Origin of the sequence: Azospirillum soli (assembly GCF_017876165.1) — a bacterium.
Taxonomy (GTDB): domain Bacteria; phylum Pseudomonadota; class Alphaproteobacteria; order Azospirillales; family Azospirillaceae; genus Azospirillum; species Azospirillum soli.
In genome coordinates this window covers 1-57,671 of sequence record NZ_JAGINQ010000032.1, presented here as the reverse complement: position 1 = coordinate 57,671, position 57,671 = coordinate 1, and the positions used below count along the sequence as shown (strand labels likewise).

Genomic DNA, 57,671 nt, shown 5'->3' with positions numbered 1-57,671 from the left:
CTCCAATCGTTCGAGGATCATCCCTGATTTTTCCAATAATGGCCGATCACAACCGCAATATCGGGATGGACAGAGCAGCCAAAGCGGTGAAACAATACTTTCCCACGGCACGATATTTCGCGACGAACCCACGCCCAAGCTTCTTTTCACGTTCCGAAAGACGACCGGATGGCCGACGGCACGCCCCCCATACCGTCCTGGACGTTGGATGAGCGCGCCATCCGCGCGCAGCTCGACCGCATCCTGGCCAACGACCAGTTCGACGCGTCGGAGCGCAACCGGCGCTTCCTGCGCTATGTGGTGGAGGAGTCCCTGGCCGGGCGGACGCAGCAGATCAAGGCCTACTGCATCGCCGTCAGCGTCTTCAACCGCGACGCCAGCTTCGACCCGCAGTCCGATCCCATCGTGCGGCTGGAGGCCGGCCGCCTGCGCCGCAGCCTGGAACATTACTACCTGACCGCCGGCCGCGACGATCCCATCCGCATCGCCATCCCCAAGGGCGGCTACGCCCCGACCTTCGAGGCCACGGCCGTTCCTGTTCCAATCGAGGGCGCGCCCGCCGCCCCGCTCATCGCCCGACGGGCCTTCCACAAGCGGCCGGTGCTCGCCGCCGGGATTGCCCTCCTGCTCGCCTTCGGCGCGGCGGGTCTGCTGTCCGCCTCCGGCAAGCCGCCGGACCCCGCGCCGGAGGAAGCGCTGGCGCTCGCCCTGCCGCCACGGCACACCGGCATCCTGGTGGTTCCCTTCCGCGCCCTGGGCGAGGTGCCCGACGCCGAAGCCATGGCGGCGGTCCTGACCGACGAACTGTTGCGCGGGCTGTCCAACCGCGCCGGCCTTGCCGTGCATCTGGACCTGCCGAGAACGACGACCGCCTCGACACCGGAATTGCGCCTGACCGGCAGCCTTCTGGTCTGGGAGGACAAGGCGCGCGTCCTGGTCCACCTGACGGACCAATCATCCGGCGCCGTTCTGTGGACGGAGCGGTTCGACCGCCCCCTGCCCCGCAGCGAACGGCTGGAAGCGCCCCAGGAACTCGCCGCCGGGATCGTCGCTCCCTTCGCCGACCCGCAAGGTCCCCTGTTCGAAGCGGTGTCCTCGCGCCACGCCGCCCGATAATCCCGAACCTCGGCGATTTCGGACGGCGCGGCTTCATCATACGACGTCGTATGATGACGGCGTCAGCCCGTGCCCGGCTGAACCGACCCCTCGGTGTCCTCGGCGCGCTTGCGCAGTTCATCCGACGACAGACCGGCGGGAACGGCATCCTGCAAGGCGCCGTCGCCGGGGGTCTTGCTGCGGTCCTCCATCGGGGCTTCGGTCCCGGCGGCGCTGTCGTCCTTGAGCTTCTGGTTCTCCGGTTTCTGGTTCTGCGGTGTCTCTGCCATGAGGTCCCTCACATTGATCGTTCCATGGTGAAACGCTCACGCCGCGCGCAGGGTCCGCACCACCGTTTCCAGGGCGACACGCCCGGCGGCCTCGACCGCGTCGGCGGTGGAGCCGTGGAAGCGCGCGAAGGCCTTCGTCATCCGGCCGACCGGTGTGCCGGTGCCGCAGCCCATCGCCTCCAGTGCGTCCAGCGCCCAGGCGTAGTGCCGCGCCTCGTCGTCGGCATGCCGACGCAGCAGGGCGGCGACCTCCGGATCGTGCGGGCGGGCGGCGTGGCGGGCGTACTTTTCCTGCGACTGCCATTCGTTGGAGACGAAGGCCAGCAGCACCGCGCGGTCGCCGCCCGGCGCGCCGGCCGCCTGCACCGCCAGCTTGAACAGGCCCGTGGGCATGTGCGGCAACCGCAGGGGAATGCCGCCCCGCGCGCGAATCAGGGCGGACAGGTCCTCCACGTGCCGCTCATGGTCGGCGCGATGGGCGCGCAACTCCTCCCGCAGGCGGGCGTCGTGCAGGGCCATGATCGCCACCGAATAGGCGGGCAGAGCGTCATGCTCCAGTTGCAGCAGGTCGGTCAGCTCCGCCTGGAGGGCCGCCGCGTCCGGCGCCGTCCGCTCGACCAGCATCCTCGTTCCCAACATCCTCGTCATGTGACCCCGCCCTGCTTGCCGGTGCCGGTGGTCGGGGCGTTCGGGCTGCCGGTCGTCGCTGAGTCCACGCCTGGCCCGACGTCGAGCCCGCGCTGCTCAAGCTCGTCCGCCTCCTCGCCCCGGTCGAGCGCGCGGGCCTCCTCGCTGCCGGGGGCGCTGGAGATGCCGCGTTCCCCGCGCCGGGCACCAGGCCCTTCGACGTTCTGGAAGCCGCCTTTCTCCAAGTCGGTGGAATGGTCATCGCGGGTCGTCGGAATATCGAGCGGTTCATCCCGCTGGTCGCCGTGCCGCTTGTCGGGACTCATGCCGGGCCTCCTGTCTGTTGGGCTTCTGGTCTCCTCCGTCCCAACAGGGTACCGCCACCCCCGTTCCCCTCTTGTGGCGCGCTCCCCCCGTTCCCAACTAGCGGCGACCAATATCCGAGCGGACCGCTATAGGAATCGCGGACCGAACCGTTTATGACTGGCGCCATGCAGATGACCGCTCCCAACATCTTCTCCTTCCCGAAATTCAGGACGGAGACCCGCAAGCCTGCCCCCTTCCTGCCCATGACGCGGGCGGAGATGGATCGGCTCGGCTGGGACAGCTGCGACATCATCGTGGTGACGGGCGACGCCTATGTGGACCACCCCAGCTTCGGCATGGCGATCATCGGCCGCCTGCTGGAGGCGCAGGGCTTCCGCGTCGGCATCATCGCGCAGCCGGACTGGAACAGCGCGGAGCCGTTCAAGGCGCTGGGCAAGCCCAACCTGTTCTTCGGCGTGACCGGCGGCAACATGGACTCCATGGTGAACCGCTACACGGCCGACCGCCGCATTCGCAGCAACGACAGCTACACGCCGAACGACGAGGGCGGAAAGCGCCCCGACCGCGCGGTCATCGTCTACGCCCAGCGCTGCCGCGAAGCCTACAAGGACGTGCCCATCGTGCTGGGCGGCATTGAGGCGTCCTTGCGCCGCATCGCCCAGTACGACCATTGGAGCGAGAAGATCCGCCGCTCCATCATCGTGGACGCCAAGGCCGACATCCTCTGCTACGGCAACGCCGAACGCGCCATCGTGGAGGTCGCGCGCCGCATCGCCGACGGCCAGCGCCCGCGCGAGATGGACGACATCCGCGGCACGGCGATCATCCGCAACGCCGTCCCCGACGGCTGGACCGTCATCGATTCAAGCAGCATCGACGAGCTGACCCCGGCCACCCCGCGCGCCGAAGGGGCCGAGCGCACCGTCGTCCGCCTGCCCTCCTTCGAACAGGTGACCGAGGACAAGACCCTCTACGCCCACGCGTCGCGCGTGCTGCACCAGGAGAGCAACCCCGGCAACGCCCGCGCCCTGGTCCAGCGCCACGGCGACCGCGAGGTGTGGCTGACGCCGCCGCCGATCCCGCTGACCACGGCGGAGATGGACGGCGTCTACGGCCTGCCCTACGCCCGCGCGCCGCACCCGTCCTACGGCGACGCGCGCATCCCGGCGTGGGAGATGATCCGCTTCTCGGTCAACATCATGCGCGGCTGCTTCGGCGGCTGCTCCTTCTGCTCCATCACCGAACATGAGGGCCGCATCATCCAGAGCCGCTCCGAAGGCTCCATCCTCAAGGAAATCGAGGAGATCCGCGACAAGGTGAAGGGCTTCACCGGCGTCATCTCCGACATGGGCGGGCCGACCGCGAACATGTACCGCATGGCCTGCAAGGACAAGGAGATCGAGAAGGTCTGCCGCCGTCCGTCCTGCGTCTATCCGGACGTATGCAAGAATCTGAACACCGACCATTCCTCGCTGATCCAGCTCTACCGCAAGGCGCGCGCCATTCCCGGCGTGAAGAAGATCAACATCGCTTCGGGCCTGCGCTACGACCTCGCGGTCAAGAGCCCGGAGTATGTGAAGGAACTGGTCACCCACCACGTCGGCGGCTACCTGAAGATCGCGCCGGAGCACACCGAAACCGGTCCGCTGTCGAAGATGATGAAGCCGGGCATCGGCACCTACGACCGCTTCAAGGCCATGTTCGAAAAGGCCGCGAAGGACGCCGGCAAGAAGCTGTACCTGATCCCCTACTTCATCGCCGCCCACCCCGGCACCACGGACGAGGACATGATGAACCTCGCCCTGTGGCTGAAGCGGAACGGCTTCAAGGCCGATCAGGTGCAGACCTTCCTGCCCTCGCCCATGTCGCTGGCCACCGCCATGTACCACAGCGAGCGCAACCCGCTCCGCCCCGTGCGCCGCACCGGCTCCGAAGAGGTTTTCTCGGCCAAGGGGCTGAAGCAGCGCCGCCTGCACAAGGCCTTCCTGCGCTACCACGATCCGGAGAACTGGCCGATCCTGCGCGACGCGCTGAAGCGCATGGGCCGCGCCGACCTGATCGGCCCCGGCGAACAGCAGCTGATCCCCGCGTGGCAGCCCGCCGGCACCACCGCAAAGGCGGGGACCAAGAGCGACGGGCCGAAGCCGCGCCCCGGCCAGACCTTCTACACCCAGCAGGCCGGCAAGGGCCGCCGACCCCTGAAGCCGCAAAAGCCGGGCGGCAAGCCCTCTGGTCGTCGGGCATAGGCCTATCCCCACCGGCATAAGGCGTTCGGTTCAGGATGCCTTGTTCCCGGTGCCGCTGTTCTGATGAGCGGTGGGCGGGACAGTCCACGGCGTCCTTTCCGACGAGAGATCGACGAGAGATCGCGCCTCGCTTCCCCAAGCGTCCCGCCCACCCCTGAAGGCGTCCCGCCGGGGATTCCTCCAGGTTCCGGTGGCAAGAACACTCCTGCTCCTCTCCTGCTGACCTCATCGGCCTCGCGGGCGCGCTGCTGAAGCGCGCCCGCCCTTTCCCCCGTCCGAACAGGTCCATTTGGGAGACAACGCATTCTGAATCCGCCTGTTTTCGGAGCACTGCGACCCGCCGGGCGCGCCGCACGGGTCGGTGTGCCCCAGCGCAGCTGGACAAAGAAAGAGGGAGGGACCGCGGTGCAGAGACGCACACCGGACGGACATGGCGCAGTCCCGGGCACAGTCCGGCATTCATCAGGCCTGACGGCCAACGACACACAATCGCCGGAGACCGTCCCGGCTTCCCGCATCCTGCTGGTCGACGATCACGCGCTGCTGCGGCGCGGTCTTGCCCTGACCATCCTCACCCGCTTTCCCGACGCGCTCATCTTCGAGGCCGGCAGCCTGACCGAAGCCCTGCAAATCGTGCGCGAGGCAGGCACGCTCTCGGCGGTCATCTACGACCTGGGCCTGCCCGACGCCGAAGGGCTGCCCGGCCTGCGTCTCATGCTGGAGGCCATCGGGACGGTGCCCGTCCTGGTCATCACCGGCTCGTCCGACCCCACCATCGTCGGCGACTGCATTGGGGCCGGGGCCAGCGGCTTCCTGCCGAAATGGTGCAACGCCGACGTGCTGGAACACGCGCTTCCGCTGGTCCTGAACGGCGGCACCTACGCCCCACGCCCGATACCCCCCAGTGCGGCCCCGATACCTCCGCCGCTTCCCATATCGCCGTCTCCCATGGAACGGCCCCCATCGCCCGGCGGCACCGCCACGCGCTCCGCCGCCGAATGGCTGGGCGCCCTAACCGACCGCCAGCAGGAAGTTCTGCGCCTGCTGATTGCCGGCCAGTCGAACAAGGAGATCGCCCGCGAGCTGGGCGTTTTGGAAGGGACGGTGAAGGTGCATGTCCGCGCCATCATGCAGCAGTTGAAGGCCCGCAACCGCACTCAGGTCACCATGGCCGCCGCCCGCGCCGGGCTGTTCGTGTAAGCCCCCCAGCCGGGAGCGCCACAAGACTGCGGCCACAAGAATACGGCCACAAGACTACGAACGCGGTTCACCGGACGGACCAGCGCCCGCGACACCCGCGCTCTGCCCAGCGGCGCGGGAATGGTCTACCCTGCCTTCCACAAGAATACGGCCACAAGACTACGAACAGGGACTTGGCTTCATCATGTCCGATCACCCGCCCGCCAGCCTCATGCGGGCCGAGGCGCTGTCGTCCCCCGACCGGATCGCGGCGCAACTCGCCGCCAACGCACCCCGCCTCGCCCAACTGTCCGAGACGCTTCGCGCCCGTCCGCCGGCCTTTGCCGTGACGGTGGCGCGCGGCAGCTCCGGCCACGCCGCGAACTACGCCCGCGCCCTGTTCGAGACCGCCCTCGGCCTCGTCACCGGGCCGGCGGCGCCTTCCTCCGTCACGCTCTACGGCGCCCATTTGCGACTGAAGGACGCGCTGGTCCTGACCGTCTCCCAGTCCGGCCAGAGCCCCGACCTCCGCGCCGTGGTCGAGCATGCCCGCGCGGCCGGTGCCGTCACGCTGGCCCTGGTCAACGAGGAGGACTCCCCCCTCGCCCACGCCGCCGAGCATGTCCTGCCGCTGCTGGCCGGCCCGGAACGGTCGGTCGCCGCGACCAAGAGCTTTCTGTGCAGCCTGTCCGCCTCTGCGTCGCTGGTCGCCGCGTGGCGGCCGGATCCGGCCCCCCCGGATCCAGCTTTCGACAGCGCGCTCGCCGCCCTGCCCGACCGGCTGCGCCAAGCCGCGTCCGCCGACTGGTCGGCGGCCCGCCCGGTCCTGGCCCGCGCCCGGTCCATGCTGGTGACGGCGCGTGGCTACGGTTTCCCCGTAGCGCAGGAGATGGCGACCAAGCTGAAGGAAACCTGCCTGCTGCACGCCGAGGCGCTGAGCGCGGCGGAGCTTCTGCATGGCCCCGTGGCGCTGGTCCACGACGGCTTCCCCGTGCTGCTGCTGGCGCAGAGGGACGAGACCCTGCCCGGCGTCCTCGACGTCGCCCACCGCCTGCGCGACCAGGGCGCGCACCTGCTGGTGGCCTCCGCCCTGCCCGAAGCGCTGGACCTCGCCCACACGCCCCTGCCCTTGCCGGCCCCGCTGCACCCGATGCTCGACCCACTGGCGACCGCGCAAGCGTTCTACCGGCTGGCCGCCGACGCCGCCGTGGACCGTGGCCTTGACCCCGACAATCCCCCGGCGCTGAGCAAGGTGACGAAAACGGTGTGAAGGCGTCGCAAAGGGCTTTCATCTCCTTCCCCCGCCGAAGGTGGGGGAAGGCCGGGATGGGGGCCCACGGCAGCAACCGAGCGGAGAAGAACCCCCCGCCCTTGCTTCACCCCACCCAATCCATTACGCTCATCCCATCAACGCCAAACCCGCGCCCATTCGCCGTGCGACCGTTCCCAACGGACGACCGCGCGACGAATTCCTTCGTGCACGTTCCGTTGTGCAGCGACCGCTACACGAACGCACACGAACCAATCAGCGCAAGGCGCTGACCCTGAACGTCAAAAGAGCGATTTTAGCCCATTGTGCAGAAGCCCGGCTCTGCACAATCCGCACAATGCTGCACAATGGACCTCACATGGGCACACGCCGCTCAGCAGCCGTTCAGCGCCTTGATGCGTTCGATCAGCAGGGCTCCCTCGCGGCGGGACAGCGTCACCTCAGCGCCGCCGTCGCAGACGCGGCCGTTGACGTAGACGTAGTGGTAGCGGACCCGGAAGGCGTCCGGCCCAATCGGATCGGCGGAGAGCAGGCGCAGGGGTTCCCGCATAGCGCCGTAGAAGCGGCTCAGCGAGGTGATCTCATAGGCGCCGCTGTTGCGCTTTTCCGGCACCAGAAAGCCGTTGGCCCGTGCGCCGTCGGCCTGGGCCAGCGCGTCGTAGAAACCGCGCACCGCGTCCAGTCCAGTCCCCTGGATCCCGTTCCCCTGCGGCGGACGCGGAGCCGGGGCGACGGCCGCCGGCGAAACCGGGACCGGCGGGGCAGGGCGGACGACAACCGGGGCCGGCACCGGGGCGGGCACCGGTTCGGCCTTCGGCGCAGGCTGCGGAATGGCCTGCGGAACGGGCGGCGGGGATGCGATCACCGGCGGCTGGTTCGGCCGGACGACCACCGGCGCGGGAGCCGGCGGCGGGGCGGGCGGCGGCGGGGGCGCCGATCCGGCCGCCGCGTCCGGCCGCGTCAGGCGGATGGGCCCGTTCTGCGCCGCGCTGGAATTCATGTTGGAGCTCGCGTTGGCATTGGCGTTCGGCTTGGTGCCGCGATAGCACTCGTCGCGCTCGGCGGCGCTCTTCAGCGGCTCGCAGCGTTCGACACGCTCGAAGCAGTTCCGGCGCATGTCCTCGACGGTGATGTTCTCGCAGCGGGGCGGGGCAGCCTCGGCCATGCCGGTACCCGCCAACAGCATCACCGCCGCAAGCCCCATCATCAAACGATAAGCCATAGCCTCCTCCTGATCACCGGCCGCCGCCCTACGGCCGCTGGTGTCCATAGCAAAGCCACCGCTGTGACAGGGATGCCGTGATTGGTCCCCTGGCTTGCATTCCGGCGGGGGCGGCACTAGCGTCGTTGGCATGACTGAAGCACAGACCCGCCCCATCCGTCAGCTGAAAGCCCCCCACGCCGTCCTGCTGGAGGAGCCGCGCGACGGCGTGCCGCAGACCAGCGAGATGCTGTTCGGCGAGACCTTCGCCCTGCTGGCCGAGGAGGGCGGTTGGCTGAAGGCGGAGAACCGAACCGATGGTCATGTCGGCTGGCTGCCGCCGGGCACGACGGTCGGCAAGCCCGTGGCCCCGACCCACCGCGTGGTCGGCCCGCGCAGCAACCTGCACCCGGCCCCCGCCCATAAGGCGGTGCCGGTCGGGACGCTCAGCTTCGGCAGCGCCGTGACGGTGGATGCCACCGATGACAACGGATACGGCGGCTGGTGCCGCCTGGACACCGGCCTGTGGGTCTTCGGCAAGCATCTGGAACCCGTCGCCAAACCGAAGAACAAGGAGCCGGTGGAAACCGCAGCCCGCTTCCTCGGCACCCCCTACGTCTGGGGCGGGCGCAGCGGCTTCGGCATCGACTGCTCCGGCCTTGTCCAGGTGGCGCTGGGTGCGGCCGGGATCGTCACGCACCACAGCAGCGGCATGCAGCGCAACGACGAGAGCATCGGTCCCATGATTTCGACGGACGGGCAGGGGGTGGAGTACCGGCGCGGCGACGTGGTGTTCTTCCCCGGCCATGTCGGGCTGATGCTGGACGGGGCGAGCCTGCTGCACGCCACCGTCTTCACCATGTCAGTGACCATCGAGCCCTTGGCCAACGTGGCCGCCCGTGCGGAGGCCATCACCGGCGTGCGCCGCCCGGCTCTCTAGGGCACGGCCAACCAGAAGCAGCGTCGGCCCCTCGCCCGCCGGGACGCCACGCTCGGCCATGGCGCCAAGCGTGGTCCAATAGTGCCGCTCGTCGGGCCGGCAGCCGTTCTCCACGGCCAGCACCGGCGTGTCCGCCGGCAGGCCGCCGCTGGTCAGCCCGCGCCCGGCGCGCCGGGCCAGCTCGCGGCCCATGTAGATCGCCAGCGTGCCCTGCGGGTCGGCCAGCCGCGTCCAGTCGGGTTCGGTCGCGTCGCCCTCCCGCGCGTGGGCGGTCACGAAGGTCACCGCGCGCGACACCCCGCGCCGGGTCAGGGATACCCCGGCGCTGGACGCGCAGCCCAGCGCGGCGGTGACGCCGGGGATCACGGTCACGCCGATGCCCGCCGCCTCCAGATGCTCGATCTCCTCGCCGGCCCGGCCGAAGATCATCGGGTCCCCGCCCTTCAGCCGCACCACGCGGCGGCCGGTGCGCGCGTGCGCCTCGATCAGGGCGTTGATCGCCTCCTGCCGGTGGGAGTGCTTGCCCGACCGCTTGCCGACACAGACCAGATCCGCCCCTGACCGCGCCAATGCCAGGATGCCGGCGCCGACCAGATGGTCGTAGAGGATCACATCGGCTTGGCCGATGGCCCGCGCCGCCGCCACGGTCAGCAGATCCGGATCCCCCGGTCCGGCCCCGACCAGCGCGACGTGCCCGCGCCCGCCGGCCACCGCGGCAACGGGATTTGCGGCCGGATCCGCCGCGCGCGGACGGAGGACGGCGTCCAGCCGTTCCCGCAGGAACGCCCCAAGGGCTACGATGAAGTTGAAACGCTTTCCCGGGGGAGCGGCATCACGCCACGTGGCAACGCTGGGCATCGGCGATGACCTCCTTGATTTCGGGAATGCAGGAGCCGCAGTTGGTGCCGGCCTTCAGCGCCTGCCCGACCTCCTGAACGGTGGTCAGACGCTGGCTTTGGATCGCGGCGACGAGGCGGTTGATGCCGACGCCGAAGCAGGAACAGACCGTCCGCCCCTCGTCCACCATCGGCACCGGGGAACGGCCGGACAGCAGCGCCCGGCGGGCTGGAGCCTCCAGCGCCTCGGCCGACAGAAGCTCCACCAGCCAGCCGCGCCCCGGCAACCCGCCGCTGGCCGAGAGGAACAGGCAGGCTTCCAGCCGGTCGTGCGTCAGCCACGCCCGGCGCAAGATCCCGCGCGCACCGTCGCTGTAGTCCACGGTCGCACCGGCAAAGCCGAAGGCCAGCGCGTCCAGGTCGGGCAGGGCGCCTTCGCCGGCCAGCTCGATCAGGTGGCCGCCGGGAACGGCGCGGCGGGACCAATAGCCGCCGTGGGACGGCTCCACGGCTTCGCGGGTGATCAGGAAGCCGGTCCAGGCGGGGGCGTAAGCTTCAACCGTGACCGGCATGCGCTTTAGGTCCGGCTGGCCGGACACGGGGTCCACCGCCTCGTCATCCACCAGCCGGCCGATGACGCAGGAGCCGGTGAAGCGGTCGGTCCAGTGCATGGGCAGAAAGACCTCACCCGGCCGTTGCGCCTCGGTCACGCGGACGCGGGCCAGCGCCGTGCCGACGCTGGTGGCGATGCGGGCAAGCCCTCCGTCCGTCAGACCGCGCGCCTCGGCGTCGGCGGGGTGGATGTCCAGGCAGGGTTCCGGCGCGTGGGCGGACAGGCGCGGCGACAGCCCCGTGCGGGTCATGGTGTGCCACTGGTCGCGCAGCCGGCCGCTGTTCAACATCAGCGAACCGGTGCTCCGGGAGCGGGGCAGGGGGCGCGAGGTGACCGGCACGAAGCGCGCCCGCCCGTCCGCCGTGAAGAACCGCCCGTCGGTGTAAAGCCGCCGCGTCGGCTCCCCGCCCAGCCGGCGCGGCCAGGGCGCGGGGGCGAGCGTTTCAAATTCAGCGTCGGTCAGATCGGCCAGATCGCCGATGTCGAAGGCGCGCGCACCGCCGTTTTCGAAAGCGGAGAGGGCGGCGTGCTCACGGAACACATGGGCCGGGGTCTCATAGGGGAAAGCCTCAGCAAAGCCTATGGCGCGGGCGACCTGGGTGACGATCCACCAGTCCGGCCGCGCCTCGCCGCTCAGCGGCCGGAAGGCCCGCTGGCGGGAGATGGTGCGGTCGGAGTTGGTGACGGTGCCGTCCTTCTCACTCCACCCCGCCGCCGGCAGGCGAATGTGGGCGAGGCGGCCCGTATCGGTATCAGCGATGCAATCGGAAACGATGACCGTCTCGCATTTCTCCAGCGCCTGGCGCAGGCGGCCGGCGCCCGGCATGCTGACGGCGGGGTTGGTCGCCATGACCCAGACGGCGCGCACGCGGCCCTCGTCCACCGCGCGGAACAGGTCCACCGCCTTCAGCCCCGGCTTGGTCGCCATGGCCGGGGCGTTCCAGAAGCGGCGGACGCGGTCCACCTCCTCCGGCTCGAAGCCCATGTGGGCGGCCAGCTGGTTGGCGAGCCCGCCGACCTCGCGCCCGCCCATGGCGTTGGGCTGGCCGGTGACGGAGAAGGGTCCCATGCCCGGCTGGCCGATGCGGCCGGTCAGAAAGTGGACGTTCAGGATGGCGTTGACCGTGTCCGTTCCCTGCGACGACTGGTTCACGCCCTGGGAGTAGACGGTGACGACACGCCGGGTTGTTTCAAATTCAGCGTAGAAGGCGACGACCTGTTCGGCCGGCAAATCGCAGACGGCGGCAACCTGCTCGACCGACGGCGCGTCGGCGCGGGCGGCCTCCAGCGTCTTGGCGAGGCCGGCGGTGTTCTCGGCGACGAAGCGGGCGTCGATGACGCCGCGATCGGCCAGATGCACCAGCAGCCCGTTGAACAGCGCCGCGTCCGTCCCCGGCCGGATGGCGAGGTGCCCATCCGCCCCGTCCACCGCCGCCGTTCGGCGCGGGTCCACGACGAAAATGCGCGTTTCGCGTGCCTGTCTTGCCGCCAGCACACGTTGATGGAGTATGGGATGGCACCATGCAAGGTTGGATCCGACCAGCACGATCAGGTTGGCAAGCTCCAGATCCTCATAGGTCACCGGCACCGCGTCGGCGCCGAAACCGCGCTTGTGCCCCGCCACGCTCGACGCCATACATAGGCGTGAATTCGTATCGATGTTGGCGGTTCCTAGGAATCCCTTCACCAGTTTGTTGGCCACATAATAATCTTCGGTCAAGAGCTGACCGGAGACGTAGAGGGCGACCGAGTCCGGCCCGTGCCGTTCGATGGTCTGAGACAGGCGGCCAGCAACGGCGGCGATGGCCTCGTCCCAAGTCGCGCGCCGCCCGTCCACCTCCGGGTGGAGCAATCGGCCCTCAAGCCCCAACGTGTCCGGCAGGTTGGTGCCCTTGGAGCAGAGGCGGCCCTTGTTGGCCGGGTGGTCGGGGTCGCCGCGCACGGTGACGGAACCCCCAAGGGAACCGTCTTCCGCCACCGTCGCCAGTACCCCGCAGCCCACCCCGCAGTAGGGGCAGGTGGTGCGGACCGTCCTTTCACTCATGGCCGCAGCCCTCCTTGAAGGCCATCAGCCCCAGATGCACCACGCCGCCCACCACCCGCACCGGGCAGTGGCCGGCGCAGCCCTCGTCGGGGCCGACCGCCTCACCGCTGGCGAGGTCGATGACCCAGCTGTGCAGCGGGCAGGTCACCCGCGCCCCATGCACGATGCCCTGCGACAGCGGGCCGCCACCGTGCGGGCAGCGGTCCTCCAGCGCGAACACCTCGTCCGCGACGGTGCGGAACAGGGCGATGTCGCCCCGGCCGGTCTTCACGATCCGGCTGCCCTGGCGCGGGATGTCCTCGACACGGCCGACCTCGATCCAATCGGCGGCGGTTCCCTTGATCGACTGGTCCATGGCTGATTACCCCACCTGCGCGAGCGGCGCGAATTCATGACGGTCGACGGCGCCGCTGGCCCGCTCGGCCCACGGGTCGTCCTGGGAAAAGGTCTGCGAGAACAGGAAGCGGGCGTTCAGCGCCTTCCGGCTCTCGGGGTCATCGACGAGGCGCTTTTTGACGTAGTCGAGCCCGACCCGCTCCAGCCACGGCGCGGTGCGCTCCAGATAGCGCGCCTCCTCACGGTACAGCTGCATGTAGGCGCCGGTGTACTCCAGCACCTCGGCCTCCGTGGCCACCTTGACCAGCAGGTCGCAGGCCCGGACATGCATGCCGCCGTTGCCGCCGACGTGCAGTTCGTAGCCGCTGTCCACGCACACCACGCCGAGGTCCTTGATCGTCGCCTCGGCGCAGTTGCGCGGGCAGCCGGACACAGCCAGCTTCACCTTGTGCGGCGTCCAGGTGCCCCAGGTCAGCCGCTCCAGCTTTACCCCCAGGCCCGTTGAGTCCTGTGTGCCGAAGCGGCACCATTCCGACCCGACGCAGGTCTTCACTGTGCGCAGCCCCTTGGCGTAGGCGTGTCCCGACACCATCCCGGCCGCGTTCAGGTCGGCCCACACCGCCGGCAGGTCCTCCTTCTTCACCCCGAACAGGTCGATGCGCTGGCCGCCCGTGACCTTCACCGTGGGGATGGCGAACTTCTCCACCACGTCGGCGATGGCCCGCAGCTCCTTGGCGTTGGTCAGCCCGCCCCACATGCGCGGCACCACCGAATAGGTTCCGTCCTTCTGGATGTTGGCGTGCACCCGCTCGTTGATGTAGCGCGAGCGGTAATCGTCCTTGTATTCCCCCGGCCATTGGCACAGCAGGTAGTAGTTCAGCGCGGGGCGGCAGTGGTGGCAGCCGTCCGGCGTCTTCCATTCCAGCCGCTGCATCACGTCGGGAATCGTCTTCAGCTCCAGCGCCGCGATGGCCCGGCGCACCTCGTCGTGGGTGCGGTCGGTGCACTTGCACATGGGCTTGGCCTTCGCCTCCCCGGCGTAGCCGTCGCCCAGCGTCACGGCCAGCAGCTGCTCGACCTGCCCGGTGCAGCTGCCGCACGACGCCGAGGCCTTGGTGTGGGCGCGCACCTCGTCCAGGCTGCTCAGCCCCTTCTCGGTGATCGCCTGGACGATGGTGCCCTTGCACACGCCGTTGCAGCCGCAGATCTCCGCACTGTCCGGGAGCGCTACAACGGCCGCCTTAGGGTTTGCCGTTCCCTCGCCTCCGCCAAATCCCTGGCCGAAGATCAAGGTATCGCGCACGGCTGAGACATCCGCGCCGTCCTTGAGCATCTGGAAATACCAGCCGCCATCCTTGGTGTCGCCGTACAGCACGGCGCCCAGCAGGCGGTCACCCTTGACCACGACGCGCTTGTAGACGCCGCGCGCGGCGTCGCGGAACACGATGTCCTCGCAGCCCGCGCCGCCGGAAAAGTCGCCGGCCGAGAACACGTCCACGCCGGTGACCTTCAGCTTGGTCGCGGTGACCGAGCCGGTGTAGGCGCTGGTCTCGCCCCCGGCCAACCGGTCGGCGGCGACCCTGGCCATCTCGAACAGCGGGGCGACCAGGCCGTAGGTCTGGCCGCGATGCTCGACGCACTCGCCGACCGCGTAGATCGCCGGGTCCGACGTGCGCATGGCGTCATCGACCTGAAGACCGCGCCCGCAGGCCAGCCCGGCCGCCTTGGCCAACGCCATGTTGGGGCGGATGCCCACGGCCATGACCACCAGATCCGCCGGGAGAACCTGCCCATCTTTTAGGCGAACGCCGGAAACGCGCGAATTGCCCAAAATTTCGGCGGTGTCGGCTCCGGTCAGCACGGCGATGCCGCGCCGCTCCAGCTCGCGCTGCAGCAGGGTGCCGGCCGAGCGGTCGAGCTGGCGCTCCATCAGCGTGTCCATCAGGTGCACGACGGTCACGTCCATGCCCTTGACCTTCAGGCCGTTGGCCGCCTCCAGCCCGAGCAAACCGCCGCCGATGACCACGGCGCGGCCACCCTGCGCCGCCGCCTCCAGCATCGTTTCAACGTCGGCGAGGTCGCGGAAGCCAACCACGCCGAGCCGGTCGGCGCCGGGCACCGGGATGATGAAGGGGGTCGAACCGGTGGCGATGAGCAGTGTGTCGTAGGCCACGGTGCGGCCGGACATGGCGGTGACGGTGCGTTTTTCGCGATCGATGGACTCGACCGGGTCGCCGGTGAACAGGGTGATGCCGTTGGCCTCGTACCAGTCGCGGCCGTTGAGCACGATCTGCTCGAAGGTCTTCTCGCCGGCCAGCACCGGGGAGAGCATGATGCGGTTGTAATTGGGGTGCGGCTCGGCGCCGAAGACGGTGATCTCAAAGCGGCCGGGCGCCTTGGCCAGCAGCTCTTCGAGTGTGCGGATGCCGGCCATGCCGTTGCCGACGACGACGAGCCGCTTGCGGGAGGTCTGGGGGGAAGTGGTGTGGGTGGTCATGCCATGTGCCCTCGTCCGAGCCTGTCCGGGGAAGTCCAGACCTTCTGGCAAGGGCCGTGCCAGAACCGGCACCAAGGGATGATACACGATCCGAAATGGCGGAGTTTCGCGCTTTCCAGGTCATACCCATAGCTGGTCAGGGGCCATTGTGTCGCAATCACGACAGGCCCTTTTGTCGAGCTTCGAACAAAAATCGGTCCGAAAGCTGACAATTTGTGCAGCGCACAACGACCTAGGTACTAATAAGTCAACATCGCTTCAACCGCGTCCGCTCACGCACGCCAAGCCTTTGGGGCTGATTTCCGACACGGATAGAGCCTTTGGCATGGTCCTTGCCAGACGAAGGGCGGGACGCGCCATCGGCGGTGCGTCCATCCCATTCGCCCAATGCCTTCGCTTGGCACGAGAGATGGAGCGACCGACGTGATCCGTATTCCCGCTTTTTCCCGCACCGCCCTTCTGGCCGCGACCGCCATCACCCTGGCGATGGGTATGGCCCCCATCACAAAAATGGCCCACGCCGCTCCGCTCAACGTCGAAAAGGACCAGCTGAAGCTGGGCTTCATCAAGCTGACCGACATGGCCCCACTGGCCATCGCCGCCGAAAAGGGCTTCTTCGAGGACGAGGGCCTGTCGGTGACGCTGGAGCCGCAGGCGAACTGGAAGGTGTTGCTCGACCGCGTCATCTCCGGCGAGCTGGACGGCGCCCACATGCTGGCCGGCCAGCCGCTGGGTGCGACCATCGGCTTCGGCACCCAGGCGAACGTCGTCACTGCCTTCTCCATGGACCTGAACGGCAACGGCATCACCGTATCGAACGAGGTGTGGGAGAAGATGAAGGCCCACGTCCCGAAGGGTGCCGACGGAAAGCCGGTCCACCCCATCAAGGCCGACGCGCTGAAGCCGGTGATCGCGGAGTACCGCGCGGCGGGCAAGCCCTTCACCATGGGCATGGTCTTCCCCGTCTCCACCCACAACTACGAGCTTCGCTACTGGCTGGCGGCCGGCGGCATCAACCCCGGCTATTACGCGCCGACCGACGTGTCGGGGCAGATCCAGGCTGACGCGCTGCTGTCCGTCACCCCGCCGCCGCAGATGCCGGCGACGCTGGAGGCCGGCACCATCTTCGGCTACTCGGTGGGTGAGCCGTGGAACCAGCAGGCCGTGATGAAGGGCATCGGCGTGCCGGTCGTCACCGACCTGGAGATCTGGAAGAACAACCCGGAAAAGGTCTTCGGCGTGACCGAGGGCTGGGCGGCCAAGAACCCGAACACGCACCTGGCCTTGGTCAAGGCGCTGATCCGTGCCGCCATGTGGCTGGACGAGAACAACAACGCCAACCGCGCCGAGGCGGTGAAGATCCTGGCGAAGTCCGAGTATGTCGGCGCCGATGCCAAGGTCATCGCCAATTCCATGACCGGCACCTTCGAGTATGAGAAGGGCGACAAGCGGCCGGTTCCCGACTTCAACGTCTTCTTCCGCTACAACGCGACCTATCCCTTCTACTCCGACGCCGTGTGGTACCTGACGCAGATGCGCCGCTGGGGCCAGATCGCCGAGGCCAAGCCGGACGCCTGGTACGACGAGACCGCCCGCAAGGTCTACAAGCCGAACATCTACCTGAAGGCCGCCAAGCTGCTGGTCGAGGACGGCAAGGCCAATCCGAACGACTTCCCCTGGACCAGCGACGGCTACAAGCCGGTCGACAACGGCTTCATCGACGGCATCGCCTACGACGGCCGCAAGCCCAACGACTACCTGTCCAAGCTGCCCATCGGCCTGAAGGGGCCGCAGAAGGTCGAAGGCGGCCAACTGGTCGGCGCCCCCTCCATCGGTGGATGAGACCAAAGCGCCAGCCGCGAGCCCCCACCCTCCCCGCGCTGACGCGCGGGTCCCCTCCCTCCCCCATCTTCGACGGGGAGGGCCATCCCAAGCTCCCTCCCCCGCCGCAGATAGGGGAGGGTCGGGGTGGGGGCCCGCAGCGCGCGCCGAACGGAAAGACAAACACCATGACGAGCGTCACCGATACCGCCGGCACGTCCTCCGACGCCCTGCGCGCCCAGCGCAAGGCCCGCCGCATCCACGCCCTGAACCGCGCCGCCGGCACCTTGCAGATCATCGGGCTCGGCTGGCTCGGCCCCATCCTGCGCATGGCGGCGGGCGAGAACCCGCGCCAGCAGGGATTGGAGCTGTGGCGCCAGCTGGGCGTGCCGCTGACCGCGATCCTGCTGTTCATCGCCGCCTGGGCGTGGCTGGCCCCGCAGGTGAACACCAGCCTGGGCGCCATCCCCGGCCCGGCGCAGGTGTGGGAGCAGGTCGGCAACCTCCACGCCGACCACCGGGCGGAACGCGCCAAGGAAGCCGCTTTCTATGAACGGCAGGCCAAGCGCAACGCCGAGATCCTGGCGAAGGATCCGGCGGCGGAGGTGAAGACCCGCACCTACGCCGGCAAGCCCACCTATCTCGATCAGATCCTGACCAGCCTGAAAACGGTCTTCACCGGCTTCCTGCTGGGCGCGCTGGTCGCCGTGCCGCTGGGCGTGGCCTGCGGCCTGTCGCGCACCGTCAACGCCGCCATGAACCCGTTGATCCAGCTGTTCAAGCCGGTGTCGCCGCTGGCGTGGCTGCCGCTGGTGACCATGGTGGTCAGCGCCACCATCTCCAGCGACAACCCGACCTTCGAGAAGTCCTTCCTGACGTCGGCCATCACGGTCACGCTGTGCTCTCTGTGGCCGACGCTGATCAACACCGCCGTCGGCGTGTCGTCCATCGACAAGGACCTGATGAACGTCGGCAAGGTGCTGCAACTGTCAGCCCCGACGATGGTCCGCCGCCTCGTGCTGCCCTCGGCGCTGCCCTACATCTTCACCGGCCTGCGGCTGTCGCTGGGCGTGGGCTGGATGGTGCTGATCGCGGCGGAGATGCTGGCGCAGAACCCCGGCCTTGGCAAGTTCGTGTGGGACGAGTTCCAGAACGGCTCCTCCTCCTCGCTGGCCAGGATCATGGTCGCCGTCTTCACCATCGGCCTGATCGGCTTCCTGCTCGACCGCGTCATGCTGGCCTTCCAGGCCGCCGTCACCCACACCGGCTCGCGCTGAAGGAGACCCCGATCATGGCGATCCTGGAACTCAAGAACGTCTCCAAGTCCTACGGCTCCACCAGCGTCCTGCGCGACATCGACCTGACCATCGCGGAGGGGGAGTTCGTCGCCATCGTCGGCTTCTCCGGTTCCGGCAAGACGACGCTGGTCAATCTGATCGGCGGCCTCGCAGATCCTGATACGGGCACGGTGACCATGCGCGGCAAGCCCGTGCGCGGCCCCGGCCCGGAGCGGGGGTTGGTCTTCCAGAACTACTCCCTGATGCCGTGGCTGAGCGTTCGGGAAAACGTCGCGCTCGCGGTGGACAGCGTGCACAAGGCGAAGGGGGCGTTGGAGCGCGGCGCCCTGACCCGCCGGGCGGTGGAGACGGTCGGTCTCGGCCACGCCACCGACCGCCGCCCGAAGGAGCTGTCGGGCGGCATGCGCCAGCGCGTCGGCTTCGCCCGCGCACTCGCCATGAGCCCGGAGGTGCTGCTGCTGGACGAGCCGCTGTCGGCGCTCGACGCGCTGACCCGCGCCAAGCTGCAGGACGAGATCGAGGCGATCTGGCGCAAGGACCGCAAGACCGTCGTCCTCATCACCAACGACGTGGACGAAGCCATCCTGCTGGCCGACCGCATCATCCCGCTGACGCCGGGTCCGGGGGCGACGCTCGGTCCCGCCTTCGCGGTGGATCTGCCGCGCCCGCGCGACCGCACCGCCGTGAACCACGATCCGGCCTTCAAGCGGCTGCGGTCCGAGGTCACCGCCTATCTGATGGAGGCCGGCGTCGCCCGCGCCGCCGCGACCACCGAGGATGGAATTTCCTTGCCGGCTGTGCGCCCCATCACATCCAACCCGCCGCCGCCTTCGTATATTGCGGAACAGGCAAGCAAAGTGGTGGATGAGCGTTACCTGGAATTCAGCCAGGTGACCAAGACCTTCGCCACTCCGAAGGGGCCTTTGACCGTGGTGGACGGCTTCGACTTGAAGATGCGCAGGGGTGAGTTCGTGTCGCTGATCGGGCATTCCGGTTGCGGCAAATCCACCGTGCTGTCCATGGTCGCCGGCCTCGCCGACGTCACCACCGGCGGCATCGTGCTGGACGGCAAGGAGGTGGTCGGCGCCGGCCCCGACCGCGCCGTGGTCTTCCAGGCCCCCAGCCTGTTCCCCTGGCTGACCGCGGCGGAGAACGTCGCGCTGGGCGTGGACCGCGTCTACCCGCACGCCAGCAAGGCGGAGCGGCGGGACATCGTCCAGTATTACCTGTCCCGCGTCGGCCTTGGCGATTCCATGAACAAGAAGGCGGCGGAGCTGTCCAACGGCATGAAGCAGCGCGTCGGCATCGCGCGCGCCTTTGCGCTGTCGCCCAAGCTGCTGCTGCTGGATGAGCCCTTCGGCATGCTCGACAGCCTGACCCGCTGGGAGTTGCAGGAGGTGCTGATGGAGGTCTGGGCCCGCACCCAGGTCACCGCCATCTGCGTCACCCACGACGTGGACGAGGCCATCCTGCTGGCCGACCGCGTCGTGATGATGAGCAACGGGCCCAACGCCCGCATCGGCCACATTCTGGAGGTGGACATCCCCCGCCCCCGGACCCGGCAAACCCTTCTCGACCATCCCCGCTACTACGCCTACCGGGAGGAGCTTCTGTCCTTCCTGGAGGGCGGACCACACGGGGCGGCACAGGCAGCGTGAGCGCATGACGGACAAGACCCTGAGCATCCTTCTGGCCGGCCACGACACGATCAGCACCCGTCTGGTCGAGGAAGGACTGTCCACTGGCGGCATCAGGGTCGCGACCGTCAACGACCTTTCCGAACTGAGCGACCGCGTCTCGGCGCAAGCACCCGACGCTGTTGTTGCAACGCTGGGCACACCCGACCGCGCGACGCTGGAGACGCTGTTCCGGCTGGCGCGGTCGGGCCGTTGCGCGGTGGTCCTGTTCGCCGACCGCGCCGACCGGGGTGCCATCGCCGATGCGGCCGAAGCCGGCGTTGCGGCCTTCGTGGTGGACGGTCTGTGTCGTGACCGCGTGCGCGTCATCGTCGAAACGGCGGTGAAGCGCTTCGCTGCTTTTGAAACGCTGAAGCCCGCCGGGATGCCGCACTTGTGTCAACCGGCCCGCTCTGGCACACTCGACGCATCCCGCACCGCTGAGCAATGACCGGCTGACGGCGTTTCGCCATTCCTCCCGGTGCCGGAAGAAAACCCAAAAATTGGTATCATCTGCGCCGTAATACGCTGCAAGTGTTGATGTTTTTTCGTCGGTCCGGACGCGCTGACGCTTGGTCCGACCTTCGGCACTCAGGCAGCGTTTCAAATTCAGCGTTGTTTCTGTTCAGATGGAATTCATGCAAGGCCCTATCCCCGACATTGTCGCGCCGAACCTGCACGCCCTGTTCGTCGGCTTCAATCCGGGAACCCGGTCCGGGGCGCTCGGGCACAATTACGCGGGGCGGGGCAACCAGTTCTGGCGCCTACTCGCCGCCGCGGAGTTGACGCCGCATCTGCTGCGGCCGGAGGAGGACCGGCTGTTGTTGAGCTTCGGGCTTGGCTCGACAAACCTCGTGGCGCGGACGACGCCAAGCGCGGCGGATCTCAGCCGCGCCGAACTGCGGGGTGGGGTGCCGCGCCTGCGCGACCTGATCCAAACTTACCGGCCGCGCGTCATCGCCTACACCGGCAAGGGCGTTTATCTGGCGGCGGCCGACCTCGACCGGGCGGAGTGGGGCGTGCAGCCGACGAGCCTGTTCGGTGATGCCATCGACGTGGTTCTCCCGTCGCCAAGCGGGCTCGCCCGCCTGCCGTTCGAGGAAAAGCTGCGCTGGTTCCGCGAGGTCAAGCGGGTGATTGACGGTCCTAACGCAACACCTTGAGCCTCGCCGCCGCCTCGCCGTTTCCCTGCTCCGCTGCTCGGCCAAGCCATCGGGCAGCCTCGTCGAGATCGCGGTCCACCCCGTCACCCCGCTCATAGGCCAGCCCCAGTTCGAACTGCGCACGGGCATCATCCAACTCTGCCGCCTTGCGGGTCCAGGATCGAGCCATGGCGGGATTGCGCGGCACGCCCTGCCCCTGGGCGTGCAGATTCGCCAGATTGATCATCGCCGTGGTGTTGCCCTTGGCGGCCAGTGCTTCCCACCGTTCGCGGGCGAGATCGTATTGGCCCATTTTGTAGGCGGCGTAGGCCTCCAGGCTTTCCACTGCCTGCGTGCTTGCCTCGTCACGGCCTTGCAGGTCCGCGCGGACAGGGCCGGCGAGGCCGAGGGCGACCAAAAAGATCGCAGCCGATGCAACGCGCACTGTCATACCGCCGCTCCTTTAAAAAAAGGGCAGTCAGCTTGCGCTCATGGCGGCGGTCCCGCCATGAGACGATGGTCTAAAGACCGGAACGTTTCAAAATCAGCGTGATCCGGATCACGCCAAAAGCTGGTCCAGAAGCGCGTGCAGGCGGCGGAGTTCCTGCCATTGCGCGTCGTCCAACTGCTTGCGGTGGGCGCGCAGTTCGCTGACATCGACACGGTCGAAATCGCGCGCGATGCGCTGAACCGCCGAAACCAAGCGCAGGACTGGGGGAGGGGGCGCCTTGGCCTCGCCCTTCTCGGCCGCACCGGCGACTTGGGCACGCTTGGCTTCGCGTAGGGCTTTGACGGTGCCGCCGTCCTTGATGGCGTCCCACAGGCGACGTTGCGCCTCCGGATCGTCCACCGCCGCGATCTCCGTCAGGATGCTTTTCGGCACCGAACGGTAGCGTGTTTCAAACTCAGCGATGATGTCATCGGGCAGACGCAGCAGCGACAGGGTGCGCGTCACCTCCGCCTGGCTGCGGCCGATGACCTGCCCCAGCGCCTCGTGCGTGTACTCGTGCCGCTCGATCAGGCGGGCGAAGGCGCGGGCCAGCTCCAAGGCGTCGAGGTCCACGCGCTGGATGTTCTCGATCAGCGCCAGCTCGTCCGGATCGCCGTCGCTGACGATCGCGAAGATGGTCTCGCGCCCGGCCAGCGCGCAGGCCCGCAGGCGCCGCTCGCCGGCGATCAGCTGGTAGTCGCCGTCGCCGATGTCCTGGACCAGCACCGGCTGCTTCAGCCCATGCCGCGCGATGGAGTTCGCCAGCTCCTGCAACGACTGTTCGTCGAAGTGGCGGCGCGGCTGGTCAGGGTTGGGGTGCACGCGGTTCAGATCGACCTCGATCAGCCGCGGGAAATCGGCCGAAAGCCCGAACAGGGCGTCGCCGCCGCGCTGGGCCGCCTTGTCCAGGATGCGGGCGCTGGTGCGTTCGAGCTTACGGGACATGGGCGGCTTCCGGGATCTGGAGGTGGGCGGCCAGTTCGCGGGCAAGCTCGGCGTAGGCCTGCACGCTGTTGGAATTCGGGTCGGCCTCGATGGCCGGCCGGCCGGCGCCCGACGCCTGGGCGAAGAGGGTGGCGCGGGGCACCGCCGGCAGGACGCGGGTGCGTCCCGCGTAGTGTTCCTGGATCTCGCGCAGGCTCGCTTGGTCTTGCGTCAAGCGCGAGGAGAACATGGTCGGCAGGATGCCGAAAATGTTGAGCGACGGGTTGGAGCGCCGCCGGATCTTGGCGATGGTCTCCATCAGCAGCGGCACGCCGAGTCCCGCGAACACCTCCGTCTGCACGGGGATCAGGACGAGGTCGCTGGCCGCCAGCGCGTTGATGGTCAGCAGGCCCAGGTTCGGCGGGCAGTCGATGACGATGACGTCGTATCGGTTGCGGACCTCGGCCAGCTTTTCCTTCAGCACCAGGGAGTTGTCGGGCTCGGCCACCAGCTCCGTTTCGGCGGCGGCAAGGCCGATGCTGGAGGGAGCGAGCATGACGGCACCGTCACACACCGGCTGGAGGATGCTGTCGAACAGCGCCCCGCCGCGCACCACATTATAGAGACCCTTCCGAGTCGTCTCGATCTCGCCCGGATCCAGGCCCATGTGCACGGTCGCGTTGCCCTGCGGGTCGCTGTCGATCAGCAGCACCGACAGCCCCAGCGTGGACAGCGCGTAGGACAGGTTGACCGCGGTGGTCGTCTTGCCCACGCCGCCCTTCTGATTCGCCACGGCTACGACCGCGCGGCGCAGCTTCGGCCCCTCGTCGCTCTTGGCGACGGGGGTTGCCGCGGCACCGCCATGCTCCGCCAGGAAGCCGGCGACCTGCTGCGGGATGCGCTCCGCCCCGCTCTCCCAGCGGCTGATGCGGGAGCGGTCGTAACGGCGGTTCAGCGCTCCGTTGAGCCAGGTCGCGAAGCTCAGCTGGTCCTCGCCCCGCCGTTCACGGATGGCGCGCAGTTCTTCCCCGTTCATCGGGTCCTCGGTGTCGATGGTGGCCGGCAGACTTTTACGGACGTGACGCAAGCGGTCAAGTCCAACCGTGCGGCTTGCGTCAATTGCCGCTCATACGACGTCGCATAGGAATATTGTCTTTTCATGAGTTCCTGGTGAAATCCGTTCCGGACACGAATCGACTGCGCCCCCGTCAAGCGCGATTCACTAACCGTTACCAATTCAGCGTTGCCTTGGCTGTCGCTTTCCGATTCGGCCTTTGATTCTCCTGGACTCGATTGTTTCAAATTCAGCGTGCCTTCCCGATTCGCCGATTTTCGCCGCCGTTTCAAAATCAGCGTTGGACTCGCCGATTCGCGGACCCGTTGGAAAGCCTCGCTTTTCCGAGTCGAGCGTTACCAATTCAGCGTGGGATTGGGACGGGTCCGAGTCGCCTTTTGTATCAACTTCAGCGTCCAATTCGACGGGCCAGGACCCTGCCGGATGCCCGAAAAGCCCGAATCGCGCCCTTTCCGTTGCGTTTTCAGCGAAGGAGGGGCCGCGCATGCCCTCGTGCGACCGCTCTAACGGGGAATATATCGGGACTCATATAGGACATGGTTGCGAGTTCAGCGTGGATAACCGGGTTTTCTGACTCGACTTCAGCGTGGATTGCCGGGGCGGCGATTCGACTTCAGCGCACCCCACGTTGCGTTTTCAGCGAGGCGTTTCAGCGCTTTCGGCCCAAAGCGATTCCAACTCAGCGTGGATAAGCGGCCTAGCCTGTGGACAGCCAGGCCGGGTGGCGGTTGCGCTGTTCCGGCGGCACGGTTCCGACGCTGAAGTTGATACATCGGCGGAATGGGCCGGAGCGTTGGGCTGAGCAGGGCCGGGCGCCACCGTGGCGGTTCGCTGACATTGAAACGGAATCTGCACGCGGCGTTGCAAGTTCAGCGAATCTTGGTATCGAGACGCTTCCCTGTCCCCAGATTTTGTGTTTTCTGGGATGACGGAACGGTGACGGAAAGAGGCCGGAGGGTGTCCATGGCGAAAATCCACGAGCAGCTGAGCCTGGAGGGGTTCGAGGCGGTGTTGGCCCGCACCGAAGACCCGAAGGAGCGCCGCCGTGTGATCATGGCCCACGAAGCCATGTCCAACGAGATGGACGCCATCGGCTATCTGCACGCCGGCTTCTGCCAGGCGTCGCTGCCGCACCGCAAGCCGAAGGACGAGCAGGCCCCCTGGGTGCGCAACAACGGCAAGTACCAGCTGGTCGTTCGCCCGGGTATCCTGCCGCTGCGCGACGGCACGGTCATGGACGTCGGCGTTCCGTACGGCGCCAAGGCGCGCCTGATCATGATCTACCTGCAGACCGAGGCGCGGAAGACCCGCAGCCCGCATGTGGACCTTGGCCCCAGCATGAGCGCGTGGCTGCGCCGTCTTGGCCTCGCCCCCACGGGCGGGGAGCGCGGCAACTACAAGCCGGTGCGCGAGCAGGTGCTGCGAATCGCCCGTTGCGAGTTCACGCTGCGCACGACCACCGGCAACTCCAGCGCCGAGATCTCCGACCAGCGCCTGATCGACGGCATCAAGCTGTGGCGCGACGAGGAGGACACGCCCGACCTCTTCCGCACCGGCGGGGAGTGGGTGCGGTTCGTCCGCCTGACCCAGAGCTTCTTCGAGCATCTGATGGAGCACGCCGTCCCGCTGGACGAGCACGCCATCGCCAAACTGAAGAACTCCGCCCTGGCGCTCGACGCCTATGTGTGGCTGGTGCACCGCCTGCACCGTCTCGACAAGCAGACGCTGGTGCCCTGGCACGCGCTGTCACAGCATTTCGGCTCGGTCAGCGAGCATCGCGTGCTGGCCTTCCGCCTGAAGGAAGCGCTGAAGGACGTCATGGCGGTCTACCCCGATGCCAACATCGAGCCGACCTCCAAGGGCCTCGTGCTGCGCCCGTCGGCCCCGGCCGTTCCGTCCAACAAGCATCTGATCCTGCGCCCGGCGCGCGGGTGATCGCACCGGAAAAGGGCGGGGCGGCGGCTGACCGTCGCCCGCCCTGCCGTCACCGCCGGGTCACCGAGTCCGTGTCGGCCGTATGCAGGTCCGCCGGAGCGTTCATTCGGCCGGGAGTGCCCGGCGTTTCGGTGTCGTTGGACGAATAGGACGTCGTCGAACCCGTCCCCATTCCCGCCATCGCCGATGCTCCGGCCGAGGTCCCCATCCCGCTATGGGCATGCTGGCCGACACGCAGGTTGTTCTGCACGTAGCGGACGCCGGACACGGACTCGGCGACATCCTCGGCCCGCCGCCGCGCCCGGCGGTCATCGACGGTGCCGGACAGGGTGACCTCGCAACCGCTCACCGTTACCTCGACGTCGGAGGCGTCAACGTAGGGATCGTCGGTCAGGCGGTCGTTGACGTCCTCCCGGATGCGCTCGTCGGAGCGGGTGTAGCCGCGCGGCCCCATTCCCCGGTAATGCCGGCTCTCGTGATGCCGGGCGCCCCCATCACCACGCCCCGCGTCGTCCGGTTCGGACTCGCCGCGCGCGTACCGGCGCATGTCGTTGAGCATGTCGCGCCCATAGTCGCGGTGCGAGCCCAGGTCCCGTAGGTCGCGCTCGCCGGACGTCCGGCTGTCGCGATGCCCTTGGCTGTTCCTCCACCAGTCGTCGTTTCTTGCCATGGCACACCACCCCACAGAAGGCAGGAGACCGTCCGAAGCGACGGCCGTCCGGTCAACATGGGCGGCTGAACGGGGGTTCCCGAAGGGCGGGGCACTTGGATCGGCCGAGGATGAAAAGTAGAGGGTTTTTCGTCCGCCGCGATACCTATGCGCGTAAGGGCCAGGGGTGGAACAATTTAAGGCCATTGTGGACGTCAAATAGAAAATGAGGTATTACCCCTCGCCATGCGGTTGGCTTTTCGCCGGATTCTCGCGGCCATTAGAGCCGGCGCCCAGCACACCCTGTTACACAAAGTCCGTACGGCAAGGCTTCATCATGTGGAAAGCTACCATTGGTCTCCTGTTGGCGGCGGCGGTCCTGGTCGGATGCGCGTCCACCGTCGGCGAGTTCCCGAGTGAACCGGCGCCCCAGACGGCGCTGAACCCCACCGATGGATATCTGCTGGAACCGGGCAACCGGGTGCGGGTCATCGTCTTCAACGAGAACAACCTGTCCGGCGACTTCACCGTCGACACGATCGGCAACATCCAGCTTCCCCTCATCGGCAACGTCAGGGCCAGCGGCCTGACGGCCAAGGCCTTGTCCGGACGGATCACCGAGATCCTGCGCCGCGACGCCTATATGAAGGATCCCAGCGTCGCCGTCGAAATCCAGACCTTTCGGCCTTTCTACGTCCTGGGCGAGGTCCGTCAGGCGGGAGAGTTCCCCTACACGGTCGGCATGACGGTTCTCGGCGCCATTGCGCGGGCCGGTGGTTACGATTACCGGGCGCGCCAGGGGCAGGTCGTGCTGGCCCGCATGATCGGCGAAGAGCAAAAGGAATACGCCGCTACCGAGCGCACCCCGATTCTGCCGGGCGACATCATCAAGGTGCTGGAGCGCCGCTTCTAAAGCCGGGGCGCTGCCAGAACGGGGGCTTGGCCTCCGTTCCGTGAAACGGAAGGGTCCGGTGCGCCGTCCAGGCGCCTGGACCCTTCTTTGTTTCCGGCCCGCCACGATGCATCGCCAGCCGCGCAAGGCCGCTGCGAAAGCGCCCTTCCGATTGCATAAACCCGTTTCTTGGAGCTTTTCGCGCGTGATGTGCGGCGCTGCCTTGTGTATAGTCACGCCGAAGGAAGTCCGCCGTTTTGGAGTCTGAGCAATGAAACATCGCGTGATCGCTGTCGGCGCGCTCGTGGCGAGCATTGGCGTTTTCACGACGTTGGACGCTCATGCCCAGCAGCGGCAGAACAATCCGGGGCAGGGACAAAACCAGCAACAGCAGCCGCAGCAGGTCACCTTGCCTCCGGCGTTGCAGGCCGCCGTCAACAGCGGCAATGCCGACCAGGTGTCGCGGGCCATTGCGACGCTGAGCGCCGGCAACCCGCAACAGGCGGCGACGCTGGCGACGCAGGTGGTAACGGTCGCGGAGCGGATGCTGAACAGCAACCCGCAGGCCGCGATCCAGGCAGCGGCGGCGGCCGTCGAGACGATCCGGTCCACCACCGTTCAAACGAGCGCCCCCACTCAAGCGCTTGAGGTCGTTACCACGGCGGCGCGCATCATCGTCAATCCCGATGCGCAGCGCGTCGCGCCTCTGGCGGTCGCGGGCATGGCCACGGCCGTGGTTCAAGTGGTCTCCAGCCCGGCCGTCTATCAGATCTCGCCCAGCACCGCGATCCAGGTGATGGCCAATTCCTACGCGGCCGTGACCAGCCAAGCCGTGGTGACGGCGGCTCCCGGGGCGACGCAGGCGGTCGCGCAGTCCATCACTCAGGCGAGCAGCACCACGGTCCTGAACCAGGTCAATCCGGCCAACTCGGGGCAAACGCTCGCCATCCTTGAAGGCAAGGTCGCACCCGTAGCGAAGCTTGAGACCGGCGGCAACCAGAGCCCGAACACGCCGAACACCCCGAACGGCCCGCCGACGACCACCCCCAACACCGACCGGCCATCGAACAATCCCGCACAGGACCGGGTTCCGGACACGGTCACGCTGCCGGACAAGGTGTTCACGAACGCCAGCCCGTCGTGATGCCGTCGCGGATGGACTCCGAAGGTCGCGGGCGTTAAACAGTGACGGATGGTGGGTCTGCTATCCTGGTTCAGTAACCTTCGCGGCGCGCCGCGTATCGACCGTGCGCCGCCGCAAGTTCCGCCGGGGATGGTCGTCTACGCGGTCGGCGATGTGCATGGGGAGCTTGCCCTTCTGGAGCGACTCCTCGACTGCATTGCCGAAGACCGCGCCGTCAACGCCGCTGGCTTGGACGCCGTTCTGGTGTTTCTGGGCGATTACGTGGACCGCGGCCCCGACAGCCGCGGCGTGATGGATCGGATCGCCGCCGGTGTGACCTCGGACTGCCTTGTCCGGTGCCTGCTCGGAAATCACGAACAAGCGATGCTGCGCTTTTTGGACGACCCGTCCAACGCCGGCCAGTGGCTGGCCTTCGGGGGGCTGTCCACGCTCGTCAGCTATGGGGTGGAGGACATCGCCGACGCGGGCAACCCTGTCCATCATCCACGCCTGCGCGACGAGTTGATGCAGCGGCTGCCGCCGGCGCACCTGGAATGCCTTCGCCGGCTGGAGCCATGGGCCGTGTATGGCGACTATGGCTTCGTGCATGCGGGGATTAAGCCCGGCCGGCCGATCGCCGGGCAATCGCTCGACGACCTTCTGTGGATTCGAAAGCCGTTTCTCGACAGCCGGGCTCAGTTTGAAAAGGTCATCGTGCACGGGCACACGATCGTCCCGACTCCGCAAATCCTGAACAACCGCATTGCGGTGGACACCGGAGCCTACGCCACGGGCGTTCTTTCAGCGGTTGCGTTGCAGGCGGATCGGGTCAGGGTTCTTCAGGCCACCCGGCGATAATCCGGCCGGCGATGGTCGCGCCCACGAGGCGGTGAACGGCCCTGTTTCGCAGAACATGCGCTGCCAAGGGGCCACGCCGCAGCGGTGCAGCCCCTGGCAGTGTGGCTTACATCCGGAGGCCGAGGCGGGCCAGCGTGACCAGCTGCTGGTAGGACTGCCCGGCCAGCTCCGAGTCGCGCTGGCGGTAGCCGATCTCACCGCCCACATAGACCTCCGGGTTGAAGGCGTACACCACGCGGCCGCGCGCCTCGTAGGTCCAGGCGGACCGGTTGATGCCTTCGAACTCGTCGTAGTTGATGCTGCCGATGCCGGTCAGGACGATGTTGCGCTGATACTCGTGGCGGACGAGCAGGTTGATGCCCGACCGGACCATCGCCGATGCGTTGAACTGGGTCGTTTCCAGAACCGAGCGTTCCAGCGACGGCACGATGACCGTCAGGCGCGACGGCGTCCAGTTGAAGGTGGCGCGGAACGACAGGCCGCTGGGATCCTTCAGCCGGGCGTCCCGGTAGTCTTGCTGGTAGTAGCCGACCAGGAAGTCGCCGCGAATCAGCTGGCTGATGTCCACGCCGACACCGGCAGCGGCCCGATAGCCGACACTGGAGCGGTTGAACCCGGCGTCGTCGAGCTGGTCGTCGTAGCGCCGGTTGTTGCCGCCCACCTCCACCACGGCCGAATAGCCGGGGAACATCTCATAGCCACCGCGCACGGTGAGGCTGTTCTCCCAGCGATCACGGTCGCTGTTGTTGATGATCGATCCCGTATCCGTGGTCACGTCGTCAAAGACCCGGCGCGCGGTCGCGAGTTCGCCGGAGAAGGTGTAGCGGCCGGCCTGATGCTTGCCGCCGAAATTGTTCTGGAGGCTGCGGGTGCGGGTCGGGCGCTTGCCGCCTGCCGCGTCGGGGCTGCCGCGATCCTCGTACCGCTGCGCGATGTCGAAGAGATCCGTCAGTTCGGAACCGCGCGCCAGATCGTAACGCCCGTCCACCGTCACCCCGGCGTCGAGGTGATTGTCCTGCGAGTAGGTCTTGAACAGGAACTGTTCGGCGCGCGCGGTGATGTTGACGGCGTGGGTGGCGAAGCGTGACCGCAGCTTCAGCTCCGGGGCGATGCGGGCGATGAAGTCCGACTTGCCGTCGTTTTCCTGCGCGAAGACGTTGGTGTTGTACATCACGTCGGTTTCGAGCTGGGGCAGAAGCAGGAAGCTGCCGAGCTCGATCCCCTTGGGCTGGTAGGCGTCGGCGACGCGATCCTCGTCGTCGCGGCCCTCCACGTCCCGTTCGGGGGTGGCTTCCTTGGTCACGTTGGCGGAGTTCGGCAGGCGCCGGGGATCGCGCTGGTTCTGCGTGGGCAGCTGCGGCGCTCCCTGTGCCAGGGTCTCCCCCGCCTGCGTCAGCAGCAGGACGGACAGGATCGCGATGGCTGAGCGGGACAAGACGCGCTTGCGATCAGTCAGTGCCGACTTTGCCCCAGCATTTTGCCAAGCCATCCGGAACGCACGATTCGGCACAAACATAGTGAAACGTCCCCCGCAACGCAGACGGTAATCCTTACGGATGGGTGTATCATCCGTAAGGGTAGCGTTCAAAAAGTTTTCCGTGATTGAGCTAAATTCTTGTGATGGTCGCTTCAGCGCGAGCGTTGCGTCGCGGCCAGGGAATGCTCGCCCATCGGTACAGCCCGAAGCCGCAGGCGAGCGCCCCCGCCGTGGCGCCCGTGCTCCGTTAGCCCTGGTCCCACACGCCGCGCGTATCGATCACGATCTTTTCCCGCAGCATTGTCCGGGACAGCCCCTTGAAGGCCTTATGGTCCACCAGCAGGATGACGATGTCCGCATGAGACAGGGCGGTGGCCAGCGGAACCAGGCTGAGGCGCTCCCGCTCCGCCAGCGCCCGCGGCAGGGCGGAGAGGTGGGGCTCCACGACGTCGATCGTGCCGTCCACCGCGTCCGCCAGAGCTTGCACGATGGCCACCGCCGGGCTTTCGCGGACATCGTCGATGTCCGCCTTATAGGACAGGCCCAGCGCCGCGATGCGGGGATGCTTGAACCGGTCGGCGATGGCCTTCACGCGTTCGACGATCAGGGTGGGGCGCTCGTCGTTGATCTGGCGCGCGGTGCGGATCAGGCGGGCGGCCTGCGGGGCCGAATCCACGATGAACCAGGGATCGATGGCGATGCAGTGGCCGCCGACTCCGGGGCCCGGATGCAGGATGTTGACGCGCGGATGGCGGTTGGCCAGCCGGATCACCTCCCACACGTTCAGCCCCAGCGTCTCGCAAATCAGCGCCATTTCGTTGGCGAAGGCGATGTTGACGTCGCGGAAGGCGTTCTCGGCCAGCTTGGTCAATTCGGCCACGGGGGCCGAGGTCAGGAAGATCTCGCCCTTCACGAAGGTTCCGTACAGCCGCTTCGCGGCCTCCGCGCAGGCCGGGGTGATGCCGCCGATCACGCGGTCGGTCTCCACCAGCTCCCGCAGGACCTTGCCGGGAAGAACCCGTTCCGGGCAATGGGCGATGTGGATGTCCGCCACCTCGTCTCCGGTCACCTGATGCGGGAACACCAAATCGGGGCGGTGTTCGGCCAGCCAGCGCGACAGGCGCTCGGTCGCGCCGACCGGCGCGGTGGATTCCAGAACCACCAGATTGCCGCGCCGCAGGACCGGCGCGATGGAGTCGGCCGCCGCGTGGACATGGCTCAGGTCCGGGCGCTTGTCGGAGTCGAACGGTGTCGGCACGGCGACGATGAAGGCGTCGCCTTCCTCCACGCGGTCGGTGGCGCGCAGGGTTCCGGTGGACACCGATGCGCGCACCAGCATGTCCAGGTCCGGTTCGACGATGTGCACCCGCCCGGCGTTGATCGCGCTCACCGCCGCGGGGTTGGTGTCCACGCCGACGACCCGCTTGCGGCAGCTGGACAGGACGGTCGCCACGGGCAGCCCGACATAGCCGAGCCCGACCACCACGATGGTTTCGATGTCGCCGCCGGGAGAAGGATTCCGTGATAACTCGTCCAACGTGATGCTCCCTTGGAAAGACGGCGCCGTCAGGCCGGTGTGGTCAGGCGGTCGAGCGCCGCGCACAGGGCGTTCTCGAAATGATGAAGCTGGAAGCGGTCGAGGAAGATGCGGCGTCCTTCCGCCCCCATGCCGTGGCGGAGCGCCGGGTCGAGGATCAGCCGTTCCAGCCGATCCGCCAGGGACCGCGCGTCCCGGCGCGGCACGATGAAGCCGGTGACCCCGTCCGTCGCGATGTCCAAGATCGCCCCCTCGTCGGTCGTGACGACGGGCAGGCCGAAGGCCATGGCCTCCAGCAGGACGCCGGGGAAGCAGTCGGAACAGGTGGGAAAGGCGAAGACGTCGCTCGACCGGAACAGGGCGGCCTTCTCGTCGCCGTAGACCGGTCCGTGATGGCGGACGCGGTCGGTCAGGTTCCGGGCGTGCAGGTCGGCGGCGAAGGTCGCCGCGCCCTGCGGCTCGAACCACGCGCCCGCGAAGTCGGCCCGGAAATCCACGCCCCGCTCCCGGAGGATAGAGAGCGCCTCCACCAGAACGGAAAACCCCTTGTCCGGCATCATGTTCGACAGGAACAGGATGCGGACCGGACCGCCCCTGGCGCCACGGTCCGGCACCATTCCCCCGGCCGGGTCAGGAATGCCGTTGTTCACGACCGCGATGTCGGCGTCGTCCGCCAACCCCTCGACGTCGTGGCGCAGCCGGTGCGACAGCAGGATCACCTTGGCGCCCGAAAAGACCCACCGGTAGAGCGCGTCCAGCCACCGGGCGGAGCGGCGCGCGGCGGCGATGCCCTTGCCGTGCAGGTGGTAGACGCGCGTCACCCCGAACAGCCGCGCGGTGGCGACGAACAGGATGTCGCGGAGGAAGGCGTTCCCCGTCGGCGACAGCGTCAGGTAAAGAACGCGCGGGCGGAAGACCGTCAGCATGGTCAGCATCCGCAGGAAGGCGGCGAACAGCGCCGCCAGCTTGGCAAACCTGAACCGGCTGATGTCGGCGATGGCGGTGGCGAAGCGCAACGGCAGGACCGCGATCCGGAAGCGGTCGTTCAACAGCCTCGATTGCGCCGCCAGCTGGTTGATCAGCGCGGCACCATGCAGGGGCGGCGGCAACTGCGCCATGAACAGCATCCGGGGGCGCTCGGCGACGGCCGGCTCGACCGCGTCACTCATCTCGGGGGCTGCCGTCCGCCGGAGCCTGCCTGTCCAGATCGCGGGCCGCCATAACGTAACCGAGCAGCAGGGCGGTTCCGATGGACGTCATGGGGCTTTCCACGGCGACGTTCACCCAGCAGCTGACGTAAGCCATGAAGAAGGCGAAATAGGCGGGCTCGCGCAGGGGGGACGGCCGGACGGACGGGCTTGCCGTCTTGAGCATCGCCAGCGCGAAGACGCCGCCGCCGAGCAGCCCGAGACGGGCGAACATGCTGATGAAGCTGTTGTGGATGCCCCCCATCATGATGTCCGCGTCGTCGTAGACGGTCAGAATGTTCATCGCCAGATAGACGTTGCTGAGCAGCTCCCGCCCGAAACCCACGCCAAGTCCATAGCTGCTGAAGAAAAGATCGATCGCGTCGTACCACATGTATCCGCGGATGGCGGTGTTGGGATCGACCGCCGCGAACTGGGTCAGCTCGATGAACAGAGGTCCCAGAATGCAGGCTGCGGTGAAGCCGACGATGGCGCTGAAAAACACCCAGGGTGAAACCGCCCGCGCATGCAGGATCACGAACATCGCGAGGCTGACGTATATCTGAATGGAATAGCCGAAGAAGACGGACACCAGCACAAAGGCCGTTCCGGCATAGAAAAGAACACGATGCCGCAGGGCCATCGTGAGGTGGGCAATGCCGAGGAGCATCACCGTTTCGCTGTTTGCCAGATTGGTGAAGGCCGCCGCCAGCAGTCCCTGCTCCCGAAAATGGATCGGCACGATCGCCATCTCCAGCGGCGGCGAGACGAAAAGATTGAGAAGGATCAGCGCCGCGAACAGCGAGCCCGCATGTTTCGATTGCAGCGCCCGCACGAAGAAGGCCCGGCCGGCGCTCAGGATCAGGTAGAAGGCCCAGACGAAGGACGACTGCATGGGGATCGAGTCCGGCTCATCGTAGATCGTCCAGGCTTTCGGAAGAAGCGACCCGTAGGACAGGGCTATGTAGATGAGGCCGATGCCGACGAACGCGACGAACCAGTTCAGCTCGAACAAGGTCCTGCGCAGCGCGGCATAGAACAGGCTGTAGAGGGCGAACGCGCCGAAGCCGGTTGGGCCGGCCTCGCGCAGCCAGGGACCGGCCGTGGTGATCGCGGCGACGAGGATGAAGAAGACGATGTCGAAAACATCCAGACGCCCGATGGCCGCCGTCGACGCTGGTTCAGCGGCGCGGAACCGCGGATCGTGTTCGGCCCATGCGCTGGTCATGGTGCAGGTCGCGCCCTGTCTGGTCGGAGAAGGCTGACGCCTTGGGCGAGCGATTGGGGCGGCTCCACCCTCAGGAGATGAACGTCAGGTCGGGGGAGATATAACCGCGTTTGTTCCGACCGGCAAATGACGATTGATCCGGCCCGATAAAAGAAACAGCCCCGGATTCCTCTTGATGGCCTAGCAATCGCCTTCCGGTTCGGCCGGGTTTTCCCTTTGCGACAGCCAGACCGCCAGGCCGAGGAACATCCAGGCCTGTGTCCAGCGCATGTAGGCGATCCGGTTGGTCCACCGGGCGTGGGCCTGATAGGCGAAATGCCCGGCGCGCGGCAGCCACATCCGGCCGATCGTCCAGGCCAGCACCCGGTCGGCGAGGTCCCGTGCGGCGTTCGTGGGCGCGACCGTCAGCAGGGTGATCAGCGCCTGCGCGGTGCAGGTGGGGTCGGTCGGCCAGAGCCGGTCGTGATAGTATTTGGGCTGTCCATCTCTGGTGAAGAAGTTCGCCTCGTAGAAGGTCTTGCCGCGCCGGATCGCCCCGTCCCAGCCGCCGCCGAGCAGGCCGGCGCAGAGGTCGAGGGCTTCCAGGTTGTAGCCGGTGTGGAAGCTGTCGATGAAGCGGTGGTGTCCGGCCTCGCCGTACAGCCAGGACCCGTCCGCCGCCTGTGCCGACAGGCTGTGGGCGATGGCGTCCAACGCAATGCCGCGCCACGCCGGATCGCCGCCGTGCCGCACCCCTTCGGCCAGCACATAGGCCGACCAGAGATTCGCGTTGTGCACCATGGCGTCCGATCCCGGCACGTAGCCGAGGAACAGGTCGTCCCCCCGGCGCCGGACCAGGGTGCCCGCCACGAAGCGGGCGGCGTCGAGGATGGCCGGCGTGGCGTCGATCCCGGCGCGCGCCTCGGCCTCGGCCAGCGCCCGGACGGCGTAGGCCGTGGCGATGGCGTTGGGCGTGTCCTTGGCCACCGCGAAGGCCCGCGCCTGCCAGTCGAACGGGTAGCCCCAGCCGTTGCCGGGCCCGCTCCACCGCGTCGACCGCATCGCCAGCAGCCGCCCGGCGAGATCCCCTTCGCGCGCGGTGTCCCCGGTCAGCCCGTAGCCGCGCGCGAACAGGGCCAGTGCCGCGGGGTTGTCCAGGCGCGGCACGCCCGCCAGCGCCCGCGCATTGACCGGCGACCGTTTGAAGAGCTGGAGCCAGACGAGCCGCAGCAGCGCGGACCGGTGCAAGGGCGTGGCTCGGAACAGGCGGCTTTCCAGCCCGTCGAACGGGTCCCATCCCTGGTAGTCCCGTTCCCGGCACCAGGATTCCAGGCGGGCGAAGACGGCCTGCGGAGTCGGCGTCACGGGCGTTCCCCCGCCATGGACCGCAGCCACAGCTCCAGCGTCATCAGGTGCCACAGGCGCAGCGCGTGGTCGCGGCGCCCGGCGCGGTCCTCGTCGATCATGCGGCGGATGGACGGGCCGTCAACCCAGCCGTCGCGGACCAGCCGCCCGCCGGGCAGCGTGTCGTCCACCATCTCCGCCAGATCGCGCCGGATCCAGGCGCGCAACGGCGCGCCGAAGGCCGCCTTGGGCCGGTAAATGATCTCGCGCGGCAGCCAGCGTTCCGCCGCCCGCTTCAGGATCGCCTTGGTCTGCCAGCCGGCGAGCTTGGCGTGGCCGGGCAGGGCGAAGGCGGCCCGCGCCACCGCCAGATCGACGAAGGGCACGCGCAGTTCAACCGACGCGGCCATGCTGGCGCGGTCGCTGTAGGCGAGGTTCAGACCGGGCAGGAACATGTGGAGGTCGGTGAAGCACAGCCGGTTGACCGCGTCATCCGCCGGTCCGGCGTCGAACAGCGCGCGGTGATCCTCCATCAGCGCGGCGACCGCCTCGCGGCGCGCGCCGCGCGTGATCGCGTTCAGCGCCTCCGGGTCGTAATAGGAGTAGCTGCGGCGGTAGGCGTCCTCCTCCGGCAGTCCGGCGAATTCTACGAAGCGCTGGCCCCAGCGGATCGTCCGATGCCCCCGCCCGGCGCCGGCCACCGGCAGGGCCTTCACCGCCCGCTCGACCAGCCCGGTCAGCGGCGCCGGCAGCCGGCGGTAGGCGGCGGCCACCCGCATCGCTTGGTGGCGGCGGTAGCCGGCGAACAGCTCGTCCGCTCCCATGCCGGACAGCAGGACCTTGATGCCCCGGTCCCGCGCCGCCGCGCAGATCAGCCGCACGTTGATCGCCGCCGGGTCCCCGATGGGCTCGTCCAGCGTCTCCACCATGGAGGGGAGGAGCGCCGCGACGTCGGGCGCCAGCTCGATGCTGTGCAGGCGGATGCCGGGGTGCCGGTCGGCCAGCATCCGGGCGTAGTGCAGATCGTCGGGCATCGCCTCGAACCGCTGGTCCTCGGCGCGGAAGGCGATGGTGTAGGCGTCGATCCCCCCGGCCATCTCGGCGGCCAGCACGGTGATGAGGCTGGAATCCAGCCCGCCGCTCAGCAGGCTGCCGACCGGAACGTCGGCGACCATGTGCCGGCGCACGGAATCGGCCAGCACGTCGCGCAGCTCATCCAGCGTGGGCGGCTTGCGGCGCCCCGCCGCCAGATCGTCCGCCGCCGACCAGTAGCGGCGGATGTCGGCCCGGCCGCCCGGCGCGATCCGCAGCCAGTGGCCGGCGGGCAGCTTCTCCATGCCCGCGATGATGCAGCGGTTTTCCGGCACCCAGAGATAGAGCAGCGAGGCGGTCAGCGCGGTTTCGTCGATCCGCCCGTCGGGCAGCAGGACGCGCAGCGCCTTCAGCTCCGACGCGAAGGCCAGCCCGCCGCCCGGCGGGCGGGCGATGAACAGCGGCTTGATCCCGAAGGGGTCGCGGGCCAGCACCAGCTCCCCCGTGCGCCGGTCCAGCAGCGCGAAGGCGAACATGCCGCGCAGGCGCAGAAGGCTGCCGTGTCCCCAATGGCGCCACGCTTCCAGCAGAACCTCGGTGTCGGAGCGGGTGGTGAAGGACGCCCCCAGCGCCTCCAACTCATGGCGCAGGTCGGCGTGGTTGTAGATCTCGCCGTTGAAGACCAGCAGCAGCCCGTCCTTTTCGAAGGGCTGGTCGGCCGGGCCGGTCGGGTCGATGATGGACAGCCGCCGGTGGCCGAGAATGACCACGCTTCCGCCGGCCTCGACCCGGATCAGGCCGCGCGCGTCGGGGCCGCGATGCGCCAGACGGTCGAGCGCGTCCTCCATGCGCGGTGCAAGGTTCGGTAGGTCGAAGGAGCCAACGATGCCGCACACCGGGACGACCGCCTCTCTGTATCACCCGCGCCTGGGCGGTGCCGGACCGATCATGCGCGTTTTGAGATAAATCCGGTATAGCCCAGCAGCTTGTCCAGCAAATTGGGGAACAGGACCCGGTAGACCGCCAATGTCACCGCGCCGCAGCCCGCGACGTCGGCGGCGAGCAGCCAAGCCGGCTCCAGATTCGGCGGCAGCATCGCGTGGACCAGTGCGACGCAGGCGAGGCAGGCGGCCCCGGCGGTCAGGCCCGGCATCAGTAGGGCAAGCGCGCGTCCCGCCGGCAGCGCCAGCGCCGACACGACGAGCCCAAGGTGCAGCAGCATCGACACCAGCGCCGACGCCGCCACCGCCGCGACGGCGGCGGTCAGGCCGAAGGGCAGGGCGGCGGCCAGCATCGCCCCCCGCAGCAGCAGTGCGGCGGCCTGGATGCGCACGCGCGTCTCGAGACGCAAGGCCGCCTCGGCGACCATGGCGAGGGTGTGCGCCAGCACGGTCGCCGCGCCCGCCACGCACAGCCACGGCGTCAGCGCCGCCGCCTCCGCCCATTGCGGGCCGAGCGCGACGGCCACCAGCTCCGGCCCCGCCAGGGCCATGCCCGCGCAGATCGGCAGCACCGCCGCGCCGGTCGTCTCGATCAGCGCCATGCCGCCCCGGCGCAGGCGCGCGCGGTCGTCACGGCTCTGGCTGAACCCCGTCAGCGCCACCCGCGTCACCGCGTTGACGATCAGCTCGACGGGCAGAAACACCAACACGTAGACGCGGTTGAACCAGCCGAGCGGCGCGGTGCCGAGCACGCCGCCGATCAGCGCCTGCGGAAGCTGCCCGCTGAGCAGTTCGAGCACCGAACTCTTCGACAGCCCCTCGCCGATCGGCGAGAGGACCCGCGCCGTCGGCACGATCCCCAGCGATGGACGGTGACCGCACAGCCAAAGCCCCAGCGCCAGCTGCACGAGGCTCTGTGCCCACTGCCCGGCGACCAGCGCGTGGGATCCCCATCCGCTGACGGCGGTCGCCACGGCAAGCGCGCCGTTCGCTGCCAAGCCGGCGACATCGATCGCGGCCAGGCTCGCGAAGCGGAGGCGGCGGCGCAGCAGGCCCCGCGCCACCGCCGAGACTGCCATCAGGATCGTCACCGGCGCCAACAGCGCCAGCGCCGCCGCGATGTCCCCGGCCAGCGGGGCCGCCGCAAGCGCCAGCGCCGCCAGGAGCAGGGTCAGCAGGACGCCCCCGACGAAGGCCGTCTGGTAGCGCGCCGCGATGGACGGGTCGGGCATGTCCGCCGGCAGCACGACGGACTTCTCGATCCCGGCCCCCAGAACGTCCGTCACCGGGCGCAGGACGACCAGCGCGGCGATCACCACGCCGTATTCGGCGGGCGAGATCAGCCGGGCCAGCACGGCGATGGCCCCGGCCTGAAGGACGGCCGCCAGGGCCGTCGCCGTCAGCGTGACGCGGACCCCTTGTATGGTCTTCCCGGCGAGCGTCATGGGACGGGCCATGGGCCGGACTGCGTCACGGGCGCGCGCTGCCGGCGCTGGCGGAGGGGGCGCTGGCGGACGGGATGCTGTCGTAGCGGAGGTTGAATTCGTCCAGCGCCTCCGGATCGCCGCTCAACAGGCGCCGCAGCAGCGCCTCGGCCCCGTGGCGATGGGCGAACAGCGTCGTCTCGCCGGGGTCCAGCCGCCAGTAGAGCATGACCTGTTCCTCGAAGGCGGCGCGGGCGGGCGGTTCGAGCCAGTCCTGGAGGCCCCAGCCCTGGATCAGCCGAAGCTCCATCAGGTCGGGATGGTACGGGCCGGTGAGCACCGACATGTGCCATGCGCTGGCGGCAGCCGTGGGGCGGCCGGCGCGGTATTCCGCGTGGGTCAGGCGCGCCCAGACATAGGGGTCGGCCGGGTTCGCCGCCACCGCGGCGCTCAGGCCGGCGACGGCCGCCTCGACGCTCGCCGCCGCCGGCTGGCCGGTCCGGACGGCGTGGTCGGCGGTGAGAAGGCGGGCTTGGCCGGCAAGGCTGTGGGCCATGGGCGACCCGCTCATCCTTGCAGCACCGTCGAGCAGGGCGGCGACATCCCTCATCTCGTCCGGCCTGATCCTGTCCTGATCGATGGCGTCCGGCGCCTGCGCCCGGCTTTTCCGCTGCGCCTCGCCGATGGCCGCCTGCCCGATCAGCGTCGCCGTTTCGGCGTACAGGCGCGGCACGGCAAGGCCGATGGCCAGCAGGCCGAGCGTGACGCTGACGAGGGCGGAAACGAGTTTGGGTCCGTGCCGGGGAGGGCGAGACGTGCTGGGAGGCATGGCCCTGTATACCGCTTCGCGCGAGCAAGCGCGCCTGCAATTTGCGCGGCGATGTATACGGGGCAGGGTTGGGCCGGAACCGATGCGCCGTGTCACGCGAAAGACTTTCGATCCAACACTCCCCCATGATAGGGTGCGCCCGCTCTTCCGCAGTTTTCGGTCGTGCCGTGCAGCAATCCTCGACAATTCAAATGGGCGCCACGTCCGGGTGCGGCCTCTCCCCCGACATCGCCTGGTCCGATCACCGCATCCGCTTCTTCACCAAGCTGGTCACAGGCAAGCGCGTGCTGGACATCGGTTGCGTGGAGCATGACCGGGAGAAGTTCAAAAGCCCGTACTGGGTGCACCGGGCGCTGACCCAGGCCGCCAAAAGTGTCGTCGGGCTGGACTATGACGAGGCGGGCGTCGCCTTCCTGCGCGAGAACGGGTTCAACGTCCTCATCGGCGATGCCTGCGACTTCGACCTGGGGGAGACGTTCGACGTCATCGTCGCGGGCGACGTCATCGAACATCTCGACAACACCGGGGGATTCCTTAAGTCGTGCCGCCGCCATCTGAGCCCCGGCGGAATGCTGCTCGTGACCACGCCCAATCCCTGGTACTGGCGGCACATCGCCAAGGCCGTGGTGCGCGGGCGGGTGCAGAGCAACGTCGAACACGTCTGCTGGATCGACCCCGTGCTGCTGGGCCAGCTGGCCGCGCGCCACGGGTTCGCCCTGCGTGAGGACGAAGTGGAATACGGCACGCGCGAGTGGTTCAACCGCATCCTGCCGCTGCCCACGATGGTCAAGCACTCGACCTATCACGCCATCCTGCGGCCGGCGTAAGGGGTCCCGCGCCTACAGCACGACGGTGCGCCGGTTGGTCGCGCTTTCCACGGCGGCCAGCGTCAGGCGGGTGGTTTCCAGCAGGCAGGCGACCGGGATCGGCATGGCCGCGCCGTCGCGGCAGGCGGCGATGAAGGCGGCCATCTGGGCGGCCTGCCCCTTGCCGCCGCCGATCCGGCGCGTCTTCGGCTTCGCGGCGCCCTCGTGCACGGTGACCGTCTCGAAATTGTCCATCGTCACGGTGCGGCCCTGGCCGAAGACCTCCAGCCGCTCCTTCGGCGTGGTGCTGCCGCCCTGGGTCAGGTAGAGCAGCGTCCCGGTCGAGCCGTCCGCGTAATCGACCACCACCGACAGGTTGTCGGTCTCGTCGCCCATGGCCGCGCCGGTGCCCGTCGGGCGCAGACGCGACGCCGTGACCGCCACCGGGGACGAGCCGGTCAGGAAGGCGAAGACGTCCAGGAAGTGTCCGGCCTCGCCCACGAACCGCCCGCCCTCCTCGGCGGAGCGCTGCCACGCCGTGGGGTCGAGCGCGCCGGCGTGGACCCGGAAGACCATTGCCAGGGGGCCGGCCCCGGCGGTGAAGCGTTCCTTGACCGCCGCGATGCAGGGGGAGAAGCGGCGGTTGAAGCCGACCAGCAGCCGCGCGCCGCCCGGCGCGCTCCGCGCCGCCTCCTCGACCAGCGCCGTGCCGGCCGCGTCGATGGCCAGCGGCTTTTCGACGAAGACCGCCTTGCCCGCCGCCAGCCCGGCCGCGACCAGCCGGGGGTGGGCGGCGTGGCGGGTGGCGATCACCACCGCGTCGATGGCCGGGTCATCCAGGATCGCCGCGCTGTCGGCGCCATGGCGGGCGAAGCCGAACTTGCGGGCGGCGTCGGCGGCGGTCAGGCCGCTCGCCGTGGCGACGGCGGCCAGCCGGACGCCGGCCATGCCCCGCAGTGCGGGGAACAGCATGCTGCTGGCGTAGTTGCCGGCCCCGATGGCCCCGACCGCGACCTCCCCCGTCCGCGTCTGGGCAGGCACGGCAGGGGCGGCGGGCGTTTCGGCCGTCGCCTTGTCCGCGTGCCGGAACAGCGCGCCGAGGCCGGGCAGCCGCCCCTCGCGCAGCGCCTCGTAGGCGGCCACCGCCTCGGTGAAGGGGAACTCCGCGCCGACCAGCGGCAACGGATCGACCGCCCCCGACGCCGCCAGATCGAGGAAGGCCGAAAGGTTGCGCCGCTCGGTCCAGCGGACATAGTCGATGGGATAGTCGATGCCCCTCGTCTCGTAGGTCGGGTCGTAGCGCCCCGGCCCGTAGGAGCGGGAGAAGCGGACCTCCACCTCCTTGCGGAAGCAATCGACGTAGGGCAGGTCCAGCTTGGTCTTGCCAACCACCACCACCCGGCCACGCTCGCGCGCCAGATCGACGGCCAGCTCCAGTGGGCCGTTGCCGTCGCTGGCGGCAGTCAGGAACACGCAATCGGCGCCCACCCCGCCGGTCATCGCCCTCAGCGCCGCCTTGGCCGAGGCATCGTCCGGGGACACCGCCTTGCGCACACCATGCCGCTCGGCCAACCGGCAGCGCTCCTCCGACGGATCGACGCCCAGGACCGCCACGCCCGACGCGCGGAGCAGCTGCGCCAGAAGCTGCCCAACCAGCCCCAGCCCGACCACGCAGGCCGTCTCGCCCAGTTGCAGGCCGCCCTGCCGCAGGCCGTGCAGCGCGATGGCGCCCAGCGTGGCGAAGGCTGCGGCCTCGTCCCCCAGGGCCGGCGGGACGGGCACGGCGAGGTTCTTCGGCACGAAGACGATCTCGGCGTGGTTGGCGAAGCCCGCCCCGGCACAGGCGACGCGCTGGCCGACGTGGAACTCCTCCGCCCCGGCCCCGACCGCCAGCACCGTGCCCGACAGCGCGTAGCCCAGCGGCGTCAGGGAATCCAGGCGGTTCATCACCTTCTGATAGGCCGCGCGCATCCCCTGCTGGCGCACCGTGTCCAGCACCTTCGCGACCTGATCCGGGCGGGCGCGGGCCTTTTCCAGCAGGTTCATCCTGGCCTCGCGCACCTTCATGCCCTCGGTGCCCGGAGAGATGACGCTGATGGCGGTCTTCACGAGGATGCCGCCGTCGCGCAGCGCGGGGGATGCGACCTCGCGCAGTTCGACCGCGCCGGACCGGTAATTCTGGCAAACCTGCAACATTGGGGGGAAAGCTCCGGTTCGGAACGGGTATCGCTGAACGGGGATCAGTGCACGGCGAAGCGGTCGCGCAGCACGGCGACGATCCGTTCCGCCGCCCGGCCATCGCCGTAAGGCGACACGCCGCTCGCCATCGCCGCATAGGCCGCGGGGTCGGACAGCAGCCGCGACGCCTCGGCGTGGATGCGGTTCGGGTGGGCGCCGACCAGCCGGGCGACCCCGGCGGCGACGGCCTCCGGCCGCTCGGTCACGTCGCGCAGGACCAGCAGCGGCTTGGCCAGCGCGGGCGCCTCCTCCTGCAGACCGCCGGAATCGGTCAGCACCAGCGTGCAGCGTTTCAGCGTCGCGCAGAAGGCACGATAGTCCAGCGGCGCGCACAGATGCACGCGCGGCGTACGGCCCAGCGCGTCACGCACGAGGCCGGAGACGTTCGGGTTGGGATGCAGCGGCCAGATCACCTCGACGTCCGGGAAGTCGGCGACGATGCGGGCGACCGCCGAGCAGATCCCGGCCATCGGGCCGGCGAAATTCTCGCGCCGGTGGGCGGTGACCAGCAGCAGCCGCCGGCCGGCGGGAACGGCGACGGGCAGCGGCAGGTCGTCCCGCGCGGTTTCCAGCAGGCTGTCGATCACGGTGTTGCCGGTCACGGCGATCCGCTCGCCGGCGATCCCTTCGGCCAGCAGGTTGCCGCGCGCTTCCTCGGTCGGCGCGAAATGGATGGACGCCACCATCGAGGCGGCGCGGCGGTTGAACTCCTCGGGGAAGGGGTTGTCCATGTCGCCGCTGCGCAGGCCGGCCTCCACATGGGCGAAGGGAATCCGGCGGTAGAAGGCGGCCATGGCCCCGGCCAGCACCGTGCTGGTGTCGCCCTGCGCCAGCAGCAGGTCGGGCGCGACGTCGGCCAGCACCCCGTCCATCGCCTGGAGGGCGCGCGCGGAGAAATCGGCCAGCGACTGGTCGTGCCGCATCAGGTCGAGGTCGAGATCGGGCGTGATGCCGAACAGCGGCAGCACCTGATCCATCAATTCCCGGTGCTGCGCGGTGGCCACCACGGTCAGGTCGGCCCACGCTTCCCGGCCCAGCCGTTGGATGACGGGGGCCATCTTGATCGCCTCCGGCCGGGTGCCGATGACACAGACGACCTTTCGTTGACTCTCCCGCAAATCCGTCTCCAGAAGGCCAATGCACGGACCGATAGCGGCTCCTTGGTATCGTGATATCCGAGCGCGTGCAATCTACTCCGGCAAGCGTGATCGCTTGTCACTGGCGCAGCTCTGTTCTAATCAGGATACGCACTGCACCAAACCGTGGGCTCGATTCGTTGACGGCTCGTTACGCTCATTTTTATGTCACGGCCTGCGTACTCGCGGTTGCGCCGCTGCCGCTCGGTTTGAATCGGCCCTTGTCCTGGACCATCGCCATCTCCGTGCTGGGGTTGCTGGGTCTCGTCTGGCCGCTCATCCGGCAGCGCAGCGTGATGCCGCCGACCCTGCCGCTGGCGCCCTTGTCGCCGGCGTTGATCCTGTTCGCGGGAGTGCTGCTGTGGGCCGCCGCGCAAGGCTGGCCGGGCCTGCCGGCACACTGGGCGCACCCGCACTGGGCGCACCCGCTGTGGGCGGTGGCGCGGGACCACGGCGTTGCGGGCGCCAACACCGTTTCCATCGCCCCCTACGCCACGGGGACCGGGCTGCTGCGCCTGACCGGTTATGCGCTCGTCTTCTGGCTGGTCCTGAACCACGCACTGTCGCGGCGCCGGGCGGAGCGGTTGCTGGACATACTGGCGGCGGCGGGCGGCCTTTACGCGCTCTACGCCCTGGTGGTCCACCTGTCCGGGGCCGAGACAATCCTCTGGTACCGGAAATGGGCCTATGAGGGCTATCTGACCGGAACCTTCGTCAACCGCAACAGCTACGCGGCGTTCGCGGGCCTCAGCCTGCTCTGCGCCCTGGCGGCGGTCGCCCGGCGGCTGGAAGGGGAACGGTTGCGCCCGGCGGTGCTTGTGCGGCACCTGAAACGGCGCACCGCTCTGTTCGCGCTGGTCGCCGTCCTCATCGCCCTGTCCCAGCTGGCCTCGGATTCCCGCGCCGGGATCATGGCGACGCTGTGCGGGCTGATCGTGTTTGCCACGGCGCTGGCGGCATCGCGCGGCGGGCGGGCGCGTCCCGGCGCCGTCGCCGGCATCGCGGCGCTGTGCCTGCTGTTCATCGCGGCGTGGGGCGCGACGGTCTCCCTGTCCGAGACCATGGTCGAACTCGGCTCCGACCGCCTGCAGGTCTACAGGCTGGCGCTGGGCGCGCTGGCCGAGCGGCCGTGGCTGGGGCACGGCCTCGGCGCCTTCCCGCATCTCATGCAGGAGTTGCGCACGCCGGCGCAGAACACGGTGTGGACCGAGGTTCACAACACCTACATCGAACTGGCGCTGGAATTGGGCCTGCCCGCGGCGGCGGCCTTGCTGGCCGCGCTGTTCTGGCTGATCCTGCGGGTCATGATCGGATTGGCCCGCCAGCGGGACGCACGCATATTCTGTGCTTTGGCGCTGGCCGGCACGCTGCAGATCGCCCTGCATTCGACCCTCGATTTCGTCGCGCAGATTCCGGCCGTCACCTTCCTGTGGATGGCTCTGCTTGGTTTGGGCGTCGGCCGGGCGGAGGTCAGGCGGTCTCGGTGGTGGGCGCAGGAGAATGGCGGCGTGGCGCGCGAAAATTCCTTATCCCAGGCGGCGCTTTCATGACGGTTCCGCGCGACGCAATGCCGCCCGTGACGGCGTGGCTTCTGGACCGGCTGAAACCGGTTCCGGCCGGCGTTCCGCTGCCCCCGGACATCGCCGACCCGGCGGTCCAGCGCATGGTCCTGGACATGATCCAGCATCATCGCGTCGCCCTTACCCTGTCGGGCGACGTGAAGGACGACCTGTCCCTACCCGAGACGTTTCGCGATGAACTGGCCGCCTTGCGCCGGCGTCGCGGCACGCGTCTGTTGCGGATGGCGGCGGAGCTTGGAAACATCGGAAACACCCTGTCCGCCGCCGGCATCCCTCATGTCGCGCTGAAGGGGGTGGCGGTGGGCGCCCTGCTGCACGGCGGCGTCGCCGCCCGCGATGCCCTGGACCTGGACGTGCTGATACCGCGCGACGCGCTGGAGGATGCGCCGGCGGCGTTGGCTCCCCTGGGTTTCACGCGGGTCCTGTTTCGGGAGGATGGCCCCGACAACCCCCATCCGCCGCCCGTGTCGATCTTTCGCGGCCCCACCTTGCCGGCCCCGCTGGAAGTGCACGGCGAACTCGCCGACGACCCGCGCCTGTTTCCGCTCGACCGGCCGTTCGACATGGCAGTCGAACTGCGCATCGGCCGTCACGGCGTGCGGTCCCTGTCGCGCGAAGCGGCGGTCGTCTACGCCGCCTTCCACGGCTGGAAGCATTTCTGGGAACGGATCGTCTGGCTAACCGACATGGCCGCCGCCGCCCGGCATCCGGAGATGAATTGGAACGTCGCTCTGGATCTGGCGCGCCGATTGGGGTGTGAGCGGCATCTGGCGCTGGGTGCGCTGCTCGCCCACCGTCTGCTGGACGCGCCGCTGCCCGAACCGTTGGCCGGGGACCAGCGGTTGCTGGACGGGGTGGCCCGCCCGGCGGCGCTCGTCACGCCGTTGGTGACCGCCTGCCCGCCGCTGGCCTCGGGGGTTGCCCAATACCGGATAGGGCTGTCTCGGGCGGTCGGCTGGGACCTGTGGATGCACAGCCGCGTCGCTGCCCGTCGTGCCGTGCTCAACCGCCATCTGCGGCCGACCGCCGATGACCGGAAAATAATACACCTTCCCCCACCACTTTATCCACTTTACTACGGTGTGCGGATCGGCCGGATTCTCATGCGGACTCTGGCTTTTCACGCAAAGGGAGAATTCTGAACGGGCGGGCGTGCCGTGTGTCGCAAGACCCTTGACTATTCAAGAGTGCGTTTGCCATTCAGACAATACGTGGTGGTGGTGATGGTCGTGAATTTGCCGCCGTTTTGCGAGTGCGGATCGGCTTGCTTCTCATCATTGTGGCGCAAATGAACGGCAGGGATGTATCTCGATCCACCTCTTGGGCAGGAAAGTGGTTTCCATGACCATGGTGCCGGATGACACGGCGGCCCAAGCCGCAACGTCGAACTCCGTGAGCCGGGACTTTGGGCGCGGCCGTCAGCTCTCGCAAGAACTGCTCATTCTGTGGTTCGAACTCGTCAACGTCGCCTTCATCATTCTCGCCGCTTCTCTCGCCTACGAATTCCGGCACGACACCCTGGTGCCGCCCAGCGCCTACCTGCTGCCGATCCTGCTGGGGGCCCTGGCCTTCGCCGGCGCGGCGCGCGCCTTGCGCGTCTATCATGTGCGCAATCTGCAATCCGGCCGGAACGGGGCGGCGCGGCTGTTCGGGGCGTGGGTGATCGCCTGGAGCATCGTTCTCGTCGCCTGCGTGATCAGCAAGACGGCGGAGGGGTATTCCCGCATCTGGCTGGTCCTCTGGCTGATGCTGGGCCTCGGCCTGCTCGCGCTCGCCCGCGCCGCCCTGCACACCCGGCTGAGCGGTCCGGGGGCTGCGGAACGGCTGCGGGAACGGGTCATCGTGATCGCGTCCTTGCAACGCCACCGGACGTTGGAGCCGCTGTTGGCCCCGTTCAATCTGCACCTTGTGGAGACCTTCCCGGTCGAGCCGGGGAATGGCGCCGATCTGGCCTCGGCGGTGGCGCGGGTTCGTTCCCTGTGCGCTGAACAGTCCATCGACCGGGTGCTTCTGGCCCCCGCCCTCGACGACGAGGAGCAGATGGAGGCCTTCACCGAGGCGACGCGCTTCCTCCCGCTGGAAGTCGCGATCCTGCCGCCGAACACGACGTTAAAGCGGGCCTCCGTGCTTCACGACCTTCCCGTCGTGGAGGTCGTCGCCTGCACGTCGCTGACCGCGAACGACCGTCTTCTGAAACGGGTGTTCGACTTGGTCGTGGGTGCTTGCCTGCTGGTCGGGCTGATGCCGCTGATGCTGCTGATCGCGCTGGCCGTCAAGCTGGACAGTCCGGGGCCGGTCCTGTTCCCGCAATCGCGCGGCGGCATGGGCAGCGCCCACTTCACGATGCTGAAGTTCCGCTCCATGCGCTGGGCCGACTGCCGCGCCGGAACGGTGAAGGCGGCGCAGCGCGACGATCCGCGCGTCACCCGCGTGGGCCGGCTGCTGCGCCGCACCAGCCTCGACGAGCTGCCGCAGCTGGTCAACGTCCTGCGCGGCGAGATGTCGCTGGTCGGCCCTCGGCCCCACGCGGTCGAGCATGACGCCGCCTTTTCCGAAGCGGTGCGCGAATACATGGTGCGCCACCGCGTGAAGCCCGGCATGACCGGGCTGGCCCAGATCAGCGGCGCCCGCGGCGGTGTGGAAACGCCGGAGGGGCTGCGCCGGCGGATCGACCTCGACCTCTGGTACATCGATCACTGGTCCTTGTGGCTGGACCTGATGATCCTCGTGCGCACACTCTTTCATCTCGTTGGACGGAGCGTCTATTGACCCTGACGCTGCTGAAGCCTGAAACCCGGCCCGAAACGCTGGACGACGTCCTGCCGGGGCCGGAGCGGCTCGATTTCTTCGACGCGCCGCTCGACCCGCTGACCATGGACGACATTTTGGGCCGGGCCGAGCGGGCGATCGTGACGCGCGCCTCCATGGTCCATGTCTCGCTCAACGTCGCCAAGCTGGTGAACATGCGGTCGGACCGCCAGCTGGACGACGACGTGCGGCTGGGCGATATCGTCACGGCCGACGGCATGGGGATCGTCTGGGGCGCCCGGATGCTGGGCCTTCCGGTGCCGGAGCGGATCGCCGGTGTCGATCTGATGGACCGCCTTCTCGGCCTGTGCGCGGAGCGCGGCTACCGCCCCTTCATCCTGGGCGCGGAGGAATCCGTGCTGCGGCGGGCGGCGGCCAACCTGACCGACCGTCACCCCGGCCTGCACTTCGCGGGCTTGCGCAACGGCTATTTCCGCGTGGACGAGGAGGAGGGCATCGCCCGCCAGATCCGGGACAGCAAGGCGGATTGCCTGTTCGTCGCCATCTCCAGCCCAAAGAAGGAGCGCTTCATGAAAGCGCACGGCCCGGCCATGGGCGTGCCCTTCGTGATGGGGGTCGGCGGCGCCGTGGACGTGGCGGCCGGGCTCGTCAGCCGCGCGCCGGTCTGGATGCAGCGTTGCGGCCTGGAATGGTTCTTCCGCCTGTGCCAGGAGCCGCGCCGGATGTGGAAGCGCTATCTGGTCACCAACGCGGTGTTCGGTTTCTGGCTGCTGGGCGCCCTGATACGGCGGCGTCTGTCCGGCCTGTCCCCGTGGGGCGGGAAGCGGACGAAAGAATGATCGTTATGCGATATTCCCGTCCTTCGTTGACACCTCAGGTCATCTTCCTCATTGTCGCTCGCGGTGTGCGAAAGGCCCAAGGGCCCGGCATTCCCGACACCTTCTCCCATCGGACCGATCGATGACGCACGCGCTTCCCCACGGCGACACACGGCAGGGCTTCGCCCGCGACTTCCGGGTCCTGTTCGGCCTCCAGCCCATCCGGATTCTGAAGACGCTGTGGCAGCGCCGGTGGACGATCCTGGGTGTCTTCCTGCTGTCCGTCGGCATCGCCTGGGGGATCCTGACCCAGATCACGCCGACCTACACGGCGTCCACCAAGGTCCTGATCGAAGGGCGCAAGACCCGCATCGTCGATCTGCACGAGGTGCTGACCACCTTGCAGCCGCAGATGGCGACCGTGCTCAGCGAGGTGGAGGTGTTCAGCTCCGACACGCTGGCGCGCCGCGTCGCCGACCAGCTGAACCTCTACAAGGATCCGGACTTCAACCCCAGCCTGCGGCCGGCGGAGGAATCCCGCCTGGGCGGCGCCGTGATGCAGATGATCTCCGACGCGGTCGCCACGGTGATCGGCAGGCCCGACGCCGTCGAACTGTCGCCCGAGGAGCAGGACCGCCTCATGCGCAATGCCGTGGTTGCCCGCGTGCGCGCCGGCCTGACCGTTGAGGCGATCCGTCAATCGCTGGTGATCCGGCTGACCTACCGCTCGCCCGATCCGGCGCGCGCCGCACAGCTGGTCAACGCCTACGCCGAGGCCTACATCGACCAGCAGCTGGAGGCCAAGTTCGAGGCCGTCCGGCGCGCCTCGATTTGGCTGAACAGCCGCATGTCCGACCTGCGGGCGACCGTGCTCGAAAGCGAGAGCGCGGTCGAGGCCTACCGCAGCGCCAGCGGTCTGGTCGGCGCGCGCGGCGGGCAGCTGGCCGCGCAGCAGAAGCTGACCGAACTCAACAGCCAGCTGGTCATCGCCAAATCCAAGCGCAGCGAGCAGGCCGCCCGCGTGGCGCGGGTCGAGGCCACGCTGCGCAGCGGCCGCAACATCGACGCGCGCGACGAGGTGCTGAGTTCCCAGCTGATCGCGCGGCTGAAGGAACAGGAAGCGACCCTGTCGCGCCAGATGTCGGAACAGGGTTCCCTCTACGGCGCGCGGCATCCGCTGCTGCTAAAGACCCAGTCGGAACTGGCCGACATCCGCCGCAAGATCGACGGCGAAATCCAGACGCAGATCCAGAGCCTGCGCAACGAGCTGGAGGTTCTGCGCGAGCGTGAGCAGGCGCTGGACGCCGAGGCGCGGGCGCTGGAGGCCAAGGTCCTCGACCAGAACAAGGCGGAAGTGCGGCTGCGCGAGTTGGAGCGCGAGGCCCAGGCCAACCGCGCCCTCTACGAGACCTTCCTGTCGCGCGTGAAGGAAACCGGCGAGCAGGAGCAGATCCAGCAAGCCGACGCCCGCATCATCTCGCAGGCGGAGCCGCCGCGCGCCCCGTCCTCGCCCAGGCGCACCTTGATCCTGCTGCTGGCCGGCATCGTCGGCCTCGTCGGCGGCTCGGCCCTGGTCTTGGTGCTGGAGCATTTCGACGCCGGCATCCGCACCCGCGATCAGCTGGAGGCCGCGCTCGGCCGCACCGCGATCGGCATGATCCCGGAGATCGGCCGCCGCCTGAGCGGCAAGCGGACCGAGGACTATATGGTGGACAACCCGGCCTCCGGCTTCGCCGAGGCGTTCCGGATGCTGTGGTTCACCATGAAGCATCTGCGCGACCGCAAGGCGCCACAGGTGCTGCTGGTCACCTCGTCCCTGCCCAACGAGGGCAAGAGCCTGACGGCCCTGTCGCTCGCCCGCACCTGCGCGACGCTGGGCATGAAGACGCTGCTGGTGGACGGCGACGTCCGGCGGTCCACCATCGCCAAGAAGATCGGCATGGAGGCGACCTGCTCGATCATCGACCTTCTCGACGGGACGGCCGCGCTGGCCGACGCCGTGGCCCGCGATCCGCGCACGCCGCTCGACGTGCTGCCCGGCCGCAGCGCGCGCAATTCCGACATCGACCTGATGGCGCTGTCCAACGGGGCGGAGGCGCTGTTCGCCAAGATGCGCGAATCCTACGACCTGATCGTGGTGGACAGCCCGCCGGTGCTGCCGGTCGCCGACGTCCAGATCCTGGCGCAGCACGCCGATCAGGTCCTGTTCTGCGTCCGCTGGGACAGCACGCCGCGCCAGACCGCCCAATCGGCGTTGCAGATGCTGAGCGAGGTGTGCGGCAACATCGGCGGCGTCCTGCTGACGCGCGTCGATCTGCGCCGCCATGCCGGCTACGGCTACCACGACGCCGGCTATTACTATTCCCAGTACCGGAAATACTACACCGAGGCGTAACGGCCCAGCCCTTCAGCCCCACCTTCTCAACCAACGCATCCGGCGTCGGCCGAGGGGCTGAGCAGGTCCGCGATGCCGCGGTCCGCCGGTGCGGTCACGCCGCCCTGCGTCACCCGCAAGGTGCTGCGCCCGCCGCCCTGCGGGACGATCCGGACCTGAACGCCGATCCGTTCCACCAGCGTCGGCACGTGGCTGATCACCCCGACCTGCCGGCCGGTGGCCTGCAACGTCTCCAGGCAGGACAGCGCCAGATCCAGGCTGTCGGGGTCGAGCGTGCCGAACCCCTCGTCGATGAACAGCGTTCCGATGCCCTCTCCGCTCCCGCCACCGGCCATGGCGGACAGCCCCAGCGCCAGGGCGAGCGAGACGAGGAACATCTCGCCGCCGGAAAGGCTGTGAACCCCGCGCCGCTCGTCGCCCATCTCGCGGTCCACCACCCGGATTTCGAGGTCGGCCCCGGCCACCCGCTCCAGCCGGTAGCGGCGCGCCAGATCCTCCAGATGCCGGTTAGCGTGCACGAGCAGCATGTCGAGGCTGAGGCTCTGCGCGAAGTTCCGCATTTTCTGCCCGTCGGAGGAGCCGATCAGCCGCGCCATGCCGGCCCACAGCGCGTGGGTCTTCCGTTGCGCCTTCACCTGATCCAGCACGGCGGCCAGCCGGCCCCGGTTCTCCGTGTCGGCGCGCAGCCGCGCCCGCGCCTCGCCCAGCCGGCCCCGCGCCTCCTGCAACGCCTGGGCCGCTTCGACGACGGCGGCCCGCGCCTCCTCCGCCGTGGCGGCCGGCGAGCCGGCTGCGTGGTGCTCGCCGCGCAGCCGCGTCCGTTCCGCCGCCAGCAGGGCCGCGTCGCGCCGCGCCTGATCCAGCGCGGCTAGCGCTTTCTCCTCCGCCATCAGCCAATCCTCGCTCCGGGCGAGATGAAGGCGGGCCTCGTCCACCGCAACGCCGCGTTCGGCCGCCGCCCCGCTCAGCGCCGCGTCCGCCGCCTTGACCGCGTTGGCGCAACGTTGGGCCGCCTCGCCGCGCGTGGCGAGGTCCTGTTCCGCCGCCGACAGGCGGGTGGCCGCGTTCTGCCGGGCCACGGTCGCCTTGTCCACAAGGGCCTCCGCCCGTTGCCGGGCCTCCGCCAGCTCCTGTTTCACCGCGGTCACGGTTCGCCCGCCGAGCAGGCCGGCACGCGTTTCCCGCAACGCGCCAAGCCGTTCGACTAAGCCGTCCAGCCGCCGCCGCGCCGCTTGCTCCGCCTGCCGGGCGCCCTCCAGTTCGGCGGCCTTGGTGGCGCAGGTCGCGGCCAGCGTGTCCCCGTGGCGAACGGCGCGCGCGTATGCCTCCCGCTGGTCCAGGAGCTCGGCCACGCGCCGCGCCGTCGCGCTGCGGAATCCCTCCGGATCCGCGTTCAGCGACGCGTCCCAATCCGCCACCCCGGCGAAGGGCGCCGCCAGTTCCGCCAGCGCCTCGGCCCGGTCGCGCGCCGCCCGGTCGCGTTCCACCACCGCCAACGCCTCGGCGTGGCGGGCCGCGTCGCGCTGCCTCGTCCGCGCCTCGATGGTCCGCGTGACGTCGGCCAAGGCAATCTCGCCGTCGCGCCGGTCCTTCGCCGCCGCGTCCAAACGCACCTTGTGATCCAGCGCGGCGGCCTCGTCTCGCGCGACCTCGGCCAGTTCCGCCTCGACCACCGCCAGTTGGGCGGCCACCGCGTCCGGTTCCGGCCGTTCCGGCAGATCCAGGCCGGCTGCCCGCTCCGCCCAACGGCGCCCGGCGCCTTCGCCGTCGTCGCGCAACGCCGTTAAACGCGTGTCGAGAAAGGAAACCCGCTCGCGCGCCGCGCGGGCCGACGCCTCGTGCCCGCCATGCTCCTTGACCAGCGCGGTCACCTTGGCGCGAAGTTCCGCGACCCGCTCCTCCTGCGCGTCGGCAAGGCGCGCCAGCGGGCCGCTGCCGGTCGCCCAGGGGTGATCCGCCGACCCGCAGACCGGGCACGCCTCCCCCTCGACCAGCTGCGTCCGCAGCGATTCCACGTCGTCCCGGCGAGCGAGATGGAAGCGGCGCAACGCCCCTTCCGCCTCCACCAGCGCCGCCTGCCGCCGATCCAGCCGCGCCTTCGTCTCGGCGGCCCGCGCGTCTCCGGCGTCCGCGGCAGCGGCCTGCTGCCCGCGCTCGCTCTCCGCTTCGGCCTGCTCCCGTGCCAGGCGGGCCGCCGTCTCGGCAATTCCCGCCAAGGCCGACAGCGTGTCGCGCCGGGCGGTGAGGACGCCCCGGCGCCGGCTGACTACGTCCAGGGCCGCCATTGGCTCGGCCTGCACAGCGGCCTGTGCGCGCTCAGCCGCCTCGTGCCGGATCCTGGCTTCCTCCAACGCCGGGCCGAGCCGGGTCAGTTCCGCCTCGTGCTCCTGCAACTCGATCGCGCAACGCCGAGCCTGCGCCCCCGCGTTGCCGTGTGTCCGCGTCGCATCGCGGTGGCGCACCAGCACCGCGTCCCAGCGCGCCCACTGCTCCGCCACCGGTGCGAACGGCGCCTGTCCGGCCAGCCAGCGCTCCCGCTCGGCCGCTTCCCGCCTTGCCTTGCCGAGCGCCTTTTCCAAACTCCGCCAATCGTTTAGCAGCGTTGAGGTGCGTTGCTCGGCCTTGTATGCCTCGCTCGCCGCATCCGCGTGTTCCGTCGCGAGCGTCGCGATTTGCTGATCGAGCGCGACCGCGCGTTCCAAATCAGATTCAACGGCGGTCTGCGCCAAACTGGCGGCCTCGAAAGCCCTGCGGGCGTCCGCGTGCTGGGCGGTGGTCTGTTCGACGACCTGCCGGGCCTCGGCGACCGACGCTTCCGCGCGCGTCAGCGCATCCTGTGCGGTCGCCGCCTCGCGCGAGCAGCGATCCGCCTCGGCGAGCAACGGCCGCAGCGGGTGCAGGCGGCGCAGGAACGCGGCCTCCCGCCGGCGGGGCTCTGCGTCCAGCCAGACCCGCTCCGCCTCGGCTGCCTGACCGGCCGCCTCGGCTTCCGCCCTGGCCAGTTGGGCGTCCCGTTCGTGCCACGCGACGGCGGCACGCGCCGCCTCCAGGGCGCCTTCACCCTGCCGGACGCTTCCTTCCATCGTTGCGGCGTCCGCTTCCAGCAGGGCGCGCTCGTCGTCGCCCAGCACGCCGATCCCGGCGCATTGCGCCTCCAGCGCCTCCAGCGCCCGCTGCTCGGCCCCCCACCGTTCGTGCGCGGCCTTTGAAAGGCGCGAATAGATTTCCGTGCCGGTCAGCAGTTCCAGCAGCGCCGAGCGTTCCTTAGCCGGCGCCTTCAGGAAATTTGCGAAATCCCCCTGCGCCAGCAGGACCGCCCGCCGGAACTGTTCGAAGTTCAAGCCCAACCGGCCGGCGATCTCCTTCTGCACGCTCGTCTTGCCGTCGCCGAACCGCTTGGCGCCGTCCAGGCTGGACAGGCTCATGGCCTGATCTTGCAGTTTCCCGCGCGCGTTCTGCCGCGCGCGCCGCAACTCCCAGCGGGCGCGGTAGGCGGCTCCGTCGATACCGATGAAGTCCACCTCGGCCCAGCAGGCCCCGGCGCCCCTGCGCAGCACCGTGCGCACGTCGGTCGTGCTGATGACATCCGGGTCACCCTCACGGCCGAGCGGCACGCCGCGCCCGTCGGGCAGGCGTGGCATCCGGTCGAACAGCGCCAGACAGAGCGCATCGAGGATGGTGCTCTTGCCCGCCCCGGTCGGGCCGGTGATGGCGAACAGGCCGGCCTGGCGCAGGGGGCCGTGGTCGAGTTCCACGGCGAAAGGTCCATCGAGGCTCGCCAGATTGGCGCCGCGCACCGCGAGAATCCGCATCACGCACCCTCCTGCACGGTGGCGACAAGCTCATGAAAGGCGGCGATCAACGCCGGATCCGGCTCTCCCTCATGATGCTTTCCATAAAGCCGCCGGAACACATCCTCCGGGGCCAGTTCCGCCAGATCGGCGAGCGGTGCGGCCTCGGCCAGAGTCTCGCCGCTGCCGGTCGCGCGGACCGCCAGCTTCACCAGCCGGACCGGCCGTCCGGCGAGAACCGCCGCAACCTCGTCGCGCAGGGTGGGGCGGGGCTCGGCCAAGGCCACCGACACCTCCAGGAACGGCCAGGCGTCGCGCGGCAACGCGGCGTCCAACTCCAGGCCGCGCAGGGTGTCGAGCACCTCGTTCGGCGCCGCGAACCGCCCGCCGCCGGGCACCCGCCGAACGGCGACGAAGCGCGGCACCCGCAACGCGTCGTGCCGGACCAGCCGGCCGTCCTCGAACTCGGCCAGCACGACCTGATGCAAGTAGGACTCCTCGTCAATGGCCAGCGGGATCGGCGAACCGCTGTAGCGCACACGCTCCCGGCCGCCCACCGCCTGCGCCCGGTGCAGATGGCCCAGCGCCACATAGGCGGCGTCCTCCGGGAAGATGTCCACCGGCAGGGCGTGCAGGTTGCCGCCCAGAATCTTGCGCTCGCTCAGTTCCGACAGGGCGCCGCCTCTCATATAGCAGTGGCCGGTCAGGATCAGCGCTTCTCCCGGCCGCACCGCGCGCCGGCCGGCCTCGACCGCGGCGGCGTAGACGCGCCGCACGCCCTCGATGAAGGGATCGGCATCCTCGGCCGCGTCGGTCATGGCCGGCAGATCGGCGGGGCGCAGGTACGGAACCGCGACGCAGCGCGCGGCCACCGAACCGTCCGCGTCATGAAGCGGCACAACCAGCCGGTCCGCCTCGAACGCGCCGTCCTCCGCCACCGGCAGCCCGCCAATCACGCAAACCCCCATCTCCGTCAGCAAGGGCGAGGGCGCCTCCAGCCGGCTGCCGCTGTCGTGGTTGCCGGCGATTACCACCACGTCCAGCCCGGCCCGTCGCGCTTTGGCCCGCGCGAGGAATCGGTAGAACTGGCGCAGCGCCGGAATGGGCGGGTTCTGCCCGTCGAAGACGTCCCCCGCGATCACCAGCGCATCGACCGCCTGCTCGTCGATCACCTCCAGCAGCCAATCGAGGAAACGCGCGTGCTCATAATCGCGCGCGATGCCGTGCAGCGTCTGTCCGAGATGCCAGTCGGCGGTGTGGAGAAGGCGCATGGGACCGGGGAACCTGACAAGGAAGGGAGCCCCACTTTACGAAAGAGGCCCCCGAAACGGCCCCTCCGAAAAAAGCGCCAAGGAGTGAAAAAAGCGCTTGCTCGCCTGAAGGCACCCGCCTATAAAGCGCCTCCCGACGCGACGGCCGCCAACGAGGCGGCGACGACGCGAGGGAAGCAGAAGGCAGGACAAAGCGTTCAAGCCTTTCGCGGTTTCTTGGACAAGTAGATACCGTGTTGTGAGAAGGGATGCGCAGGCGGCGGTGTTTGGTGCCGCGTCGCGGACCGGTCTCCTGGTTTGGGGATTGGCATTGCGGTTGCCTGAAGCATCCTGATCTATGCAGCAAGAGACATCAGTTTCGAAAGCTTGGGTGAGGTTGCTTTGCGGCGACCACGTCGAGTTGGGCTTCGGCCCGATTTGAACCTGAGAGTTTGATCCTGGCTCAGAACGAACGCTGGCGGCATGCCTAACACATGCAAGTCGAACGAGGGCTTCGGCCCTAGTG

Annotated in this window: 44 protein-coding genes and 1 rRNA gene; 21 read left to right on the top strand and 24 right to left on the bottom strand. The window is 68.8% G+C overall.

Annotated features, from left to right (window positions below):
- Window positions 1-168 precede the first annotated feature (168 nt).
- Window positions 169-1,116, top strand: coding sequence for a hypothetical protein (locus J2852_RS28615; RefSeq protein WP_209882279.1), 948 nt, complete (start codon window positions 169-171; stop codon window positions 1,114-1,116).
- A gap of 62 nt (window positions 1,117-1,178) precedes the next feature.
- On the opposite strand, the gene J2852_RS28610 is transcribed toward J2852_RS28615, so the two are convergent.
- Genes J2852_RS28610 through J2852_RS28600 form a run of 3 tightly spaced genes read right to left on the bottom strand, consistent with a single transcriptional unit; the run spans window position 1,179 to window position 2,338 of the window.
- Window positions 1,179-1,385, bottom strand: coding sequence for a hypothetical protein (locus J2852_RS28610; RefSeq protein WP_209882277.1), 207 nt, complete (start codon window positions 1,383-1,385; stop codon window positions 1,179-1,181).
- 36 nt (window positions 1,386-1,421) lie between these two features.
- Window positions 1,422-2,033: a DUF2383 domain-containing protein gene (locus J2852_RS28605; RefSeq protein WP_209882275.1), complete on the bottom strand. Its 612-nt coding sequence runs from the start codon at window positions 2,031-2,033 to the stop codon at window positions 1,422-1,424.
- Window positions 2,030-2,338, bottom strand: a complete 309-nt coding sequence (locus J2852_RS28600) for a hypothetical protein (RefSeq protein ID WP_209882273.1) — start codon at window positions 2,336-2,338, stop codon at window positions 2,030-2,032. The genes J2852_RS28605 and J2852_RS28600 overlap by 4 nt, the downstream gene beginning before the upstream one ends.
- 171 nt (window positions 2,339-2,509) lie before the next feature.
- Here J2852_RS28600 and J2852_RS28595 point away from each other — a divergent pair, with 171 nt between their 5' ends.
- From J2852_RS28595 to J2852_RS28585, 3 genes are all read left to right on the top strand, one after another.
- Window positions 2,510-4,585, top strand: coding sequence for a YgiQ family radical SAM protein (locus J2852_RS28595; RefSeq protein WP_209882271.1), 2,076 nt, complete (start codon window positions 2,510-2,512; stop codon window positions 4,583-4,585).
- Between the two features lie 405 nt (window positions 4,586-4,990).
- The gene (locus tag J2852_RS28590; protein WP_343206841.1) at window positions 4,991-5,785 is read left to right on the top strand and encodes a response regulator transcription factor; all 795 of its coding nucleotides are present in this window, start codon (window positions 4,991-4,993) and stop codon (window positions 5,783-5,785) included.
- Between the two features lie 184 nt (window positions 5,786-5,969).
- Entirely contained in the window at window positions 5,970-7,034 is a 1,065-nt protein-coding gene (locus tag J2852_RS28585) for an SIS domain-containing protein (RefSeq protein WP_209882270.1), read from the top strand.
- Between the two features lie 373 nt (window positions 7,035-7,407).
- Here the strand turns inward: J2852_RS28585 and J2852_RS28580 are convergent, their stop codons facing one another.
- Complete coding sequence (locus J2852_RS28580) at window positions 7,408-8,256, bottom strand: hypothetical protein (RefSeq protein ID WP_209882268.1); 849 nt, start codon at window positions 8,254-8,256, stop codon at window positions 7,408-7,410.
- A gap of 130 nt (window positions 8,257-8,386) precedes the next feature.
- Here J2852_RS28580 and J2852_RS28575 point away from each other — a divergent pair, with 130 nt between their 5' ends.
- On the top strand, window positions 8,387-9,175 hold the full coding sequence (locus tag J2852_RS28575; protein WP_209882266.1) for a C40 family peptidase: 789 nt from the start codon (window positions 8,387-8,389) through the stop codon (window positions 9,173-9,175).
- On the opposite strand, the gene cobA is transcribed toward J2852_RS28575, so the two are convergent.
- From cobA to nirB, 4 genes are read right to left on the bottom strand one after another with little or no spacing between them, the layout of a single operon-like run.
- Window positions 9,098-10,033, bottom strand: coding sequence for a uroporphyrinogen-III C-methyltransferase (cobA, locus tag J2852_RS28570; RefSeq protein WP_209882264.1), 936 nt, complete (start codon window positions 10,031-10,033; stop codon window positions 9,098-9,100). The two genes, J2852_RS28575 and cobA, sit on opposite strands and share 78 nt — an antisense overlap.
- The gene (locus J2852_RS28565; protein WP_209882262.1) at window positions 10,008-12,668 is read right to left on the bottom strand and encodes a nitrate reductase; all 2,661 of its coding nucleotides are present in this window, start codon (window positions 12,666-12,668) and stop codon (window positions 10,008-10,010) included. The genes cobA and J2852_RS28565 overlap by 26 nt, the downstream gene beginning before the upstream one ends.
- Window positions 12,661-13,023, bottom strand: a complete 363-nt coding sequence (nirD, locus tag J2852_RS28560) for a nitrite reductase small subunit NirD (RefSeq protein ID WP_209882260.1) — start codon at window positions 13,021-13,023, stop codon at window positions 12,661-12,663. Before nirD ends, J2852_RS28565 begins: the two co-directional genes overlap by 8 nt.
- Before the next feature lie 6 nt (window positions 13,024-13,029).
- A complete protein-coding gene (gene nirB / locus J2852_RS28555; RefSeq protein WP_209882258.1) occupies window positions 13,030-15,501 on the bottom strand; it encodes a nitrite reductase large subunit NirB in 2,472 nt (823 codons plus the stop codon).
- Between the two features lie 423 nt (window positions 15,502-15,924).
- On the opposite strand from nirB, the gene J2852_RS28550 reads away from it, so the two are divergent.
- The 5 genes from J2852_RS28550 (at window position 15,925) to J2852_RS28530 (ending at window position 21,459) form a co-directional block, all read left to right on the top strand.
- Window positions 15,925-17,343, top strand: coding sequence for a CmpA/NrtA family ABC transporter substrate-binding protein (locus J2852_RS28550; protein ID WP_343206840.1), 1,419 nt, complete (start codon window positions 15,925-15,927; stop codon window positions 17,341-17,343).
- A gap of 167 nt (window positions 17,344-17,510) precedes the next feature.
- Window positions 17,511-18,599, top strand: coding sequence for an ABC transporter permease (locus tag J2852_RS28545; RefSeq protein ID WP_209882254.1), 1,089 nt, complete (start codon window positions 17,511-17,513; stop codon window positions 18,597-18,599).
- Between the two features lie 14 nt (window positions 18,600-18,613).
- Window positions 18,614-20,278: an ABC transporter ATP-binding protein gene (locus J2852_RS28540; protein ID WP_209882252.1), complete on the top strand. Its 1,665-nt coding sequence runs from the start codon at window positions 18,614-18,616 to the stop codon at window positions 20,276-20,278.
- A 4-nt stretch (window positions 20,279-20,282) separates the two neighbouring features.
- Window positions 20,283-20,747, top strand: coding sequence for an ANTAR domain-containing response regulator (locus J2852_RS28535; RefSeq protein WP_209882250.1), 465 nt, complete (start codon window positions 20,283-20,285; stop codon window positions 20,745-20,747).
- A 187-nt stretch (window positions 20,748-20,934) separates the two neighbouring features.
- Window positions 20,935-21,459: a mismatch-specific DNA-glycosylase gene (locus J2852_RS28530; protein ID WP_246500053.1), complete on the top strand. Its 525-nt coding sequence runs from the start codon at window positions 20,935-20,937 to the stop codon at window positions 21,457-21,459.
- Here J2852_RS28530 and J2852_RS28525 read toward each other — a convergent pair.
- From J2852_RS28525 to J2852_RS28515, 3 genes are all read right to left on the bottom strand, one after another.
- Window positions 21,443-21,889 (bottom strand): tetratricopeptide repeat protein, encoded by a 447-nt coding sequence (locus J2852_RS28525; protein WP_209882247.1) that lies wholly within the window; start codon window positions 21,887-21,889, stop codon window positions 21,443-21,445. The two genes, J2852_RS28530 and J2852_RS28525, sit on opposite strands and share 17 nt — an antisense overlap.
- A gap of 108 nt (window positions 21,890-21,997) precedes the next feature.
- A complete protein-coding gene (locus J2852_RS28520; protein WP_209882245.1) occupies window positions 21,998-22,873 on the bottom strand; it encodes a ParB/RepB/Spo0J family partition protein in 876 nt (291 codons plus the stop codon).
- A complete protein-coding gene (locus J2852_RS28515) occupies window positions 22,863-23,939 on the bottom strand; it encodes an AAA family ATPase (protein WP_246500052.1) in 1,077 nt (358 codons plus the stop codon). Before J2852_RS28515 ends, J2852_RS28520 begins: the two co-directional genes overlap by 11 nt.
- A gap of 951 nt (window positions 23,940-24,890) precedes the next feature.
- Between J2852_RS28515 and J2852_RS28510 the strand changes: the two genes are divergently transcribed.
- The gene (locus J2852_RS28510; protein WP_209882243.1) at window positions 24,891-25,862 is read left to right on the top strand and encodes a replication protein RepA; all 972 of its coding nucleotides are present in this window, start codon (window positions 24,891-24,893) and stop codon (window positions 25,860-25,862) included.
- A gap of 49 nt (window positions 25,863-25,911) precedes the next feature.
- Here J2852_RS28510 and J2852_RS28505 read toward each other — a convergent pair whose 3' ends face one another.
- Window positions 25,912-26,532, bottom strand: a complete 621-nt coding sequence (locus J2852_RS28505) for a BON domain-containing protein (RefSeq protein WP_246500051.1) — start codon at window positions 26,530-26,532, stop codon at window positions 25,912-25,914.
- 316 nt (window positions 26,533-26,848) lie between these two features.
- On the opposite strand from J2852_RS28505, the gene J2852_RS28500 reads away from it, so the two are divergent.
- The 3 genes from J2852_RS28500 to J2852_RS28490 all read left to right on the top strand — a co-directional run bounded on the left by J2852_RS28500 (window position 26,849) and on the right by J2852_RS28490 (window position 29,384).
- A complete protein-coding gene (locus tag J2852_RS28500; protein ID WP_209882240.1) occupies window positions 26,849-27,424 on the top strand; it encodes a polysaccharide biosynthesis/export family protein in 576 nt (191 codons plus the stop codon).
- 250 nt (window positions 27,425-27,674) lie between these two features.
- A complete protein-coding gene (locus J2852_RS28495; RefSeq protein ID WP_209882239.1) occupies window positions 27,675-28,547 on the top strand; it encodes a hypothetical protein in 873 nt (290 codons plus the stop codon).
- A 129-nt stretch (window positions 28,548-28,676) separates the two neighbouring features.
- On the top strand, window positions 28,677-29,384 hold the full coding sequence (locus J2852_RS28490) for a metallophosphoesterase family protein (protein WP_246500050.1): 708 nt from the start codon (window positions 28,677-28,679) through the stop codon (window positions 29,382-29,384).
- Window positions 29,385-29,490: 106 nt separating this feature from the next.
- Here J2852_RS28490 and J2852_RS28485 read toward each other — a convergent pair whose 3' ends face one another.
- The 8 genes from J2852_RS28485 to J2852_RS28450 all read right to left on the bottom strand — a co-directional run bounded on the left by J2852_RS28485 (window position 29,491) and on the right by J2852_RS28450 (window position 40,362).
- The gene (locus tag J2852_RS28485; protein ID WP_209882235.1) at window positions 29,491-30,819 is read right to left on the bottom strand and encodes an outer membrane beta-barrel protein; all 1,329 of its coding nucleotides are present in this window, start codon (window positions 30,817-30,819) and stop codon (window positions 29,491-29,493) included.
- A gap of 289 nt (window positions 30,820-31,108) precedes the next feature.
- Complete coding sequence (wecC, locus tag J2852_RS28480) at window positions 31,109-32,398, bottom strand: UDP-N-acetyl-D-mannosamine dehydrogenase (protein WP_211112375.1); 1,290 nt, start codon at window positions 32,396-32,398, stop codon at window positions 31,109-31,111.
- A gap of 29 nt (window positions 32,399-32,427) precedes the next feature.
- Window positions 32,428-33,567, bottom strand: coding sequence for a glycosyltransferase (locus J2852_RS28475; protein WP_209882233.1), 1,140 nt, complete (start codon window positions 33,565-33,567; stop codon window positions 32,428-32,430).
- Window positions 33,560-34,813 (bottom strand): O-antigen ligase family protein, encoded by a 1,254-nt coding sequence (locus J2852_RS28470; RefSeq protein ID WP_209882231.1) that lies wholly within the window; start codon window positions 34,811-34,813, stop codon window positions 33,560-33,562. The genes J2852_RS28475 and J2852_RS28470 overlap by 8 nt, the downstream gene beginning before the upstream one ends.
- 180 nt (window positions 34,814-34,993) lie before the next feature.
- Window positions 34,994-36,157 (bottom strand): hypothetical protein, encoded by a 1,164-nt coding sequence (locus tag J2852_RS28465; protein ID WP_209882229.1) that lies wholly within the window; start codon window positions 36,155-36,157, stop codon window positions 34,994-34,996.
- Window positions 36,154-38,064, bottom strand: coding sequence for an asparagine synthase (glutamine-hydrolyzing) (gene asnB, locus J2852_RS28460; protein ID WP_209882227.1), 1,911 nt, complete (start codon window positions 38,062-38,064; stop codon window positions 36,154-36,156). Before asnB ends, J2852_RS28465 begins: the two co-directional genes overlap by 4 nt.
- Before the next feature lie 50 nt (window positions 38,065-38,114).
- On the bottom strand, window positions 38,115-39,566 hold the full coding sequence (locus J2852_RS28455; protein WP_209882226.1) for an oligosaccharide flippase family protein: 1,452 nt from the start codon (window positions 39,564-39,566) through the stop codon (window positions 38,115-38,117).
- Window positions 39,567-39,579: 13 nt separating this feature from the next.
- The gene (locus J2852_RS28450) at window positions 39,580-40,362 is read right to left on the bottom strand and encodes a hypothetical protein (protein WP_209882224.1); all 783 of its coding nucleotides are present in this window, start codon (window positions 40,360-40,362) and stop codon (window positions 39,580-39,582) included.
- A gap of 191 nt (window positions 40,363-40,553) precedes the next feature.
- Here J2852_RS28450 and J2852_RS28445 point away from each other — a divergent pair, with 191 nt between their 5' ends.
- A complete protein-coding gene (locus tag J2852_RS28445) occupies window positions 40,554-41,189 on the top strand; it encodes a class I SAM-dependent methyltransferase (protein WP_209882222.1) in 636 nt (211 codons plus the stop codon).
- Window positions 41,190-41,201: 12 nt separating this feature from the next.
- Here the strand turns inward: J2852_RS28445 and J2852_RS28440 are convergent, their stop codons facing one another.
- Window positions 41,202-43,364: a bi-domain-containing oxidoreductase gene (locus tag J2852_RS28440; RefSeq protein ID WP_209882220.1), complete on the bottom strand. Its 2,163-nt coding sequence runs from the start codon at window positions 43,362-43,364 to the stop codon at window positions 41,202-41,204.
- Between the two features lie 44 nt (window positions 43,365-43,408).
- On the bottom strand, window positions 43,409-44,524 hold the full coding sequence (gene wecB, locus J2852_RS28435; protein WP_281418493.1) for a non-hydrolyzing UDP-N-acetylglucosamine 2-epimerase: 1,116 nt from the start codon (window positions 44,522-44,524) through the stop codon (window positions 43,409-43,411).
- 239 nt (window positions 44,525-44,763) lie between these two features.
- On the opposite strand from wecB, the gene J2852_RS28430 reads away from it, so the two are divergent.
- The 5 genes from J2852_RS28430 (at window position 44,764) to J2852_RS28410 (ending at window position 52,104) form a co-directional block, all read left to right on the top strand.
- Complete coding sequence (locus J2852_RS28430) at window positions 44,764-46,092, top strand: O-antigen ligase family protein (protein ID WP_209882216.1); 1,329 nt, start codon at window positions 44,764-44,766, stop codon at window positions 46,090-46,092.
- Complete coding sequence (locus tag J2852_RS28425) at window positions 46,089-47,264, top strand: nucleotidyltransferase family protein (RefSeq protein ID WP_209882215.1); 1,176 nt, start codon at window positions 46,089-46,091, stop codon at window positions 47,262-47,264. Before J2852_RS28430 ends, J2852_RS28425 begins: the two co-directional genes overlap by 4 nt.
- 199 nt (window positions 47,265-47,463) lie before the next feature.
- A complete protein-coding gene (locus J2852_RS28420) occupies window positions 47,464-48,891 on the top strand; it encodes an exopolysaccharide biosynthesis polyprenyl glycosylphosphotransferase (RefSeq protein WP_209882213.1) in 1,428 nt (475 codons plus the stop codon).
- A complete protein-coding gene (locus J2852_RS28415) occupies window positions 48,888-49,730 on the top strand; it encodes a WecB/TagA/CpsF family glycosyltransferase (protein ID WP_209882204.1) in 843 nt (280 codons plus the stop codon). The genes J2852_RS28420 and J2852_RS28415 overlap by 4 nt, the downstream gene beginning before the upstream one ends.
- Before the next feature lie 121 nt (window positions 49,731-49,851).
- Window positions 49,852-52,104: a GumC family protein gene (locus J2852_RS28410; protein ID WP_209882202.1), complete on the top strand. Its 2,253-nt coding sequence runs from the start codon at window positions 49,852-49,854 to the stop codon at window positions 52,102-52,104.
- 26 nt (window positions 52,105-52,130) lie between these two features.
- Here J2852_RS28410 and J2852_RS32165 read toward each other — a convergent pair whose 3' ends face one another.
- Both J2852_RS32165 and J2852_RS28400 read right to left on the bottom strand, forming a co-directional pair.
- The gene (locus tag J2852_RS32165) at window positions 52,131-55,916 is read right to left on the bottom strand and encodes an AAA family ATPase (RefSeq protein WP_209882200.1); all 3,786 of its coding nucleotides are present in this window, start codon (window positions 55,914-55,916) and stop codon (window positions 52,131-52,133) included.
- Window positions 55,916-57,166: an exonuclease SbcCD subunit D C-terminal domain-containing protein gene (locus J2852_RS28400; RefSeq protein ID WP_209882199.1), complete on the bottom strand. Its 1,251-nt coding sequence runs from the start codon at window positions 57,164-57,166 to the stop codon at window positions 55,916-55,918. The genes J2852_RS32165 and J2852_RS28400 overlap by 1 nt, the downstream gene beginning before the upstream one ends.
- A 419-nt stretch (window positions 57,167-57,585) precedes the next feature.
- On the opposite strand from J2852_RS28400, the gene J2852_RS28395 reads away from it, so the two are divergent.
- Window positions 57,586-57,671 (top strand): 16S ribosomal RNA (locus J2852_RS28395); the annotation flags it as partial.

What these genes read in the sequence shown, in the direction of transcription:
- J2852_RS28615 (WP_209882279.1), top strand. Translation starts at nt 169, where the DNA reads ATGGCCGACGGCACGCCCCCCATACCGTCCTGGACGTTGGATGAGCGC.
- J2852_RS28610 (WP_209882277.1), bottom strand. Translation starts at nt 1,385, where the DNA reads ATGGCAGAGACACCGCAGAACCAGAAACCGGAGAACCAGAAGCTCAAG.
- J2852_RS28605 (WP_209882275.1), bottom strand. Translation starts at nt 2,033, where the DNA reads ATGACGAGGATGTTGGGAACGAGGATGCTGGTCGAGCGGACGGCGCCG.
- J2852_RS28600 (WP_209882273.1), bottom strand. Translation starts at nt 2,338, where the DNA reads ATGAGTCCCGACAAGCGGCACGGCGACCAGCGGGATGAACCGCTCGAT.
- J2852_RS28595 (WP_209882271.1), top strand. Translation starts at nt 2,510, where the DNA reads ATGACCGCTCCCAACATCTTCTCCTTCCCGAAATTCAGGACGGAGACC.
- J2852_RS28585 (WP_209882270.1), top strand. Translation starts at nt 5,970, where the DNA reads ATGTCCGATCACCCGCCCGCCAGCCTCATGCGGGCCGAGGCGCTGTCG.
- J2852_RS28580 (WP_209882268.1), bottom strand. Translation starts at nt 8,256, where the DNA reads ATGGCTTATCGTTTGATGATGGGGCTTGCGGCGGTGATGCTGTTGGCG.
- J2852_RS28575 (WP_209882266.1), top strand. Translation starts at nt 8,387, where the DNA reads ATGACTGAAGCACAGACCCGCCCCATCCGTCAGCTGAAAGCCCCCCAC.
- cobA (WP_209882264.1), bottom strand. Translation starts at nt 10,033, where the DNA reads ATGCCCAGCGTTGCCACGTGGCGTGATGCCGCTCCCCCGGGAAAGCGT.
- J2852_RS28565 (WP_209882262.1), bottom strand. Translation starts at nt 12,668, where the DNA reads ATGAGTGAAAGGACGGTCCGCACCACCTGCCCCTACTGCGGGGTGGGC.
- nirD (WP_209882260.1), bottom strand. Translation starts at nt 13,023, where the DNA reads ATGGACCAGTCGATCAAGGGAACCGCCGCCGATTGGATCGAGGTCGGC.
- nirB (WP_209882258.1), bottom strand. Translation starts at nt 15,501, where the DNA reads ATGACCACCCACACCACTTCCCCCCAGACCTCCCGCAAGCGGCTCGTC.
- J2852_RS28545 (WP_209882254.1), top strand. Translation starts at nt 17,511, where the DNA reads ATGACGAGCGTCACCGATACCGCCGGCACGTCCTCCGACGCCCTGCGC.
- J2852_RS28540 (WP_209882252.1), top strand. Translation starts at nt 18,614, where the DNA reads ATGGCGATCCTGGAACTCAAGAACGTCTCCAAGTCCTACGGCTCCACC.
- J2852_RS28535 (WP_209882250.1), top strand. Translation starts at nt 20,283, where the DNA reads ATGACGGACAAGACCCTGAGCATCCTTCTGGCCGGCCACGACACGATC.
- J2852_RS28530 (WP_246500053.1), top strand. Translation starts at nt 20,935, where the DNA reads ATGCAAGGCCCTATCCCCGACATTGTCGCGCCGAACCTGCACGCCCTG.
- J2852_RS28525 (WP_209882247.1), bottom strand. Translation starts at nt 21,889, where the DNA reads ATGACAGTGCGCGTTGCATCGGCTGCGATCTTTTTGGTCGCCCTCGGC.
- J2852_RS28520 (WP_209882245.1), bottom strand. Translation starts at nt 22,873, where the DNA reads ATGTCCCGTAAGCTCGAACGCACCAGCGCCCGCATCCTGGACAAGGCG.
- J2852_RS28510 (WP_209882243.1), top strand. Translation starts at nt 24,891, where the DNA reads ATGGCGAAAATCCACGAGCAGCTGAGCCTGGAGGGGTTCGAGGCGGTG.
- J2852_RS28505 (WP_246500051.1), bottom strand. Translation starts at nt 26,532, where the DNA reads ATGGCAAGAAACGACGACTGGTGGAGGAACAGCCAAGGGCATCGCGAC.
- J2852_RS28500 (WP_209882240.1), top strand. Translation starts at nt 26,849, where the DNA reads ATGTGGAAAGCTACCATTGGTCTCCTGTTGGCGGCGGCGGTCCTGGTC.
- J2852_RS28495 (WP_209882239.1), top strand. Translation starts at nt 27,675, where the DNA reads ATGAAACATCGCGTGATCGCTGTCGGCGCGCTCGTGGCGAGCATTGGC.
- J2852_RS28490 (WP_246500050.1), top strand. Translation starts at nt 28,677, where the DNA reads ATGGTCGTCTACGCGGTCGGCGATGTGCATGGGGAGCTTGCCCTTCTG.
- J2852_RS28475 (WP_209882233.1), bottom strand. Translation starts at nt 33,567, where the DNA reads ATGAGTGACGCGGTCGAGCCGGCCGTCGCCGAGCGCCCCCGGATGCTG.
- J2852_RS28470 (WP_209882231.1), bottom strand. Translation starts at nt 34,813, where the DNA reads ATGACCAGCGCATGGGCCGAACACGATCCGCGGTTCCGCGCCGCTGAA.
- J2852_RS28455 (WP_209882226.1), bottom strand. Translation starts at nt 39,566, where the DNA reads ATGGCCCGTCCCATGACGCTCGCCGGGAAGACCATACAAGGGGTCCGC.
- J2852_RS28450 (WP_209882224.1), bottom strand. Translation starts at nt 40,362, where the DNA reads ATGCCTCCCAGCACGTCTCGCCCTCCCCGGCACGGACCCAAACTCGTT.
- J2852_RS28445 (WP_209882222.1), top strand. Translation starts at nt 40,554, where the DNA reads ATGGGCGCCACGTCCGGGTGCGGCCTCTCCCCCGACATCGCCTGGTCC.
- J2852_RS28440 (WP_209882220.1), bottom strand. Translation starts at nt 43,364, where the DNA reads ATGTTGCAGGTTTGCCAGAATTACCGGTCCGGCGCGGTCGAACTGCGC.
- J2852_RS28425 (WP_209882215.1), top strand. Translation starts at nt 46,089, where the DNA reads ATGACGGTTCCGCGCGACGCAATGCCGCCCGTGACGGCGTGGCTTCTG.
- J2852_RS28420 (WP_209882213.1), top strand. Translation starts at nt 47,464, where the DNA reads ATGACCATGGTGCCGGATGACACGGCGGCCCAAGCCGCAACGTCGAAC.
- J2852_RS28410 (WP_209882202.1), top strand. Translation starts at nt 49,852, where the DNA reads ATGACGCACGCGCTTCCCCACGGCGACACACGGCAGGGCTTCGCCCGC.
- J2852_RS32165 (WP_209882200.1), bottom strand. Translation starts at nt 55,916, where the DNA reads ATGCGGATTCTCGCGGTGCGCGGCGCCAATCTGGCGAGCCTCGATGGA.
- J2852_RS28400 (WP_209882199.1), bottom strand. Translation starts at nt 57,166, where the DNA reads ATGCGCCTTCTCCACACCGCCGACTGGCATCTCGGACAGACGCTGCAC.